General features: G+C 73.5%; 57 protein-coding genes and 1 riboswitch (1 of these 58 cut by a window edge). Of the genes, 29 read left to right on the top strand and 28 right to left on the bottom strand.

All coding sequences use genetic code 11. The features are described 5' to 3' along the window. Positions 1–517: the 3' end of a DUF58 domain-containing protein gene (locus tag ACFZAU_RS16120; RefSeq protein WP_500459518.1), read on the top strand. Its footprint begins 827 nt before the window's first position; the window shows 517 of its 1344 coding nt (coding positions 828–1344); its start codon lies off the left edge, out of view; its stop codon occupies positions 515–517. Next, complete coding sequence (locus ACFZAU_RS16115; RefSeq protein WP_500552825.1) at positions 517–3057, top strand: transglutaminase TgpA family protein; 2541 nt, start codon at positions 517–519, stop codon at positions 3055–3057. The genes ACFZAU_RS16120 and ACFZAU_RS16115 overlap by 1 nt, the downstream gene beginning before the upstream one ends. A gap of 115 nt (positions 3058–3172) precedes the next feature. Here ACFZAU_RS16115 and ACFZAU_RS16110 read toward each other — a convergent pair whose 3' ends face one another. From ACFZAU_RS16110 to ACFZAU_RS16100, 3 genes are all read right to left on the bottom strand, one after another. Beyond that, positions 3173–3583: an SCO2097 family morphological protein gene (locus ACFZAU_RS16110; protein ID WP_499607762.1), complete on the bottom strand. Its 411-nt coding sequence runs from the start codon at positions 3581–3583 to the stop codon at positions 3173–3175. A gap of 233 nt (positions 3584–3816) precedes the next feature. Further along, entirely contained in the window at positions 3817–4587 is a 771-nt protein-coding gene (locus ACFZAU_RS16105) for a methyltransferase (RefSeq protein WP_499607759.1), read from the bottom strand. Between the two features lie 87 nt (positions 4588–4674). Continuing rightward, a complete protein-coding gene (locus tag ACFZAU_RS16100) occupies positions 4675–5166 on the bottom strand; it encodes an SAV_6107 family HEPN domain-containing protein (protein WP_500552681.1) in 492 nt (163 codons plus the stop codon). A gap of 138 nt (positions 5167–5304) precedes the next feature. Here ACFZAU_RS16100 and ACFZAU_RS16095 point away from each other — a divergent pair, with 138 nt between their 5' ends. The 5 genes from ACFZAU_RS16095 (at position 5305) to ACFZAU_RS16075 (ending at position 11334) form a co-directional block, all read left to right on the top strand. Further along, a complete protein-coding gene (locus ACFZAU_RS16095) occupies positions 5305–6144 on the top strand; it encodes an ATP-binding cassette domain-containing protein (RefSeq protein ID WP_500552680.1) in 840 nt (279 codons plus the stop codon). Continuing rightward, positions 6116–8230: a YhgE/Pip family protein gene (locus ACFZAU_RS16090; RefSeq protein ID WP_500552679.1), complete on the top strand. Its 2115-nt coding sequence runs from the start codon at positions 6116–6118 to the stop codon at positions 8228–8230. Before ACFZAU_RS16095 ends, ACFZAU_RS16090 begins: the two co-directional genes overlap by 29 nt. Before the next feature lie 43 nt (positions 8231–8273). Continuing rightward, the gene (locus tag ACFZAU_RS16085) at positions 8274–8885 is read left to right on the top strand and encodes a TetR/AcrR family transcriptional regulator (RefSeq protein ID WP_499607749.1); all 612 of its coding nucleotides are present in this window, start codon (positions 8274–8276) and stop codon (positions 8883–8885) included. Between the two features lie 294 nt (positions 8886–9179). Beyond that, positions 9180–9752, top strand: coding sequence for a DUF4126 domain-containing protein (locus ACFZAU_RS16080; protein WP_500552678.1), 573 nt, complete (start codon positions 9180–9182; stop codon positions 9750–9752). Positions 9753–9804: 52 nt separating this feature from the next. Further along, positions 9805–11334: a phytoene desaturase family protein gene (locus tag ACFZAU_RS16075; protein ID WP_500552677.1), complete on the top strand. Its 1530-nt coding sequence runs from the start codon at positions 9805–9807 to the stop codon at positions 11332–11334. Between the two features lie 308 nt (positions 11335–11642). Here ACFZAU_RS16075 and ACFZAU_RS16070 read toward each other — a convergent pair whose 3' ends face one another. The 5 genes from ACFZAU_RS16070 to ACFZAU_RS16050 all read right to left on the bottom strand — a co-directional run bounded on the left by ACFZAU_RS16070 (position 11643) and on the right by ACFZAU_RS16050 (position 16142). Further along, the gene (locus ACFZAU_RS16070; protein ID WP_500552676.1) at positions 11643–12623 is read right to left on the bottom strand and encodes a hypothetical protein; all 981 of its coding nucleotides are present in this window, start codon (positions 12621–12623) and stop codon (positions 11643–11645) included. Positions 12624–12679: 56 nt separating this feature from the next. Further along, the gene (metF, locus tag ACFZAU_RS16065) at positions 12680–13597 is read right to left on the bottom strand and encodes a methylenetetrahydrofolate reductase [NAD(P)H] (protein WP_499607739.1); all 918 of its coding nucleotides are present in this window, start codon (positions 13595–13597) and stop codon (positions 12680–12682) included. A gap of 135 nt (positions 13598–13732) precedes the next feature. After that, entirely contained in the window at positions 13733–14431 is a 699-nt protein-coding gene (gene thiE / locus ACFZAU_RS16060) for a thiamine phosphate synthase (RefSeq protein WP_500552675.1), read from the bottom strand. A gap of 64 nt (positions 14432–14495) precedes the next feature. After that, positions 14496–14861 carry an Rv2175c family DNA-binding protein gene (locus ACFZAU_RS16055; RefSeq protein WP_500459528.1) on the bottom strand — a complete coding sequence of 122 codons (366 nt, stop codon included), beginning with the start codon at positions 14859–14861 and terminating at the stop codon, positions 14496–14498. 120 nt (positions 14862–14981) lie between these two features. Beyond that, on the bottom strand, positions 14982–16142 hold the full coding sequence (locus ACFZAU_RS16050) for an NAD(P)/FAD-dependent oxidoreductase (protein WP_500552824.1): 1161 nt from the start codon (positions 16140–16142) through the stop codon (positions 14982–14984). 127 nt (positions 16143–16269) lie between these two features. Further along, positions 16270–16383, top strand: a riboswitch (TPP riboswitch). Here ACFZAU_RS16050 and thiO point away from each other — a divergent pair. From thiO to ACFZAU_RS16020, 6 genes are all read left to right on the top strand, one after another. Further along, positions 16379–17527 (top strand): glycine oxidase ThiO, encoded by a 1149-nt coding sequence (gene thiO, locus ACFZAU_RS16045; protein ID WP_500552674.1) that lies wholly within the window; start codon positions 16379–16381, stop codon positions 17525–17527. (Overlaps the previous riboswitch by 5 nt.) Further along, entirely contained in the window at positions 17524–17742 is a 219-nt protein-coding gene (gene thiS / locus ACFZAU_RS16040; protein WP_018557085.1) for a sulfur carrier protein ThiS, read from the top strand. The genes thiO and thiS overlap by 4 nt, the downstream gene beginning before the upstream one ends. Positions 17743–17746: 4 nt before the next feature. Beyond that, complete coding sequence (locus ACFZAU_RS16035; RefSeq protein ID WP_500459532.1) at positions 17747–18550, top strand: thiazole synthase; 804 nt, start codon at positions 17747–17749, stop codon at positions 18548–18550. A 187-nt stretch (positions 18551–18737) separates the two neighbouring features. Continuing rightward, complete coding sequence (gene pknB, locus ACFZAU_RS16030) at positions 18738–20627, top strand: Stk1 family PASTA domain-containing Ser/Thr kinase (RefSeq protein WP_500552673.1); 1890 nt, start codon at positions 18738–18740, stop codon at positions 20625–20627. Continuing rightward, a complete protein-coding gene (locus tag ACFZAU_RS16025) occupies positions 20615–21514 on the top strand; it encodes a deoxyribonuclease IV (protein WP_500552672.1) in 900 nt (299 codons plus the stop codon). Before pknB ends, ACFZAU_RS16025 begins: the two co-directional genes overlap by 13 nt. Before the next feature lie 91 nt (positions 21515–21605). After that, positions 21606–22139, top strand: coding sequence for a DUF4396 domain-containing protein (locus ACFZAU_RS16020; protein ID WP_500552671.1), 534 nt, complete (start codon positions 21606–21608; stop codon positions 22137–22139). 22 nt (positions 22140–22161) lie between these two features. On the opposite strand, the gene ACFZAU_RS16015 is transcribed toward ACFZAU_RS16020, so the two are convergent. Further along, the gene (locus tag ACFZAU_RS16015; RefSeq protein ID WP_500552670.1) at positions 22162–22776 is read right to left on the bottom strand and encodes a sulfite oxidase-like oxidoreductase; all 615 of its coding nucleotides are present in this window, start codon (positions 22774–22776) and stop codon (positions 22162–22164) included. 161 nt (positions 22777–22937) lie between these two features. On the opposite strand from ACFZAU_RS16015, the gene bfr reads away from it, so the two are divergent. Further along, on the top strand, positions 22938–23417 hold the full coding sequence (gene bfr / locus ACFZAU_RS16010) for a bacterioferritin (RefSeq protein WP_500459536.1): 480 nt from the start codon (positions 22938–22940) through the stop codon (positions 23415–23417). A 47-nt stretch (positions 23418–23464) separates the two neighbouring features. Here the strand turns inward: bfr and ACFZAU_RS16005 are convergent, their stop codons facing one another. Further along, positions 23465–23776, bottom strand: coding sequence for a (2Fe-2S)-binding protein (locus ACFZAU_RS16005; RefSeq protein WP_500552668.1), 312 nt, complete (start codon positions 23774–23776; stop codon positions 23465–23467). A 149-nt stretch (positions 23777–23925) separates the two neighbouring features. Continuing rightward, positions 23926–25275: a class II 3-deoxy-7-phosphoheptulonate synthase gene (locus ACFZAU_RS16000; protein ID WP_500459538.1), complete on the bottom strand. Its 1350-nt coding sequence runs from the start codon at positions 25273–25275 to the stop codon at positions 23926–23928. 296 nt (positions 25276–25571) lie between these two features. Between ACFZAU_RS16000 and ACFZAU_RS15995 the strand changes: the two genes are divergently transcribed. Further along, positions 25572–26090, top strand: coding sequence for a hypothetical protein (locus tag ACFZAU_RS15995; RefSeq protein ID WP_500552667.1), 519 nt, complete (start codon positions 25572–25574; stop codon positions 26088–26090). Here ACFZAU_RS15995 and ACFZAU_RS15990 read toward each other — a convergent pair. Then, positions 26068–26565 (bottom strand): anthrone oxygenase family protein, encoded by a 498-nt coding sequence (locus ACFZAU_RS15990; protein ID WP_500552666.1) that lies wholly within the window; start codon positions 26563–26565, stop codon positions 26068–26070. The two genes, ACFZAU_RS15995 and ACFZAU_RS15990, sit on opposite strands and share 23 nt — an antisense overlap. Before the next feature lie 254 nt (positions 26566–26819). Between ACFZAU_RS15990 and erm the strand changes: the two genes are divergently transcribed. Both erm and ACFZAU_RS15980 read left to right on the top strand, forming a co-directional pair. Beyond that, complete coding sequence (gene erm, locus ACFZAU_RS15985) at positions 26820–27572, top strand: 23S ribosomal RNA methyltransferase Erm (RefSeq protein ID WP_500552665.1); 753 nt, start codon at positions 26820–26822, stop codon at positions 27570–27572. A gap of 34 nt (positions 27573–27606) precedes the next feature. Further along, positions 27607–27999 (top strand): hypothetical protein, encoded by a 393-nt coding sequence (locus tag ACFZAU_RS15980; protein WP_500552664.1) that lies wholly within the window; start codon positions 27607–27609, stop codon positions 27997–27999. Here the strand turns inward: ACFZAU_RS15980 and ACFZAU_RS15975 are convergent. Continuing rightward, positions 27977–28561, bottom strand: coding sequence for a Uma2 family endonuclease (locus tag ACFZAU_RS15975; protein ID WP_500552663.1), 585 nt, complete (start codon positions 28559–28561; stop codon positions 27977–27979). The genes ACFZAU_RS15980 and ACFZAU_RS15975 overlap by 23 nt on opposite strands. A 125-nt stretch (positions 28562–28686) precedes the next feature. Here ACFZAU_RS15975 and ACFZAU_RS15970 point away from each other — a divergent pair, with 125 nt between their 5' ends. The 3 genes from ACFZAU_RS15970 to ACFZAU_RS15960 all read left to right on the top strand — a co-directional run bounded on the left by ACFZAU_RS15970 (position 28687) and on the right by ACFZAU_RS15960 (position 31388). Beyond that, positions 28687–28746, top strand: a complete 60-nt coding sequence (locus tag ACFZAU_RS15970) for a trp operon leader peptide (protein ID WP_494400582.1) — start codon at positions 28687–28689, stop codon at positions 28744–28746. 99 nt (positions 28747–28845) lie between these two features. After that, positions 28846–30789, top strand: a complete 1944-nt coding sequence (locus tag ACFZAU_RS15965; RefSeq protein WP_500552662.1) for an anthranilate synthase family protein — start codon at positions 28846–28848, stop codon at positions 30787–30789. A 137-nt stretch (positions 30790–30926) separates the two neighbouring features. After that, on the top strand, positions 30927–31388 hold the full coding sequence (locus ACFZAU_RS15960) for a hypothetical protein (RefSeq protein WP_500552661.1): 462 nt from the start codon (positions 30927–30929) through the stop codon (positions 31386–31388). Between the two features lie 45 nt (positions 31389–31433). Here the strand turns inward: ACFZAU_RS15960 and ACFZAU_RS15955 are convergent, their stop codons facing one another. From ACFZAU_RS15955 to ACFZAU_RS15935, 5 genes are all read right to left on the bottom strand, one after another. After that, complete coding sequence (locus tag ACFZAU_RS15955; RefSeq protein ID WP_500552660.1) at positions 31434–32096, bottom strand: uridine kinase family protein; 663 nt, start codon at positions 32094–32096, stop codon at positions 31434–31436. Positions 32097–32227: 131 nt separating this feature from the next. Continuing rightward, positions 32228–33256 (bottom strand): 6-phosphofructokinase, encoded by a 1029-nt coding sequence (locus ACFZAU_RS15950; RefSeq protein WP_499607692.1) that lies wholly within the window; start codon positions 33254–33256, stop codon positions 32228–32230. Positions 33257–33440: 184 nt separating this feature from the next. Next, the gene (locus ACFZAU_RS15945; protein ID WP_500552659.1) at positions 33441–34100 is read right to left on the bottom strand and encodes a response regulator; all 660 of its coding nucleotides are present in this window, start codon (positions 34098–34100) and stop codon (positions 33441–33443) included. Positions 34101–34117: 17 nt separating this feature from the next. Beyond that, on the bottom strand, positions 34118–35272 hold the full coding sequence (macS, locus tag ACFZAU_RS15940) for a MacS family sensor histidine kinase (protein WP_500552658.1): 1155 nt from the start codon (positions 35270–35272) through the stop codon (positions 34118–34120). A 111-nt stretch (positions 35273–35383) separates the two neighbouring features. Continuing rightward, a complete protein-coding gene (locus tag ACFZAU_RS15935; RefSeq protein WP_499607979.1) occupies positions 35384–36097 on the bottom strand; it encodes a lysophospholipid acyltransferase family protein in 714 nt (237 codons plus the stop codon). A gap of 130 nt (positions 36098–36227) precedes the next feature. Between ACFZAU_RS15935 and ACFZAU_RS15930 the strand changes: the two genes are divergently transcribed. The 5 genes from ACFZAU_RS15930 (at position 36228) to ACFZAU_RS15910 (ending at position 39326) form a co-directional block, all read left to right on the top strand. Continuing rightward, on the top strand, positions 36228–37013 hold the full coding sequence (locus tag ACFZAU_RS15930) for an alpha/beta hydrolase (RefSeq protein ID WP_500552657.1): 786 nt from the start codon (positions 36228–36230) through the stop codon (positions 37011–37013). Next, positions 37006–37593 (top strand): hypothetical protein, encoded by a 588-nt coding sequence (locus tag ACFZAU_RS15925; RefSeq protein ID WP_500552656.1) that lies wholly within the window; start codon positions 37006–37008, stop codon positions 37591–37593. Before ACFZAU_RS15930 ends, ACFZAU_RS15925 begins: the two co-directional genes overlap by 8 nt. A 99-nt stretch (positions 37594–37692) precedes the next feature. Further along, a complete protein-coding gene (locus tag ACFZAU_RS15920) occupies positions 37693–38307 on the top strand; it encodes an RNA polymerase sigma factor (protein ID WP_500552655.1) in 615 nt (204 codons plus the stop codon). After that, positions 38304–39074: a CU044_5270 family protein gene (locus ACFZAU_RS15915; RefSeq protein WP_500552654.1), complete on the top strand. Its 771-nt coding sequence runs from the start codon at positions 38304–38306 to the stop codon at positions 39072–39074. Before ACFZAU_RS15920 ends, ACFZAU_RS15915 begins: the two co-directional genes overlap by 4 nt. Positions 39075–39140: 66 nt before the next feature. Continuing rightward, on the top strand, positions 39141–39326 hold the full coding sequence (locus tag ACFZAU_RS15910; RefSeq protein ID WP_500552653.1) for a hypothetical protein: 186 nt from the start codon (positions 39141–39143) through the stop codon (positions 39324–39326). A 10-nt stretch (positions 39327–39336) separates the two neighbouring features. On the opposite strand, the gene ACFZAU_RS15905 is transcribed toward ACFZAU_RS15910, so the two are convergent. The 6 genes from ACFZAU_RS15905 to ACFZAU_RS15880 form a co-directional block, all read right to left on the bottom strand. After that, positions 39337–40101: an endonuclease/exonuclease/phosphatase family protein gene (locus tag ACFZAU_RS15905; protein WP_500552652.1), complete on the bottom strand. Its 765-nt coding sequence runs from the start codon at positions 40099–40101 to the stop codon at positions 39337–39339. A gap of 357 nt (positions 40102–40458) precedes the next feature. After that, positions 40459–41400: an ROK family glucokinase gene (locus tag ACFZAU_RS15900; protein WP_499607674.1), complete on the bottom strand. Its 942-nt coding sequence runs from the start codon at positions 41398–41400 to the stop codon at positions 40459–40461. A gap of 105 nt (positions 41401–41505) precedes the next feature. Then, a complete protein-coding gene (locus ACFZAU_RS15895) occupies positions 41506–41907 on the bottom strand; it encodes a DUF5304 family protein (protein ID WP_499607671.1) in 402 nt (133 codons plus the stop codon). Positions 41908–41974: 67 nt separating this feature from the next. After that, positions 41975–43204: an ArsA family ATPase gene (locus ACFZAU_RS15890; protein WP_500552651.1), complete on the bottom strand. Its 1230-nt coding sequence runs from the start codon at positions 43202–43204 to the stop codon at positions 41975–41977. Between the two features lie 10 nt (positions 43205–43214). Then, on the bottom strand, positions 43215–43658 hold the full coding sequence (locus ACFZAU_RS15885) for an SRPBCC family protein (RefSeq protein ID WP_499607665.1): 444 nt from the start codon (positions 43656–43658) through the stop codon (positions 43215–43217). A gap of 96 nt (positions 43659–43754) precedes the next feature. Then, positions 43755–44522: a metallophosphoesterase family protein gene (locus tag ACFZAU_RS15880; protein WP_500552650.1), complete on the bottom strand. Its 768-nt coding sequence runs from the start codon at positions 44520–44522 to the stop codon at positions 43755–43757. 284 nt (positions 44523–44806) lie between these two features. On the opposite strand from ACFZAU_RS15880, the gene ACFZAU_RS15875 reads away from it, so the two are divergent. Beyond that, positions 44807–46603, top strand: a complete 1797-nt coding sequence (locus ACFZAU_RS15875; protein WP_499607661.1) for an AMP-dependent synthetase/ligase — start codon at positions 44807–44809, stop codon at positions 46601–46603. Between the two features lie 81 nt (positions 46604–46684). Here the strand turns inward: ACFZAU_RS15875 and ACFZAU_RS15870 are convergent, their stop codons facing one another. Continuing rightward, complete coding sequence (locus tag ACFZAU_RS15870) at positions 46685–48307, bottom strand: GMC oxidoreductase (RefSeq protein WP_500552649.1); 1623 nt, start codon at positions 48305–48307, stop codon at positions 46685–46687. 121 nt (positions 48308–48428) lie between these two features. Between ACFZAU_RS15870 and ACFZAU_RS15865 the strand changes: the two genes are divergently transcribed. Beyond that, complete coding sequence (locus ACFZAU_RS15865; protein WP_500552823.1) at positions 48429–49667, top strand: IS4 family transposase; 1239 nt, start codon at positions 48429–48431, stop codon at positions 49665–49667. Positions 49668–49864: 197 nt separating this feature from the next. Here ACFZAU_RS15865 and ACFZAU_RS15860 read toward each other — a convergent pair whose 3' ends face one another. Beyond that, positions 49865–50995, bottom strand: coding sequence for a glycosyltransferase family 4 protein (locus ACFZAU_RS15860; RefSeq protein ID WP_500552648.1), 1131 nt, complete (start codon positions 50993–50995; stop codon positions 49865–49867). Between the two features lie 134 nt (positions 50996–51129). On the opposite strand from ACFZAU_RS15860, the gene ACFZAU_RS15855 reads away from it, so the two are divergent. Beyond that, positions 51130–52380: a glycosyltransferase 87 family protein gene (locus ACFZAU_RS15855; protein WP_500552647.1), complete on the top strand. Its 1251-nt coding sequence runs from the start codon at positions 51130–51132 to the stop codon at positions 52378–52380. Here ACFZAU_RS15855 and ACFZAU_RS15850 read toward each other — a convergent pair. After that, complete coding sequence (locus ACFZAU_RS15850) at positions 52262–53662, bottom strand: MATE family efflux transporter (protein ID WP_500552646.1); 1401 nt, start codon at positions 53660–53662, stop codon at positions 52262–52264. The genes ACFZAU_RS15855 and ACFZAU_RS15850 overlap by 119 nt on opposite strands. 107 nt (positions 53663–53769) lie before the next feature. Between ACFZAU_RS15850 and ACFZAU_RS15845 the strand changes: the two genes are divergently transcribed. Continuing rightward, complete coding sequence (locus ACFZAU_RS15845; protein WP_500552645.1) at positions 53770–54294, top strand: PadR family transcriptional regulator; 525 nt, start codon at positions 53770–53772, stop codon at positions 54292–54294. A gap of 424 nt (positions 54295–54718) precedes the next feature. Here the strand turns inward: ACFZAU_RS15845 and ACFZAU_RS15840 are convergent. Then, a partial coding sequence (locus ACFZAU_RS15840; RefSeq protein ID WP_500552644.1) for a transposase occupies positions 54719–55030 on the bottom strand: 312 nt, incomplete at its 5' end.

Raw genomic sequence — 55030 nt, 5'->3', positions numbered from 1 at the left:
GCACATGCTGGAGCGCGGCTACTCCGTACGGCTGCTCACCGACACCGGCAGCACCGTGCCCGGGTCCGAGGGCTTCGGCAGCACCGAGTCCTCGGACGCGGCGGGCGCCATGCTGGACACCCTGGCGGTGGTCGACCACTCGGACGGCGCCGGGCTCTCCCGTGCGCTCGACGTGCTGCGTACGGGCAGTGAGGGCCTGCTGGTGGCCTTCTTCGGGGACCTCGACGAGGAGCAGGCCGCGATGGCGGGGCGGATGCGGCAGCGGGCGGGGGCGGCCGTCGCCTTCGTCCTGGACAGCGCGGCCTGGGGGGCCCTGGACGAGGACGGGACGCCCCGGCCCCAGGCCGAGCGGCCGAGCGCCGGCGCGGACGCGTCCGAGGGGGCCTCGGCACGGGCCGTGCGGATGCTGCGCGAGACGGGCTGGACGGTGCTCCCGGCCGCCGCCGGCGACGGGCTGCCCGACCTGTGGCAGCGCGCCGACCGGCACCGGTCGCGCGAGGAGGCGGGGACGCGATGATGAGCGGACGGGGACGGCTCGCGGTCTGCGCGGCGGCGGCGACACTGATGACCGCCTGCTCGCTGCTGCCGCTGGCGACGCCGAGCTCGTGGATCCTGCAGGCCGCCTTCCTGGTCGCGCTGCAGACCGGGGTGGGCGCGGCGACCCGGCGGGTGCCGCTGGCACGGCCGCTGACCGTGCTGGCGCAGGCGGTGGTCTCGCTGCTGGTGCTGACCCTGATGTTCGCGAGCGACCAGGCCCTGCTCGGGGTCCTGCCCGGGCCCGCGGCGTACACCCAGTTCGGGAACCTGCTGACGGCCGCGATGCAGGACGTGACCCAGTTCGCCATCCCGGCGCCGGTCACCCCGGGCATCCGGCTGCTGCTGCTCGGCGGGGTGCTGCTGATCGGGCTGGCCGTGGACGCGCTCGCGGTGACGTACGGCAGCGCGGCCCCCGCCGGGCTGCCCCTTCTGGCCCTGTACTCGATCGCGGCGGGGCTGGCCGGGGGCGACGGCACCCGCTGGCCGTACTTCCTGCTGGCCGCCGTCGGCTACCTGCTGCTCCTGCTGGCCGAGGGCCGGGACCGGATCTCCCGCTGGGGCCGGGTCTTCGGCGGCGTCGGATCCGGCGCGCGGGCCGGGTACGGGGGGCCGACCGGGGCGGTGGCCCCGGTGCGCACCGGGCGCCGCATCGGGGCGATGTCGCTCGGCGTCGCCCTGGTGGCGTCGTGGGCGCTGCCCTCGACGGGCGTGGGGCTGCTGCCGACCGGTGGCTCGGGCTCGGGCAACGGGCGCGGCGGCGGCACGATCTCCGCGGTCAATCCCGTGGTCGCACTCCAGGACAACCTGAACCAGTCCGACGACCGGGTGGTGCTCCGCTACCGGACGAACGCCGTCTCCAACGCGGACATGTACCTGCGCATCGTGGCGCTCGACCGCTTCACCGGCGACAAGTGGGAGCCCGCCCAGCGCTCCCTCACCGGCGTGCCCAAGGTGCTGCCCGGCCCCCAGGGGCTGGGATCCGGCGTGAAGGCCACGGAGGTCGCCACGTCGATCGCGGCGGACAAGAGCTACGTCCAGATGTGGCTGCCGCTGCCGTACCCGGCGACCCAGGTGCAGGTCGGCGGACGCTGGCGCTTCGAGCAGACCGGCCGCACCATCATCGGCGACCGGGGCCAGACCACCTCCGGCACCCAGTACCAGGTCAGCAGCCTGGAGCTGGAGCCGACCGCCGAGCAGTTGGCGAGCGCGCCGCCGGCGGACGCCCGGCTGCGGGCCGAGTACACGAAGGTGCCGGGCTCGCTGCCCGAGGTGGTGGCGCAGACGGCCCGGGACGTCACCAAGGACGCCGGGAACGACTACGAACGGGCCCTGGCCCTGCAGCGCTGGTTCACCTCGGGCGCCTTCTCGTACGACACCTCGGTGCGCTCCGGCACCGGCGTCCAGGCGATCACCCGCTTCCTGAGCAACAAGGAAGGGTTCTGCATCCACTTCGCCTTCACCATGGCGGCGATGGCGCGGACCCTGGGCATCCCGGCCCGGGTGGCGGTCGGCTTCACGCCCGGCACCGCGGAGTCGGACGGCGCGTACGCGGTGGGGCTGAAGGACGCGCACGCCTGGCCCGAGCTGTACTTCGAGGGTGTCGGCTGGACGCGCTTCGAGCCCACGCCCACCCGGGGCACCCTGCCGGGCTACACCCAGGAGACGGCCACCTCCGACACCGGGCCGTCGGCACCGGACACCCCGGAGGAGTCCGCGGGCGCCGGGGCGAGCACCGGCCCGACCGTCGCGCCGGCCTGCGTGGGCAAGGAAGCCCAGCTCGGCAACTGCGACCCCCTGGGGCAGGCTTCCGGCTCCGGCGCCGAGGACGAGCGGCTGTGGCCGAAGATCCTTGCCTGGGCCGTGCTCGTCCTCCTCTGGGCCGCGGTGCCGCTGCTGGTGCTCGTCCTACTGCTGCCGTTGCTCTGGCGGCGCAGGCAGCGTTCCCTGCGCCTGGGCGGCGGCCAGGACCCCGCCGCCCTGGCGGCCTGGCTGGAGCTGACCGGGCGCGCCCGGGGCGCATCGGCCGAGGACGGCGACGGCCACGGCGCCGCGGCGAATCTGACGCCCGGCGAGCTGAACGCCATGGGCGCCCGGGACGGGGCCCGCACCCTGGCGGCGTGGCTGGAGCTGATCGACACCGCCTGGGACTTCGGGCTGCGGCCCGACGAGTCCGAGACCCCGCGCCGGGTGGCGGGCCGCCTGATCAGTGACGGCGGACTCGAGGGGCATGCGGCGGAGGCCGCACGGCGTCTGGCGACCGCCGTCGAGCAGGCCCTGTTCTCGCCGCGGCCGCCGATCGCCTCGGGCTCGGCGAAGGACGTCCGGCTGGTACGGGAGGGGCTGCGCGAGAACGCGGACACCGTGACGCGGATCCGCGCCCTGCTGCTGCCGCGTTCGACGGTCCGGGTCGTGTGGCGGTCCGCGGAGCGCTGGTCGACGGGGTCGGCCCGCTGGTCGGCCCGGCTGCGCGGTGCGGGCGACGCCGTGATGCGGCCGCTGCGGCAGCGCCGGACCTCCTGAGGGCCGCGGGAGGGAGGGCGGCCGGGTGGCCGCCCTCCCTCCCCCGGCGCGACGACGACATGGCGAAGGGGCGGGGTTCCCACCGGAACCCCGCCCCTTCGTTCTCAAGCCTGTGTCATTGGCCCTGTTCGTCGCGGCGCCGCTGCCAGCGCTCCTCGATGCGGTCCATCATCTTGCGCCGCGGCTGGTTGCGACGGCCACGGCCCGCGGCACCCTGCTGGGGCTGCCCCGCGGGAGCGGCGGCCGCACCCGGTTTGGCGGCACGACGCCAGCCGGTGACGGCGAGAACGGCACAACCGAGCATCACGAGGAAGCCGACGACGCTGATCCAGGGCTGCTGGGCGATCATGCCGCCCATCAGCAGCCCGATGCCCACCAGGAAGCCCGCCACAGCCAGGTAGACGCGCCGCCTGGTGTAGGTGCGCAGCCCGCTTCCCTCAAGCGCCGACGCGAACTTGGGATCTTCGGCGTACAGCGCTCGCTCCATTTGCTCGAGCATGCGCTGCTCGTGCTCCGAGAGCGGCACGGAGTCCTCCTCCTCGTCGGTCGCGGGGGAGCGACCAGTACGACCCTTCCAGGATAGGCAGGGAATCGCCCCCGTGAAACCCGCCCCACTACGCCAATCCGACGGGGGGTGTTTTCCCCGTCGAACGCCACGTCATGCCAGCATACGGCCCTGAACCGGGAATCGGGGGTCGTGTGACGGACTCCTCCCGCTGGGTGACCGGAAGAGGCAACGGGAACGACCCCCGCGCGGGCTCAGCCGCGCTCGGCCAGCACGTGCAACTGGGTCGCCACCGCGTGGAAGGCCGGCTGCTCGGCGGCGGCCAGTTCCAGCCTCAGCAGGGCGTCCATCGCGCCGGGTTCGGTGTCCACCAGGACACCGGGGACCAGGTCGGCGAAGATGCGGACGCCGTGCACCGAACCGATCCGCAGCCCGGCGTCGGTGACCAGGGCGGTCAGCTCGTCGGCGGTGAAGCGGCGGGGCGTCGGATCGCCCTCGCCCCAGCGGCCGTCGGGGTCGTCCAGGGTGTGCCGGGCCTCGCCGAAGTGGCCGGCGAGCGCCCGGGCGAGCACCGCTCCGTGGCGGCTGGCGGCGAGCAGGCTGAGGGCGCCGGAGGCACGCAGGGTGCCCGCGGCGTTGCGCACGCCCTCGGCCGGGTCGTCCACGTACTCCAGGACGCCGTGGCAGAGGACCACGTCGTGGCTGCCGGGCGGCACGACGTCGAGCAGCCCGTGGGCGTCGCCCTGCACACCGCGGACACGGTCGGTGACTCCCGCTTCCGCCGCGCGGCGTTCGAGGGCGAAGAGCGCGTCGGGGCTGGGGTCTACCACGGTCACCCGGTGGCCCAGACTGGCCACGGGCACCGCGAAGTTGCCGGTGCCGCCACCGGTGTCGAGCACGTCGAGGACGTCCCGGCCGGCGGCCTTGGCCTGCCGGTCCAGCGCGTCGCGCAGGACCTCCCAGACCACGGCGGTACGCAGGGCTGCGCGGGGCCGCAGCGGTTCGGCCCCTCCAGGACGGGACATGCGGACGGCTCCTCGCGGACGGACGGGGCTGGGGACCGGTCGGCCCAGCCTGGAACCCACTCTAGTGGGCCGCCGCCCTGCGGCCGATCAAGCGGGACGGCCGGTCTGCGGGCGTCCCAGCACGGGTTGCAGCGCCAGCATGCGTTCGACGAGCCGCAGGAACATCTCCGTGGCGCGGATCAGGTCGTCGGCCTCGCGGGCGGCGACCGCGTTCTGGATGCCGGCCTCGGCGCGAGCCCGCTGAGCGGCGCCCGCCTCGAACAGGGCGCTCCACTCGGCCAGTTCGGGCGCGACCTCGGGCAGCACCTCCCAGGCGCTGCGTATCCGCTGCCGGCGCCGCCTGGTGGGTTCGGGACGGCCGCGCACGGCGAGGACGGCGGCCGCGGTGCGCAGGGCGGCCAAGTGGGCTGTGGCGAAGCGGTCGTTGGGGATCTCCAGGACGGCGGCCTCGTCGAGCCCCCGCCGGGCCTGGACGAGCAGGTCGAGGGCGGCCGCGGGGGCGTTGGCCCGGCGCAGCACGGGGTGGACGTCGGCGGCGCCGCCGCCACCGACGGCACCGCTGCGGACTGACGCGGTCATCACATACCTCCTGTCTTCGCATGACGTGTCCGACACTTCCCTGCCTTCACCACTCATCGTGAAGCACACCTCTGACAATCACGTTGACCTGCACAGATGGCCGCCGCGGCCGGACAACGCCGCCGGGTTCGCGGGCCGATGACACCATGGGGTAGAGTTTTTGTACTGACTGGTCAGTGCAAAGAAAGGGGCGGCCGCGTGATCACCGCGGAGGGGTTCGGGCTCAAGGGCCCCCGGGGCTGGGTGTTCCGGGACGTCGCCTTCACCGCGCCGGCGGGCGGTCTGATCGCCGTCGAGGGGGCCTCGGGTTCGGGCCGCACCTGCCTGCTGCTGTCGCTGACCGGGCGCATGCGCGCCACCGAGGGACGGGCCGAGGTGGCCGGGTTCCGGCTGCCCCAGCAGCTCGCCGCGGTCCGCCGCGTGACCGCGCTCGGCCCCGTCGCCGGGGTGTCGGAACTCGACCCCGCCCTCACCGTGGGCGAGCACCTGCGGGAACGCGTGCTGCTGCGGCGGCGGTTCGGCGGCTCGCTGCGCGAACTGCTGCGGCGGCCCGGCACAAGCGACAGGGCACGGATCGACGAGGCGCTGGCGGCGGCCGGGCTGGACCTGTCGACGTTGCCCAAGGGCGAACGCACCACCGCCCGGGACCTGGAGCGGCTCGAGGCGCTGCGCCTGGGCACCGCCCTCGCGCTCCTGGCCCGTCCGAAGGTGCTGGCGGTGGACGACGCCGACCACAAACTGGCCCCGGCCGAACGCGAACAGGCCTGGCGGATGCTGCGCGGCATCGCCGCGAACGGCACGACCGTCCTGGCGGTCTGCACCGAGGCGCCGCCGGACGCCGTGGTGGTCCGCACCCGGGCCTGCGCCGCGGACGGCGACGCGACCGAGGACGCCGTCGCGGAGACCGCCGCCGGACACGAGGACACCATCGACGAGGAGGGGGCGGCCGATGCGCACGCCGCGACTGGCAGCGCTTGAGCTGAGGAAGTTCGGCAGGGGGCGGCTGCCCCGCGCGGCCATGGTGTCGCTGCTGCTCCTGCCGCTGCTCTACGGCGCCCTGTACCTGTGGTCGTTCTGGGACCCCTACGGGCGGCTGGACAAGATCCCCGTCGCCCTGGTGAACGCCGACGAGGGCACCACCGTGGACGGGCGGCGGCTCGCGGCGGGCGACTCCATCGTGGACGGACTGCGCGAGAGCGACACCTTCGACTGGCACGAGACGGGCGCCGCCGAGGCCGCCGAGGGCGTCGAGGACGGCACCTACTACCTGTCGCTCACGATCCCGCGCGACTTCAGCGCACGCGTGGCGTCGAGCTCCGGCGACCACCCGCGCACCGGAGCGCTCCAGGTGCGCACCAACGACGCCAACAACTACATCGTGGGGCAGATCTCCCGCACGGTCTTCTCCGAGGTGCGCTCCGCCGCCTCCACCAAAGCGTCGCGGGACTTCTACGACCGGATCTTCGTCGCCTTCTCCGGCCTTCACGACAAGACCGTCGAGGCCGCGGACGGCGCCGACGACGTCACCAAGGGCGCGGGCACGGCCCGTAGCGGCTCCCGGGAACTCGGCGACGGCATCTCCACCGCCGAGGACGGCGCACGGGAACTGGCCGGCGGCCTTCGCACGGCGAAGAAGGGCAGCGGTTCGCTGGCCGGGGGGCTGGGTGCCCTCGACACCGGCGCGGTGCAGGTCGCCGCGGGGACCCAGACCCTGGCCGACGAGGTCAACGGTGCGTCGGACGAACTGACCTTCGTCAAGGGGCACGTCAAGGAGATCAACGCGGTCGCGCGGGTCGTCGCCCGCTCCACGCGGACGGCCCGCGACGGCATCGGGGACCTGCCACGGAAGTCGGCACAGGCGGCCGCGGACGCCGCGACCGCCGCCGCGCAGATCCACGGCTCCTATGACGAGCAGTGCCCCCTGGGCGCGGTCACCCCGCAGTGCGGGACGCTGAAGAAGGGCGTCGACGCCGCCGACGACGTCGCGGACGTCGCCCGCCGTCTCGACACCTATGTGCACGGGCACTCCGCGGCCCTCGAGGGGCTCCGGGACGACCTGGACACCCTGCACACGGTGGCCGTCGAACTGTCGGACCCGGGGCTCGCCACGAAGCTGCAGGACGCAGTCGACGGAGTCAACCGTCTCAACGACGGCGCGCACAAGGTGTCCAAGGGCCTGCGGACCGCCTCGGCCGGCGCGGGCGCCCTGGACGCCGGGCTCCGGGAGCTGTCCTCGGGGGCCGACACCCTGGCGGGCGGGATGTACCGGCTGTCGGACGGCAGCAGCCGCCTGACGACGGGCCTGACCCGGCTCACCGACGGCAGCGGGCAACTCGCCGACGGCCTGCACGACGGAGCGTCCCGGATCCCCGACTACGACGGCCCGGAGCGCGCCGGCCGCACCGGGGTGATGGCCGACCCGGTGCGGCTCGCCGCGCGGTCGCTGCACAAGGCGCCCAACTACGGGACGGGCTTCGCCCCCTACTTCATCCCGCTGTCCCTGTGGGTCGGCGCGATGGTGGCCTACATGCTGCTGCAGCCGCTCAGCAGGCGCGCCATGGCCGCCGGCGCCGCGGCCTGGCGGATCGCGGTGGCCGGCTGGCTGCCGGTGCTGGCCATAGGCGTGCTGCAGACCCTGGCCCTGATGGCGGTGCTGCACTGGGCGATCGGCCTGCAGATGGTGCGGGCCGCCGGGACGATCGGCTTCCTCGTACTGGTGACCGCCTGCTTCGCCGCGATCGTGCAGTGGCTCAACGCCCGCTTCGGGCCGGCCGGACGCGTCCTGGTGCTGGCGCTGCTCATGCTGCAGCTGACCTCGGCGGGCGGCACCTACCCGGTGCAGACCAGCCCGGACTTCTTCAACGCGATCCACCCCTTCCTGCCGATGACCTACGTCGTCGAGGGGCTGCGCCACCTCATCACGGGCGGCGGGCTCGGGCCGGTCTGGCGGGCGGTCCTGGTGCTGCTCGCCTTCACCGCGGGCGCGCTGGCGCTCACCGCGGTGTCGGCCCGCCGCAAGCAGGTGTGGACGGTGGACCGGCTGCATCCGGAGCTGTCCCTGTGAGGCCGCGCCGAAAGCGCCTGCCGGACCGTAGAGAATCGTCGTCATGAACAGTGCACGACGGCAGGCCACGCGGCAGAGGCTCTTCCAGGCCGCGGTCACGCTCATCGCCGAGCAGGGTTTCTCCGCCACCACGGTCGACGAGATCGCCGAGCGCGCCGGCGTGGCCAAGGGCACCGTCTACTACAACTTCGCCAGCAAGAACGAGCTCTTCGAGGAGCTGCTGCGGCACGGGGTCGGCCTGCTGACGGCCTCCCTGCGGGACGCGGGCGCCGGCGTCACCGCGCGCGGCGGCAGCCACGTGGACGCCATCGACGCGATGATCCGGGCGGGGCTCGCCTTCATCGCCGAGTACCCGTCCTTCACGCAGCTGTACGTGGCCGAGCTGTGGCGGACCAACCGCGCCTGGCAGGACACGCTCATGGTGCTGCGCAAGGAGGCGGTCGCGGTCGTGGAGCAGACGCTGCGCGACGCGGTGGCGGCGGGCGAGCTCTCCGAGGAGATCGACGTGCCGCTCACGGCGGCCGCGCTCTTCGGGATGGTGCTCGTCGCGGCGCTGGACTGGCTGTCCTTCCAGCCCGAGCGGTCGATCGACGACGTGCACGCGGCCCTGTCACGGCTGCTGCAGGGACGGGTCGCGGGGCACGCCCGCGCCTGACCCCTTACGACGGCGCCGCCCCGGCGCGGCCCGATCCCCCGTCGGGCCGTTCCGGGACGGCGCTCCCCGTGCACCCCCGTGCACCCCCGTACGGCCGGGCATGGCGCCGTTCCGCCGCCCCGTGTCGGCGGTTCCGGTGCCGTGCCCTTCCGTCACCTCCACCTTGGCGTCCGGGCCGGGCCGCGCTCATCCGTGCGGATACTCAAGTGCGGATCTGAGTACGGGTACTCACCACCGGGTCGTACCGCTCAGAGGCGGCGGGCGCCGGCCGGGGGTTCGGTAGCATCACGGCCCATGTCGGTACTTCCGCTCGTGTTCACCAGCGGCTGGGCGAGCGGGATCAACGCCTACGCCGTGGTCTTCCTGCTGGGCCTGATGGGCGTCACCGGCATCAGCGACGAGGTGCCGCCGGCGCTGGAGCGCACCGACGTGCTGGTCGCCGCGGGGATCCTGTTCCTCTGTGAGGCGGTCGCGGACAAGATCCCGTACGTGGACACCACGTGGGACGCCGTGCACACGGCGATCCGGCCGGTCGCCGGAGCCGTGGTGGCGGCCCTGCTGGCCGGTCAGGACGGCTCGCTGCCGCAACTGGCGGCGGGCGCGGTCGGCGGGACGACGGCGCTGGTGAGCCATCTGGTGAAGGCCGGGCTGCGGTTGGGCGTCAACACCTCGCCGGAACCCGCGAGCAACATCGTGATCAGCCTGGCGGAGGACGTCGGCGTCGCCTCGATCATCGTCCTCGCGCTCTTCCATCCGGTGGCCGCGGCCTGCGTCGCGGCGGTGCTGCTGGTGCTGGGCATCGTCCTGGTGTTCTTCATACTGTCCCGGATCCGCCGTGCCTGGCAGCGCTGGAAGGCCCGCAGGTAGCGCCGCAAGGCCGGTCGCGGCGTTGTCGGTGGCTGGGGTTAGAGTCCCCTCCATGGCACGGATTGCGGTGATCGGCGCGGGGATGGGCGCCATGGCTGCCGCCGCCCGGCTCGCGACCGGCGGGCACCGGGTGGCGGTGTACGAGCGCGCCGCCACGCACGGAGGCGCGGTGCGGCGGCTGGAGCACGCGGGCTTCGGTTTCGACACCGGCCCCGGCCTGCTGCACCTGCCGGCGGTCTACCGCGACCTGTTCCTCAAGACCGGCAGGGAGAGCCTGGAGGAGAGCGTCACCCTCGCCCAGGTCGACCCGGCGAGCCGCCACGTCTTCGCCGACGGCACGGCGCTGTCGCTGCCCAACGCGTCCCGCGGCGGGGTCCTCGCCGCCCTGGACGCGGCGCTCGGCAACGGCGCGGGCGAGCGCTGGAGCGAACTGCTGGTGCGGGCCCGGGAGGTCTGGGACGCCACGCGCCGCCCCCTGCTGGAGGACGCGCTCGCCGCCGACCCGTCCGCGCTCGGCCGCGATCCGTATCCGGCGCCCGCCGTGCGCCGGGGGCTGTTCCGGCGCGGCGCGCCGACCCTGGCCGACGTCGCCCGGCGCGAACTGGACGATCCGCGGCTCGCCGCACTGCTCGGCTCCTACGCCCTGGCGTACGGCTTCGACCCGCGCACCGCGCCCGCCAGCGCCGCCGTCCTGCCGTACATGGAGCAGACCTTCGGCAGTTGGTACGTACGCGGTGGCATGCGGGCACTGGCCGACGCCGTGCACGCGCGGTGCGTTGCACGGAGGGTGGAGTTCCACTTCGGCACGGGGGTGTCGGGGATCGTGGAGAAGGACGGCCGCGCGGCCGGCCTCGAACTCGCCGACGGCACAAGGGTGGAGGCCGACACCGTGGTCGCCGGTGTCGCCCCGTGGCTGCTGCCCCCGCTGCTCTCGCACGGCGCCGGGGACGTCCGGCCCGCGGACCGGGTGTGGGAGGGCGCCGGACCCGGTCCCCGCTGCGTGGGCCCCGGGCGCCTGACGGTCTGCCTGGCGCTGCGCGGCGCCCGGCCCTCGGACACGGCGCACCGCACGGTCGTCCACACCCCGGACCCGGAGGCCGAGGCGGCCGCCCTGGCGCGCGGCGAGCTGTACGACCGCCCGACGGTCACGGTGCTGCGCCCCGACGACGACACCCTGCGGCCCGACGACACCTCGGAGTCGGTCACGCTCGGCGTCACGGTGCCGCCCCACGGACCGTCGGGGGTGGACTGGCGGGCGCCGGGCCTGGCCGAGCGCGTCGCGGACGCCGTGCAGAGGGCCGCCGCGGCGGCCCTGCCCGACCTGGCCGAACGCCTGCTGTGGCGCGCCGTGCACACCCCCGCCGACACCGAGGAGGAGACCGGCACCCCGGGCGGCCGACTCCCCCGCCCCGCCCTCGCCGGCGCGGAAGGGGCGCACCTGCACCCCGGCAACCGGCTGCCCGTCCCCGGTCTGTACCTGGTGGGCGGCTGGTCCCACCCCGGTGGCGGCCTCGCCCACACCGGGATGTCCGGTGCCATCGCCGCCGACCTCATAGCGGGCGGTCCGGGCGGCAGCCGCTGAGCGGTGCGTCCGGATCCGCGGACGGCTGACGCGGACCGAGCGCACCCGGGCCAAGGTGCGCGGCCGGGCCCGTGCCCGATGGGGAGTTCCGCGGCCTTCGCCGCCTTGCCGCTCGCCGAGGGTGCCGTCCGCCTGGCGGACGCCCTGCGCGACGCCGGTCCCGGACGCCACGGCGGCGTTGGACGCGCGGCCGGTTCGCGCACGAGACGGTGCTCCAGCGCCGTGACGCCTTCCTGGCACCCTCCACGGCGCTGCGCGGCCCGCCGCCGCGGACGCGGAGGTCTTCGGCAACGGGCCCGCGCCGGGCGCTAGTTGTAGCGGTAGGGGTCGTACTGGTCGTACTGGCCCTGCTGCTGCCCCTGCTGCTGGCCCTGCTGGTCGTAGCCGTTCTGCTGCTGCGGGACGTACGGCTGCTGCTCCCCGCCCTGCTGCGGCACCCAGACGCCGCCGGCCGGGGTGTCGTAGCCGTACTGCTGCTGCGGGGCGCCCTGGCCCTGCGCCTGACCCTGGTACGGGTCCTGGTAGCCGCCCGCGTACGTGCCGTAGCCCGCCTGCTGCTGCTCCCAGCCACCGGTCTGCTGCTGCTGTCCGTACGCGTCGTACGAGGCGGCGGCGGGCTGCTGCTGTTGCTGCTGGCCGCCGTTCCAGTCGCCGTAGCCGGTGGTGGCCTCGTAGTTCTGGTAACCGGTGCCCGCACCGGCGCCGGCACCGGCGTAGGGGTCCTGGGCGTAGTTCGGCTGCCCGTCGTACATCGGGTACTCGCCGCTGTCCTCGTGCAGGGGCATCGGCTGGTAGACCTGCGTGGAGTCCATCCCGGGGGGCGCCGCGGCGGCCGGGCCGGCGGCGGCGTAGCTGTCGTAGGACTGCCCCACGCCCGCGGCCGCGGGGGCCTCTTCGGGAACGGGCTCCTCGTACGGCGACGACAGGCCTTCGGCCGGTGCCTCGTCGCGCTGCGCGCCCCGGCCGCGGCGGCCGCCGGCACGGCGCGGCAGCGGCGGTGCCTCCTCGTCGTCCTCGCCGTCGGCGCCCTCCTTGGGCGACCGCAGCGCCCATCCCTCCACGAAGCCGCGGCGGTAGGAGAGCGTGACGAAGGTCTGGCCGGCCCCGAAGGCGAGCGCGCCCACCACGATGACGAGGACCGAGGGCAGGTAGACGCCCAGGACGACCCCGAGGAACCCCGTGAAGGCCAGCAGCCGCCACCTCAGCCGCGCCTTGTACTGCAGGAGTACTTCACCGAGCAGCCACAGCGCGACCACCCCGAAGGCGATGTAGAGCACTGTGTAGGCCATGAGCGCACTTCCTCACCGTTCACCGTCGTCGGCCCACAGGGGCGGCTGGTCCGCCCTCACGACCTCTGGTGCAGTCCCAGATTCTCGTAGATTTCCAACGACGCCGTGGAGTGATTAAGGGTAATGAAGTGCAGCCCCGGGATGTCCTCGGCCATCAGCCGCCGGCACATCTCCGTCGCGTACTCGACCCCGATCGCCCGCACCGCGGCCGGATCGTCCTTGACCGCGAGGATACGGTCCGCGAGCTCCTGCGGGAAAGGCGCGTTGCCGAGCTGGGCGAAGCGCTCGATCTGCCGCACGTTCGTGACCGGCATGATCTCGGGGATGATCGGGGTCTCGCAGCCCGCCTTCCCGACCCGGTCACGCAGGCGCAGGTAGTCCTCGGCGTTGAAGAACATCTGGGTGATGGCGTAGTCGGCGCCCGCCCGGCACTTCTCGACGAAGTGACGCGTATCACTTTCCCAGTCGGTCGAGCGCGGGTGCATCTCCGTGAAGGCGGCGACGCCCACGCAGAAGTCGCCCGACTCCTTGATGAGCCGCACCAGTTCGTAGGCGTGGTCGACGCCCTCCGGGTGCCGGAGCCACTCCCCCATGGGGTCGCCGGGCGGGTCGCCGCGCAGCGCGAGCATGTTGCGGATGCCCGCGTCCGCGTACTGGCCGATGACGTTGCGCAGCTCGGCGATGGAGTGGTTGACCGCGGTCAGGTGGGCCACCGGCGTCAGGGTGGTGTCGGACGCGATGCGCTCGGTCGCCCGGACCGTGCCCTCGCGGGACTGACCGCCCGCCCCGTAGGTGACGGAGACGAACGTCGGCCCCACCGCCTCGATGCGGCGGATGGCGTTCCACAGGGTCCGCTCGCCCTTCTCGGTCCTCGGCGCCATGAACTCGAAGGAGTACGAGCGCTCGCCGGAGGCCAGCAGCTCACGAATGGTGACCGCGTGATCGGTCCTGGTGGAGGCGGTTCCGAGGGCCATGCGCCTCAGGCTAACGGCGCGGGCAGGACCGTCCCAACAGGCGACGCCCGAATGTTCACCCCTTGGACTGCCGGCGCTCGCGGCACGAGACGGCCCGGTGGCCCCCGGTCCCGGCCGAACGGCCTGAGCCGCAGGTCAGTCCTGGTACGAGCGCACCCGCTTGGCCAGCTCGGCCGCCGCGGCGCCCGGGTCGGCCGCCTCGGTCACGGCCCGTACCACCACGATCCGGCGGGCCCCGGCGTCGAGCACCTGCTCCACGTTGGACAGGTCGATCCCGCCGATCGCGAACCACGGCCGGTCCGTGCCCAGGCCCGCCGCGTAGCGGACCAGGCCGAGGCCGGGGGCGGGCCGGCCGGGCTTGGTCGGAGTGGGCCACACCGGCCCGGTGCAGAAGTAGTCCGCACCGGGCTCCACGGCGGCCGCGGCCGCCTCGGCCTCGGAGTGGCAGGACCGCCCCACGACCACCTCGTCTCCGAGGATCGCGCGGGCGGCCGGCACGGGCAGGTCGCCCTGGCCCAGGTGCAGGACGTCCGCCCCGGCGGCGTGCGCCACGTCGGCCCGGTCGTTCACCGCGAGCAGCCTGCCGTGCCGTCCGCACTCCTCCGAGAGGGCCGCGAGGTACTCCAGCTCCTCGCGGGCCTCCAGGCCCTTGTCGCGCAGCTGGATGACGTCCACGCCGGAGGCCAGCACGGCGTCCGCGAACTCCGCGAACTCCGCCAGGCCTCCGTGGCGCTTGCGCGCGTCGGTGCAGAGGTAGACCCGGGCGTCGGCGAGCTGCGCCCTGATGCCGGCGCCCGTGCCGGTGCTCGTGCTCCTGCTCGTACGCGTGCTCATGCGGACGGGTCCCCCTCGGATGGCTGCGCGGTGGCGGTGGGTGTGGCGGTGGCGGGTCGTGCGGTCAGACGGCGAGCGCCTGGGCGCGGCGCTTCACCTCGGTGCCGCGGTTCTCGCGCAGCGCCTGGACGGGGGTGCCGGGCAGGCTCTCGTCCGGGGTGAACAGCCACTCCAGGGCCTCCGCGTCGCTGAACCCGTCGTCCTTGAGGACGGTGAGGGTGCCCGCGAGGCCCTTGACGATCTTCTCGTCGCCGATGAAGTCGGCGGGGATCATCAGCACCCGGTTGTCCCCGCGGCGCACGGCGATGAGCTGGCCTTCCTTGATGAACTGGCGGACCCGGGTCACCTCGACGCCGAGGCGTTCGGCGACGTCGGGGACGTACAGCCAGGAGGGGACGAGGGAGTCAATCTTTGCGTCGATCTCGGTCACAGGACAAGCGTGCCATCCCGGACCGACACCATGGAACCGCTCACGCCACTCGTTGCTCCGTCCTGACGGGTCCGCTACGCCCCGCCGACGCCGGCGGCCGCAGCCGGCGGCCCCCCGGGGTCAGACCACCGCGGCCCGGAGCTGGACCGCCGGGTCGGCCGCCAGGGCCTCGTCGAGGTGCGCGCCGCGGGCGATGAGCTTGCGGGCCTGCGCCAGGTCGCGGGGCCGCCCGACGGCGAACAGCGCGACCAGCTGCCCCTCGCGCAGCCACAGCACCGACCAGGCGGGGCCGTCCGGGTCGCCGCGCAGCAGCACGGGGTCGGAGTCGACGTGGTGCCCGGAGTACTGCACGAAGCGCCCGAACTGCTCCGACCAGAAGTAGGGGACGGGGTCGTAGGGCTCGTCACCGCCCAGGATGTTCGCGGCGGCCGTGCGGGGCCCCTGCACCGCGTTGTCCCAGTGGTGGATCAGCAGCCGCTCCCCGTACCGCGCCGACGGGAAGGAGGCGCAGTCACCGACGGCGTACACGTCCGGCACCGAGGTGCGCAGCCGGTCGTCGGCGAGGACCGAGCGGTCCGGCCCCAGGTCGACGCCGGAGCCGGCCAGCCAGCCGGTCGCGGGCCGGGCGCCGATCCCGACGACGACGGCCTCGGCGGCGAGCACGCTGCCGTCGGCGAGCCGTACGCTTCCGGGCTCGACGGCAGAGACGACCGCGCCGGTGCGCAGCTCGACGCCCTCCTCCGCGTACCAGCCGCGCATCCGCTCGGCGATGTCGGCGGGCAGCACCCCGGCGAGCGGCCGGTCGGCGGCCTCGACGACGGTCACCTCGCACCCGGCGTGGCGTGCCGCGGTGGCGAACTCGGCGCCGATCCAGCCCGCGCCGACCACCACGACCCGGTGCCGGTTTTCCAGCACCGGGCGCAGCGCGGTGGCGTCGTCCAGGGTGCGCAGCATGTACACGCCCGGCGTGCTCTCGCTGCCGGGGAGCATGACGGGTTCGGCGCCGCTGGCGAGGACGAGCTTGTCGTACGCGACCGGGCCCGCGTCGGTGAGGACCTGCCGCTCGTCGGGGCGCAGGCCGCTCGCCTGCCGCCCGAGCAGCAGTTCGACGCCGATGCCGGCGAAGTCGACGTCCAGGGCCGGGCCCTCCTCGGCGCCGAAGAGCACGCCCTTGGACAGCGGCGGCCGGTCGTAGGGGGCGTGCGGCTCCGCGCCGATCAGCGTGATGGTCCCGCCCCACCCCTGTTCGCGCAGGGACACGGCGGTCTGTACTCCGGCCATCCCGGCCCCGACGACGACGGCGCGCTGCTCGCTGCTGCTGGTCACGCGATCACCGTAACGCCGCGAGGGCGCCGCCCGCCGGTACCGGTGCCCTACTCGCCGCCGACGGCGCGTACTAAGGTGGGCCGGGAGAACTCGCGGGAGCCCGGCGCACCGGGCTGAGAGGGCGGCTGGAGCGGCCGCCGACCGTAAGAACCTGATCCGGGTCATGCCGGCGAAGGGAGGAGCGGGACATCATGCACCGTCATGACGTCGTCGTGGTCGGCGGCGGGATCATCGGACTGGTCACCGCGTGGCGGGCCCGTCAGCGCGGCCTGCGCACGGCGGTCGCGGACCCCGAACCGGGCGGCGGGGCCGCCCAGGTGGCCGCGGGGATGCTGGCCCCGGTCACCGAGGTGCAGTACGGGGAGCAGGCGCTGCTGGAGCTCAACCTCGCCGCGGCGCGCCGCTATCCGTCCTTCGTGGCCGAGCTGGAGGAGACCACGGGGCTCGACCTCGGGTACCGCACGTGCGGCACCCTCGCCGTCGCCCTCGACGCCGACGACCGCGCGCAACTGCGCGAACTCCACGCCTTCCAGCAGTCCTTGGGCCTCACCTCGGAGTGGCTGGGCGGCCGTGAGTGCCGCCGCCTGGAGCCGATGCTCGCCCCCGCCGTGCACGGCGGTCTGCGGGTCGACGGCGACCACCAGGTCGACCCGCGGCGGCTGGCCGCGGCGCTGGTGCGCGCCTGCGAGCTGTCCGGGGTGGCGTTCCACCGGTCGCGGGTGGCGCGGGTGGAGGTCACCAGCGACCGCGCGCACGGGGTCGTCCTGGAGGACGGCACGCGGGTCGCCGCGGGGCAGGTGGTGCTGGCCGCCGGGAGCCTCAGCGGGCGCGTCGAGGGGCTGCCCGCGCGGGTGCTGCCGCCCGTACGGCCGGTGAAGGGGCAGGTCCTGCGGCTGCGCGTGCCGCCGGCGTACGCGCCGTTCCTGTCGCGGACGGTACGGGCCGTGGTGCGCGGCGGCCACGTCTACCTGGTGCCGCGCGAGAACGGCGAGCTGGTCGTCGGCGCCACCAGCGAGGAGATGGGCTGGGACACCACGGTCACCGCCGGCGGGGTGTACGAACTGCTCCGCGACGCGCACGAGTTGCTGCCCGGCATCACCGAACTCCCGCTGACCGGGACGCAGGCGGGGCTGCGCCCCGGCACACCCGACAACGCCCCGCTGCTCGGCCGCGGCGCGCTGGACGGGCTGGTGCTCGCCACCGGCCACCACCGCAACGGCGTGCTGCTGACCCCGCTGACCGGCGACGTGATGGCCGAGGTCCTCACCGGCTCGGAGGTCCCCGCGCAGGCCCGGCCCTTCTCCCCCGACCGTTTCGCCCTCCAGGAGCAGCACGCATGACCGCGCCCGTCCTTCTGTCCGTCTCCGTCAACGGCGAGGCGCGCGAGGTCGCCGAGGGCGTCACCCTCGGCGGCCTCGTCGCGACCCTGACCGCGGCCCCGTCCGGGGTGGCGGCCGCGCTCAACGAGACCGTCGTCCCCCGCGCGCAGTGGCCGGCGACCCCGCTCCGCGACGGTGACCGCGTCGAGGTCCTCACCGCAGTCCAGGGAGGCTGAACCCATGGCCGACGACCCGCTGACCATCGGCGGCACCACCTTCGACTCCCGGCTGATCATGGGCACGGGCGGTGCGCCCAGCCTGGAGGTCATGGAGCAGGCGCTGCTCGCCTCCGGCACCGAGCTGACCACCGTCGCCATGCGGCGGCTCGACCCCACGGTCAAGGGCTCGGTGCTGTCCGTGCTCGCCCGGCACGGCATCCGCGTGCTGCCGAACACCGCCGGGTGCTACACGGCGGGCGAGGCGGTGCTCACCGCCCGCCTGGCACGGGAGGCGCTGGGCACGGACTGGGTGAAGCTGGAGGTGATCGCCGACGAGCGCACCCTGCTGCCGGACCCGGTGGAGCTGCTGGACGCTGCGGAGACCCTCGTGGACGACGGCTTCACCGTGCTGCCCTACACCAACGACGACCCGGTGCTCGCCCGGAAGCTGGAGGACGTGGGCTGCGCGGCGATCATGCCGCTGGGCTCGCCCATCGGGTCGGGTCTCGGCATCCGCAACCCGCACAACTTCGAGCTGATCGTCGAACGGGCGACCGTGCCGGTCGTCCTGGACGCGGGGGCCGGGACGGCCTCGGACGCGGCCCTGGCGATGGAGCTGGGGTGCGCGGCCGTCATGCTGGCCTCCGCCGTCACCCGGGCGAGGGAACCGGTGCTCATGGCGGAGGCCATGCGGCACGCCGTCGAGGCCGGACGCCTGGCGTACCGGGCGGGGCGCATCCCCCGCCGTCACCACGCGACCGCGTCCTCCCCGGGTGTGGGACTCGCCACGTTCGACCCGGAACGTCCCGCCTTCGGCGCCTCCTGACCGGCGGCCCCGCACACGGCCGCGACCTGCGCGGAACCCGCGCCGGGCCCCGCGGAACCGGGGCCGAGGCCGGCTTCGGTCCCGGCGCCGACCCGGGTCACGGGGCGGTTGCGGTACCGCACGGGTGGGGTACAACCTGGGCGCGTTAGCCCAGAAGGGTCATGTCGGCACCGTAAACTCCACCTTCGTGGACAGGACGCTTCATGACCCGCTGATCGGGCAGACGCTCGACGGCCGCTACCGGGTGGAGTCCCGGATCGCGGTCGGCGGCATGGCGACGGTGTACCGGGCGCTGGACACGCGCCTGGACCGGCTGCTGGCCCTGAAGGTCATGCACCCCGCTCTCTCCGCCGAGCCCGGCTTCGTGGAGCGCTTCATCCGCGAGGCCAAGACCGTCGCCCGCCTCGACCACCCCAACGTGGTGCAGGTCTACGACCAGGGTGCCGACGACACCTACGTCTACCTGGCGATGGAGTACATCGCCGGCTGCACCCTGCGCGACGTGCTGCGCGACCGCGGCGCGCTGCCGCCGCGGGCCGCCCTCGACATCCTGGAGCCCGTGCTGGCCGCGCTCGGCGCGGCGCACCGGGCGGGGCTGGTGCACCGGGACATGAAGCCGGAGAACGTCCTCATCGGGGACGACGGACGCGTCAAGGTGGCGGACTTCGGCCTGGTCAGGATCGCGGGCACGCACACCAACACCTCCACCAGCGGTGTCCTGGGCACGGTCTCGTACATGGCGCCGGAGCAGGTCGAGAGCTTCACGACCGACGAGCGCACCGATGTGTACGCCTGCGGGGTGCTGCTCTACGAGATGCTCACCGGCGGCAAGCCGCACCGCGGCGAGACACCGGTGCAGGTCATCTACCAGCTCGTCAACGAGGACGTGCCCGCCCCGTCGGCCCTGTCCCCGGGGCTGCCCCCGCAGCTGGACGCGCTGGTGGCCGAGGCGACCGCGCGGGTCGCCGCCCGCCGCCCGGCCGACGCCGCGGAGCTGCTGCGGCGGCTGCACGCGGTACGCCACGCCATGACACCCGAGCAGCTGGACCTGGTGCCGCCCGCCGCACGCACCCCCGCGCCGGTGCCCGGCGCCGTGCCCGCGGGTTCCGAGGAGCCGACGGCGATGGTGCACCGCACCGCGCGCCTGGAGCTGTCCCCCGAGCCGACCCGGCAGCAGCCCCGGACGGCCGTACGGTCCCGTAGGCGTCCCGGGGTGGTCGCGGTCGTGGCGACCCTGCTGCTGATCCTGGGGGTCGGGGCGGGCGTCTGGTACATCAACGACGGCCAGTTCACGAGGACCCCGGCCGTCCTCGGGCTGCCGCAGGCCCAGGCGGAGCGCCAGCTGCGCGACGCCGGGCTGCGGGTCGAGGTCGTCGAGGCGTTCGACCCGACGATGACCAAGGGCAAGGTGGCGGCCACCGACCCGGGCACCGGCGAGCGCATCCGTGACAACGGCACGGTGACGATCACCGTGTCCAAGGGTCCGGAGCGGGTGAAGGTCCCCGGCGTCGTCGGCGAGGAACTGGCCGAGGCCAAGCGGCGGCTGAAGGCGGCGGGCCTGAGCCCGGGGACCGTGTCCCGGGAGTTCAGCGACGAGGTGCCGCAGGGCCGGGTGATCTCGACCGACCCCGGCTCGGGCGCCAGCCGGCGGCCGGACTCGGCCGTGTCGCTGGTGGTGAGCAAGGGCGCGCCGGTCGACGCCCCCGACCTGGTCGGACAGCCGCTGGAGGACGCCCGCCGGCAGCTGGAGGACGCCGGGCTGCGGGTGAAGGTGGACCCGCGGCAGGTCTTCTCCGACCAGGCGGACGAGGGCGCCGTCGCCGGGCAGTCGCCCGGCGCGAACACCCGCCTGGCGGCCGGGGACACGGTCACCCTCACGGTCTCCAAGGGCCAGGAGATGGTCGAGGTGCCGGACGTGGAAGGCTTGGCCGTCGACGAGGCGAAGGAGAAACTGGAGGCCGCGGGCTTCGACGTCCGCGTGATCCAGTTCTTCTTCACCGGTCAGGTCAACAACCAGTCGCCGGCCGGCGGCACCGACGCTCCGAAGGGCAGCACGATCACACTGTGGGTGCGATAGCCACGTCCGAGGGCGCCGCCGCGCGCCGCAACCCCGTCGGCGGTCATGTGGCGGTGGCCGGCGGCCTGGCCCGCACCGGGCTGGCGGAGGCCGCACGGATGGGCGCCGAGACCGTGCAGGTCTTCGTCGCCAACCCCCGCGGGTGGGCGACCCCGCCCGGCAGCCCGCGGCAGGACGAGGAGTTCCGCGAGCGCTGCGCGGCGCAGGGCGTCCCCGCCTACGTCCACGCGCCGTACCTGATCAACTTCGGCTCCCACACCGGGGCGACGGTCGACCACTCGGTCGACTCCCTGCGCCACTCGCTGCGCCGCGGGCGGGAGATCGGCGCGCTGGGCACGGTCGTCCACACCGGGTCGGCGACCGGTGGACGCTCCCGCGCCGTGGCGCTGGCGCAGGTACGGGAACGGATGCTGCCCCTGCTGGAGGAGCTGACGCACGAGGACGACCCGTGGCTGCTGCTGGAGCCGACCGCGGGGCAGGGCTCCTCGCTCTGCTCGCTGGTGGAGGACCTCGGGCCGTACTTCGACGCGCTGGACCACCACCCGAAGCTGGGCGTCTGCCTGGACACCTGCCACGTGTTCGCGGCCGGGCACGACCTCGCGGCCGCCGGCGGGGTCAAGGCCACGCTGGACGAACTGGTGGCGACGGTCGGCGAGGGGCGGCTGCGGCTGATCCACGCCAACGACTCCAAGGACGTCACCGGCGCCCACAAGGACCGCCACGAGAACATCGGCGCGGGTCACATCGGTGCGGCGGCCTTCGGGGAACTGTTCCGGCACCCCGCCACGGAGGGCGTGCCACTGATCGTGGAGACGCCGAACGGCGGCCCCAGGGGCACCGGGATGGCCACGGACGTGGCCGTGCTGAAGTCGCTGCGCCCGGCCTGAGCACGCACGCCCGGGAATACCCCGGGGGGGTATATCGTTGGAAGGCGAGGCACCGCACGACGACACCGCACTCACCCCTGGGGGACGCAGGATGCAGCACGTCGAGCACTCGCACCACGAACACCACGAACACCACGAACACCACGAACAAACCGGCGCCGCCCACCACACCGGCGGACACCCCGCCGGCCCGGCCTCCTGGGGCACCGCCGTCCAGGCCACACTGCACTGCCTCACCGGCTGTGCGATCGGCGAGGTCCTCGGCATGGCGATCGGCACGGCCCTCGGCTGGCACAACGTCCCGACGATGGTCCTGGCGATCGTGCTGGCCTTCGCCTTCGGCTACGCGCTCACCATGCGCGGCGTGCTGCGCGCCGGCCTGGACCTGCGCGGCGCGGTACGGGTGGCGCTCGCCGCCGACACCGTCTCGATCGTCTTCATGGAGATCGCGGACAACGGCACGATCCTGCTGTTCCCGGGCGCGATGGACGCCACGCTGTCGGACGCGCTGTTCTGGCTCAGCCTCGCGCTGGCCTTCGTGGTCGCCTTCCTGGTGACCACCCCCGTCAACAAGTGGATGATCGGCCGCGGCAAGGGCCACGCGGTCGTCCACGGGTACCACTGATCCGGCGGCAGGGGCCCGGCGGCTACAACTCCGGCCCGTCGCCGGGCTCCTCCTGGTACGAGTAGCGCTGCTCGCTCCAGGGGTCGCCGAGATTGTGGTAGCCGCGCTCCTCCCAGAACCCGCGGCGGTCCGACGTCATGTACTCCACGCCGCGGACCCACTTGGGTCCCTTCCAGGCGTAGAGGTGGGGCACGACCAGCCGGACCGGAAAGCCGTGCTCCGCGGTCAGCGGCTCACCGCCGCGGTGGGTCGCGAACATCGTCTTGGGGTCGGCGAAGTCCGCCAGCCGCAGGTTGGAGCTGAAGCCGTACTCGGCCCACACCATGACGTGCGTGACGTCCGGTGCGGGCGGCGCGAGCCGTAGGATCTCGACGGCGGAGACGCCGCCCCACTCGACCCCGAGCATGCTGAACTTGGTCACGCAGTGGAAGTCGCCGACAACCGTCGAGTACGGCAGCGCGGCGAACTCCTCGTGGCCCCAGGCGCGCTTGCCGCCGTCCGCGGTGGCGCCGAAGACCTGGAACTCCCACCGGTCGGGCTTGAACCTGGGCACCGGACCGTAGTGGGTGACCGGCCAGCCCCGCTGGAGCCGCTGCCCGGGAGGGAGCTCCCCTTCGCGGCGTTCGGACTGACCCATGCGTCCATGGTGACAGACCGGATGTAGTGCTACCGACCAGCACCCGGGCAAAGTATGACAAGCCGGGTCAGTGGAGTAAGTGTGAACTTACTGGATCGCTTCCACCCTCGGTGCGAAAATGCGCCCATCGTGTGGATTCCTCCGGAAAGGACGGGCTTGCCATGCAGGGCGACCCCGAGGTCATCGAGTTCCTGAACGAGCAGCTGACGGGCGAGCTGACGGCGATCAACCAGTACTTCCTGCACGCCAAGATGCAGGAGAACCTCGGCTGGACGAAGCTCGCCAAGTACACGCGGCACGAGTCCTTCGACGAGATGAAGCACGCCGAGGTGCTGACCGACCGCATCCTCTTCCTCGAGGGACTGCCGAACTACCAGCGGCTCTTCCACGTCCGGGTGGGGCAGACCCTCACCGAGATGTTCCAGGCCGACCGCCAGGTCGAGGTCGAGGCGATCGACCGCCTCCGGCGCGGCATCGAGGTCATGCGGGCGAAGGGCGACATCACCTCGGCCAACATCTTCGAGGACATCCTCGCCGACGAGGAGCACCACATCGACTACCTCGACACCCAGCTCGAGCTCATCGAGAAGCTCGGGGAGCCGCTGTACATCGCGCAGCTCATCGAGCAGCCCGACAGCTGAGGGGCGCGGGAGCGACGAGCGAGGGCCCGCGTCCGGGCAGGGGTCCGTCAGGCGGCGCTGGCGGCCGCGGGCAGCGGAGCCGTGACCGGCACCGGCAGCGCGGGCGGGACCGGCAGCGAGGCCGGGGGCGCGGGGTCGGCGGGGGGCGCGGCGGGCGTCCCGGACGTCGCCGTGTCGAGCTTCGTACGGGTGGTACAGCCCTCGCCGCGGCCGAGAAGCGCCTGTATCCGGCGCACGCAGGAACCGCAGTCGGTGCCCGCCTTGCAGGCGGAGGCGATCTGGCGAGGGGTGCAGCGACCTGCGTCCGCATGCTGCTTGACCTGCTCTTCGGTGATGCCGAAGCATGAGCAGACGTACACGCGGTTCACCCCTCTCTCGAATCCCGGCCTGAGGTTAACCTAACCTTACCCGCCGGGCGAGTGGCTGGAAACCGACGAGGGGCGCGGATCGATGTGATCCGCGCCCCTCTCAGGTTCCGTGCCGGGGCGGCCGCCCCGCCGTCGCCGGGCTACTGGCCGCGGTACATCTCGGCCACCAGGAAGGCCAGGTCCAGGGACTGGCTGCGGTTGAGCCGGGGGTCGCAGGCCGTCTCGTAGCGCTGGTGCAGGTCGTCGACGAAGATCTCGTCGCCGCCGCCCACGCACTCGGTGACGTCGTCACCGGTGAGCTCCACGTGGATGCCGCCGGGGTGGGTGCCGAGGCCGTGGTGCACCTCGAAGAAGCCCTTGACCTCGTCGAGCACGTCGTCGAAGCGGCGGGTCTTGTGGCCCGAGGCCGCCTCGAAGGTGTTGCCGTGCATCGGGTCGCAGACCCAGGCGACCTGCGCGCCCGAGGCGGTGACCTTCTCCACCAGGTTCGGCAGCAGCTCGCGCACCTTGCCCGCACCCATGCGCGTGATGAAGGTCAGCCGGCCGGGCTCGCGGTCCGGGTCCAGCCGGTCGATCAGCGCCAGCGCCTCCTCGGGCGTGGTCGTCGGGCCGAGCTTGACGCCGAGCGGGTTGCGGATCTTCGAGGCGAACTCGATGTGCGCGTGGTCGAGCTGACGGGTGCGCTCACCGATCCAGACCATGTGGCCGGACACGTCGTAGAGCCGGCCGGTGCGCGAGTCCACGCGGGTCAGCGCCGACTCGTAGTCGAGCAGCAGCGCCTCGTGGGAGGCGTAGAACTCGACGGTCTTGAACTCCTCCGGGTCCGCGCCGCACGCGTGCATGAAGTTCAGCGCGCCGTCGATCTCCCGGGCGAGGGCCTCGTAGCGCTGCCCGGACGGCGAGGAGCGCACGAAGTCCTGGTTCCAGGCATGCACCTGCCGCAGGTCGGCGTAGCCGCCGGTGGTGAAGGCCCGTACGAGGTTCAGCGTCGCGGCGGACGCGTGGTACATCCGCTTCAGCCGCTCCGGGTTCGGCACGCGGGCCGTCTCGGTGAAGTCGAAGCCGTTCACCGAGTCGCCGCGGTAGGTGGGGAGGGTGACCCCGCCCCGGGTCTCGGTCGGCTTCGAACGCGGCTTGCTGTACTGGCCGGCGATCCGGCCCACCTTCACGACCGGCACGGACGCGGCGTAGGTGAGGACGGCGCCCATCTGCAGCAGCGTCTTCAGCTTGCTGCGGATCTGGTCGGCACCGATCTGGTCGAAGGCCTCGGCGCAGTCCCCGCCCTGCAGCAGGAACGCCTCACCACGGGCCACGGCCCCCAGGCGGTCGCGCAGCTGGTCGCACTCGCCTGCGAAGACGAGCGGCGGATACGACTCGAGGTCCGCGATCACTTCGCGCAGAGCCTCGGGGTCGGGGTACTCAGGCTGCTGCGCCGCGGGCAGTGAGCGCCAGGTCTGGCGCCCGGCGTGGGTTTCAGCGTTCACGGTCACGCAGCCCACATTACGTGGTCGTGTCCCTTCCTTTGCGCACCGGACCAGAGGATGAGACGACCGGGTGACCCCCTGGAAGCCCCCTCCGGGCCCGCCGCGAGCGGGCTTCCGGAGGGCGGACGGCGCACCCTTCCGGTGCCCCGCCAGGACCCGCGCCCCCGGCGCCTCCCGGCGCGCGGCGGCGGCGCGTCCGGCTCGTCCGCCCGCCGTGGGGTCCACTCAGTGAGACGGCGCCCGGTCGGGGACGCGTACGCTCGGCCCCGACTCCGCACCCGGTGCCGAAGGAGGCCGCCGCCATGCCGACGCCGCCCGAGGCGTTCGCCTACGTGGGACCGGACGACATCCGCGCCGCCGTGGTCCGGCCGGACGCGACGGGCCGGGCGGTGCGGTCGCCGCAGGACGTCCGGGAGTGGCTGGAGGGCGCCGGCCCGGCCGAACGCGAGGAGCCCTTCACCTACGTCGTCGATCCCGGCGGCACGCTCCTGCTGGCACCGCGCCGCAGCGAGCACGTGGCGTGTGCCGGGGGCGGGCCCGTGCTGGCCGCCGGGGAGATCGCGTTCGCCGCACGGCGGGAGGGCGGCTGGGAGGTGACCGAGGTCAGCAACCAGTCGACCGGCTACTGCCCGGACCCCGACGCCTCCTGGCCGGCCCTGGCGGCCGCTCTCGACCGCGCCGGCCTCGCCCGTCCGGCGTGGTTCACGCAGGCCGTCGTCTTCCGGCACTGCCCCCGGTGCGGCGAGCGCAACCTCGTCAAGGACGGCGACTTCACCTGTGCCCTGTGCGAGGCGCCGCTCACACGGCGGCCCGGCCGCTGAGGACGAGCGCCGGGCCCAGGCAGCCCAGCGCGCCCGTGCACAGCAGGGTGCGCACCAGGTTCCAGCGGACCCAGGCCGCCTCGAACCGCTCGCGCACGGCGGCGACGTCGGCGAGGTGCGCGGGGTCGCCCGCCGCGTCCAGCCGGTCGTTCAGCGGGATGCTGACGCCGAAGGTGACGACGAGAACCGCCAGGTAGAGCACGGTCGCGGCGATCACCCACGGGAGCGGGCCGCGCTCGCCGTCGCGCAGGCAGAGCGCCACCGCGGCGGCGCACAGCAGCAGCGAACCGCCGAACACCAGCAGGAACCAGCCGTTCTGGATGGCGACGTTGATGCGCTGCATCGCGTCGACCAGCGTACGGTCGGCCGACCTGGCCAGACCCGGCATGACGGCGACGGAGAAGGCGAAGAACAGCCCGGCCATGAGGCCGACGGCGACGGTGGCCGCGACGAGGACGGCGTCTCGGGAAGTCATGCGCCCAGTGAAGCCGCGCCCGGCTGAGACGGAACATGGCCCGGACGCTCCGCCCCATGCGCGAGCGTCCACGCGGTCCCCCAGGAAAACCAGGTGCGGCGCCGCAGGGGGGCGGGATAGCGTGCCGCACATGGGTTGCACCTACTGCATCAGGCTGCGCCGGGCATAGCCGCGGCGCTCTTCGCCGCGGCATCGGGTCCATCGTCGGAACCTCTTATGTCGCGGAGTGCACACCCATGCCTCACCACCGGTCCATGGTGGGTGGCCGACACGAGCTCGGCCAGAACTTCCTCACCGACCGCACCGTCATCGCCTCCATCGAGGCCCTCGTCGCCGCCACCAGCGGGCCCATCGTCGAGATCGGCCCCGGCGACGGGGCGCTGACCCTCCCCCTCAGCCGCACCGGCCGTCCCCTCACGGCCGTCGAGATCGACCCCCGGCGCGCACAGCGCCTGCAGCGACGGCTCCCGCGCGGCGCGCACGTCGTCAACACCGACGTCCTGCGCTACCGCTTCCCGCCCGAGCCGCACGTCATCGTCGGCAACCTGCCCTTCCACCTGACGACCACCATCATGCGGCGCGTCCTGGCCGCCGACCGGTGGGAGTCCGCGGTGCTGCTCGTGCAGTGGGAGGTCGCCCGCCGCCGGGCGGGCGTCGGCGGCGCCACCATGCTCACCGCCTCCTGGTGGCCCTGGTACGACTTCGCCCTCCACTCCCGCGTCCCGGCGCGCGCCTTCCGCCCGGCGCCCTCGGTCGACGGCGGCCTGCTCACCATGGGCCGGCGGCCGGAACCCCTCGTCCCGGGCGACCGGCGGGCCTACCAGGCCTTCGTCCAGCGGGTGTTCACCGGCCCGGGCCGCGGCCTGCGCGAAGTCCTCACCCGTACCGGGCACTTCGACCGCACGGCACTGCGCGACTGGCTCCGCGCCGAGGGCGTGCCCCCGTACGCCCTCCCCAAGGACCTCACGGCCGAGCAGTGGGCCTCCTTGTGGCGGCTGGTCCGGTGAGGTGAGCCGGCCGGGGAGCGGCCATGCTGTGCCCATGCTGCTTCCCGTCGCCGCCGCGCCGATCGAGTTCGTCGAGGCCGTACGCATCACCGCCGATCTGTTCCCCCGGCCGCGCACCGTGCCGGGGGACACGATCGACGTCTGGGTCGAGGACGAGGCGCGGCACGTCCTCGGCCTGCTCGGCGAAGTGCCGGAGGGCGAGCGTGCCCGGTGCTTCGTGCCGGGCTACGCGGTCCGCGCCCACAGCGCCCACGAGGTCCTCTTCGAGGTCGCCCTCTGCTTCAGCTGCGACGGCGCGCTGCTGCTCGGCCCGCTCGTGCCCGCGCAGTTGCGCGGCATCCAGGGCTTCGACGCCGGCAGCGCACCCGGCCGCGAACTCCTGCGGCGCTTCCAGGAAGCGGCGGCTACAGCCGATCGATCCCGCTGAGGTCGATGTCCACGGCGAACGGCACGGACACCTTGAGGCGTTCGTGGTGGATGCCGGTGGCGACGTAGGTGCCGGTGGCCGGCTCCAGTTCGAAGACGTAGACGACGGGGAGCCGGCCCTCGCCCTTCTCGACGCGCCAGAAGTGCGGGATGCCCGCCTCGGCGTACAACTGCGGCTTGCGCTTGCGGTCCCGCTCCTCGGAGTCGGGCGAGACGACATCGACGACGAGCACGGCGTCCGCCGCCTGGTACCCGGTCTCGTCGGCCGCGTCGCTCGCGGCCTCCGCGCGCACCAGGACGAGGTCCGGCTCGGGCCGGTTGCGCGTGTTCAGCACGACGCTCATCTCCCGGCGCACCCGCAGGGTCTCCGGGGCCGTCGCCCGCAGGCCTTGCTCCAGCAGGTACATGGCCAGCGAGTGGAAGCTGTTCTGCGGGCTCACGAACACCAGGCTCCCGTCGATCAACTCCGTGTGCGGCGGGAGGTCGGGAATGCGGTCCAGGTCGTCCGAGGTGAAGCCGCCACGCGGCGGAATCGCCCAGGCCGGCAGCGGCTCTGCGGTCATGGTTCCTCCCATGGACGGGATTCTGGACGCATCCCCGAGCGTACCGGGGACGTAGGCCCCTGTGATGCCCCGAAAGCGTGAGCCGCGACCGCCGCGTCGTGAGCGCATGCGTTAGGGTGCGGAACATGTACGCGCAGCAGACGCACCTGCAGTGGTGGTGGACCGCGGATCCGGCGGCCCACTAGCAGCGCGTACGCACAGGCAGACGCTCAGGCCGCCCGAAGGGCGGCCTTCGGTGTTCCTGCGGCCGTCCCTTCCCTCGCCGAAGACCGGAAGGAACCGCCGTGGAGAACCACGACCCCAGCACCACGCCCTCCGCCGCCGCGCTCGTCGAACGGCTGCTGGACCCCGCGTGCCCACCGTTCGCGCTGCTGCGGCGCAGAGCGCCGGGATGCGCCGCGGACAGCGTCGATGTGCTGCTCGGCCCGGTCGGGACGGCCGAGCGGCTGACCGACATCGCGCTGCCCACCGGCGCCCCCGAGGGGGCCCGGCCCGCGGTGGACGCGCTGGCGCTGGTGCCGTACCGGCAGATCAGGGAGCGCGGCTTCGACGTGCGCGACGACGGGACGCCGCTGGTCGTGCTCCGCCCCCTGGAGACGTACGAGCTGCCGCTGTCCGAGCTCACGGCGGCCCTGCCCGCGCACGCGGTGCGCGTCGAGGGCGGGGCCTTCGACGTCGACGACGACACCTACGCCGGGATCGTGGAGCGCGTCATCGAGGACGAGATCGGCCGCGGCGAGGGCGCGAACTTCGTCATCCGGCGCACCTTCCGCGGCGAGATCCCGGGGTTCGCGGCGGCGGACGCGCTCGCGCTGTTCCGCAGGCTGCTCGACGGCGAGCGCGGCGCCTACTGGACGTTCGTGGTGCGCACGCCCGAGCGCACCCTGGTCGGCGCGAGCCCCGAGGTGCACGTCCGGATGACCGGCGGCACGGTCGTCATGAACCCCATCAGCGGCACCTACCGCTACCCCGCGCAGGGGCCGGACGCGGAGGGGCTGCTCGCCTTCCTCGGCGACGCCAAGGAGGTGGAGGAGCTAACGATGGTGGTCGACGAGGAGCTGAAGATGATGTGCACCGTCGGCGACCTCGGCGGGGTGGTCGTCGGCCCGCGCCTGAAGGAGATGGCGCACCTGGCGCACACCGAGTACGAGTTGCGCGGCCGCAGTTCGATGGACGTGCGGGACGTCCTGCGCGAGACGATGTTCGCCGCGACGGTCACCGGCTCGCCGGTGCAGAACGCGTGCCGGGTGATCGAGCGCCACGAGCCGGGCGGCCGCGGCTACTACGCGGGCGCCCTCGCGCTGATCGGGCGGGACGCGGGCGGCGCGCAGACCCTGGACTCCCCCATCCTGATCCGTACGGCGGACGTCGACGCCGCGGGCGGGCTGAAGGTGCCGGTGGGCGCGACGCTGGTGCGACGCTCCGACCCGTACGGGGAGGTCGCCGAGACCCACGCCAAGGCGGCGGCCGTGCTGGCCGCGCTGGGGGTGCGGCCCGGACAGTCCCGGGGCCCGGCGGCGGACCGGCCGCGGCTCGGCGACGACATCCGGGTCCGGGCGGCGCTGGACGGACGCCGCAGGAACCTGGCGCCGTTCTGGCTGCGGATGCAGACCGCCGAGCAGCCCCGCACGCCGTCCGGGCACGCCCTCGTGGTGGACGGCGAGGACACCTTCACCGCGATGCTCGCGCACGTACTGCGGTCGTCCGGGCTGGAGGTCACCGTGCGCCGCTTCGACGAGCCGGGACTGCGTGGGGCCGCCCTCGCCCACCGCGGCCCGGTCGTCCTCGGTCCGGGCCCGGGCGACCCGTCCGACACCGGCGATCCCAAGATGGCGCTGCTGCGCGGCCTCACCGCCGAACTCGTCCGCGGCCACCGGCACGGCCTGCTCGGGGTCTGCCTCGGCCACGAGCTGATCGCCGCCGAGCTCGGCCTCGACATCGTCCGCAAGGACGTTCCCTTCCAGGGCGCGCAGACACCGATCGACCTGTTCGGGCGGGCCGAGACCGTGGGGTTCTACAACTCCTTCACCGCCCGCTGCGACGACGCGACGGCGGAGGAGCTGGCCATGCACCGCGTCGACCTGAGCCGCGACCGGGCCACCGGCGACGTCCACGCCCTGCGCGGCCCGGGCTTCGCGGGCGTCCAGTTCCACCCGGAGTCGGTGCTCAGCCTGAACGGCACGGCGATCGTCGCGGAACTCCTGGCGGGGGTGACGGTGGCGGGGTAGCGGCCGCCCCTGGCAGCCGGGGGCGCCTGGCCCGCGCCCCCGCGCCGCCAGGCGCCTGTTGAACACGTTCAAGAATGTTGGCACACTACCCACCGACCGATCTTGGCAAGCACCGAACCATAGGGTGGGTACGGCAGTTGACGAGTACTTGGAGCCCCCGCAAGCCCGTCGGGTCCCGCACCGACTGGGTGTCGGTCGCGGCGGCGACACCCCTGCTCCTGCTCTTCTCGGCCGCCGTCACCTACCTCCAGTTCATCGGCTTGATCTGGTACGCCGCGGGGCCGCTTCGCGAGGACTGCGCGCGGGTCGAGCGGTACTCCGGCGGGACCATCCCCGCCGGGGCCACCGACGTCGCCTGCACCGCCACCGGCAGCTTCAGCGACCAGGACCACGAGATCGACTTCCGCATTCCCCGCGGAGGCGCCGAGGAACGTCTGCTCGACGCCTTCCCCCGGCTGCAACGGGAGAGCTGGTGCGCCGCCGACGCCTGCTTCCGCGTCCGTCCGGACACGCCAGCGAGCACGCGGCTGTGGGGCCACCTGGAGGCAACGGTGGAGTACGAGGGCGACCGTGCGCACGTCCACGTCCTCGCCACCTGAGGGCGCACCGAGCGGTGGACCGCACCATCGTGGCACCCGGGGCCGTCAGACCGCCGCCGCGGGGAAGGGGTGCGTCCGGGGGGTGACCGCGCGGGCGCGGCGGGGGCGGGCGGCGGGGAGCGGATCGGGCAGGGGCTCGGGGACGGCCGACAGGAGCGGGCCGACGAGTCCCAGCACCGCGGCCAGCATCTCGGGGCCCTCGTGCGTGCCGTCCACCACCAGGTCGGCCGCCGCCCGGGAGGGCGCGACGTGGGCGACGTGCCGGTCCCGGCCGCTCTGCAGGTAGTTCAGCAGGGACAGCCGCGGGTCCTGCCGCTGCACCTCGATCTTGCGCAGGATCTTGCGGGCCAGCCGGACGTCGTCGGGGGCGTCCACGTACACCCGCCAGTCGGCGCGTTCCCGCACCGACGGCAGGGTCAGGGCGAAGAGTCCCTCGACCACCACCAGGCGGACGCCGGGCCGGGCCAGCGCCATGTCGATCGCGGCGCTGACGGCGGCCTCGTCGATGGAGCCGGGATGGTTCCAGTCGAGGATGGCGTGCCCGCCGGCGCTGACCGTCCACACGCCCCGCAGGGGGTCGTGCGCGGGCACGTAGTAGTCGTCCAGATGGACCAGTGCGATGCTCTCGGGACACTGCAGCGACAGGGCCCCGGCAAGGGTGGACTTGCCGGATGCGGTGCCGCCTGCGACCGCCAGTACACCCGTCATGCCGGGCGCTCCTCATGTGCTCAAGGGGGATAGACGAAGCGGCCGGACAAGCCGGGTGGAGGGAATGTACGGCCGCGTGATCGCCCATGGCAAGCGGGAGAAGCGCAGAGGTCGCCGAGGTGGCACAGGGGCTACCCGAAGAAGACGCCGGCCTCGGTGTAGAGCCGCGGATCGACCGTCTTGAGCTGGGTCGTCGCGTCGCGGAGCGGGACGCGGACGATGTCCGTGCCGCGCAGGGCGACCATCTTGCCCCAGTCCTGGTCGCGGACCGCGTCGATGGCGTGCAGGCCGAAGCGGGTGGCGAGCCAGCGGTCGAAGGCGCTGGGGGTGCCGCCGCGCTGGACGTGGCCGAGCACGGTGGTGCGGGCCTCCTTGCCCGTGCGCCGCTCGATCTCCTTGGCGAGCCATTCGCCGACGCCGGAGAGCCGTACGTGGCCGAAGGAGTCGAGCGTCTGGTCCTTGAGCACCACGTCGCCGTCCTTCGGCATGGCGCCCTCGGCGACCACGACGATGGGGGCGTAGCGGATCTTGAAGCGGCTCTCCACCCAGGCGCAGACCTGGTCGAGGTCGAAGCGCTGTTCCGGGATGAGGATGACGTTGGCGCCGCCGGCGAGGCCGGAGTGGAGGGCGATCCAGCCGGCGTGGCGGCCCATCACCTCGACGACGAGGACGCGCATGTGCGACTCGGCGGTGGTGTGGAGGCGGTCGATCGCCTCGGTGGCGATGTTGACGGCGGTGTCGAAGCCGAAGGTGTAGTCGGTGGCCGCCAGGTCGTTGTCGATGGTCTTGGGGACGCCGACGCAGGGGACGCCGTACTCGTCCGACAGGGCGGTGGCGACGCCGAGCGTGTCCTCGCCGCCGATCGCGACGAGCGCGTCGACCTCGTACTTGGCGAGGTTGTCCTTGACGCGGCGCACGCCGTTCTCCGCCTTGAGCGGGTTCGTGCGCGACGAGCCGAGGATCGTGCCGCCGCGCGGGAGGATGCCGCGCACGGCGGTGATGTCGAGGGGCACGGTGTCGCCCTCGAGGGGGCCGTGCCAGCCGTCCCTGAAACCGGTGAACTCGTATCCGTACTCCTGGACACCCTTGCGCACGATGGCACGGATGACCGCGTTGAGCCCGGGGCAGTCTCCGCCGCCGGTCAGCACGCCAACTCGCATGATCCATCCCTTCCCGTTCGCACCTTTTGCCTGCGCCCACGACGCTAGCGTGACCGGCGTCACAGGTGGGATGGGCCGTTCGGTGAAATCCCTTGATCCGCGGGGATGTTGGCCCGCCGATTTCACCCTTCCGGACGGCGCGCGGCACGACCGCGGGCGCGCCCCCCGGCGGTACGGGCGGGGGCTACCCCTCGTCCAGTCCGCGTTCGATGGCGTAGCGGACGAGTTCGACGCGGTTGTGGAGCTGGAGCTTGCCGAGGGTGTTCTGGACGTGGTTCTGGACGGTGCGGTGCGAGATGACCAGCCGCTCGGCGATCTGCTTGTAGCTGAGCCCCTTGGCGACGAGCCGCAGGACCTCGGTCTCGCGGTCGGTGAGGCGGGGTGCCTCGGGGGTGTCGGCCGCGGCGGGGGCGGGGTCGGAGGCGAGGCGGCGGTACTCCCCGAGGACGAGGCCGGCGAGGCCGGGGGTGAAGACGGGGTCGCCGACGGCCGTGCGGCGGACGGCGTCGAGGAGTTCCTCGCGGCCGGCGGACTTCAGCAGGTAGCCGGTGGCGCCGGACTTCACGGCCTCCAGGACGTCCGCGTGCTCGCCGCTCGCGGAGAGCACCAGCACCCGCAGGGCGGGGTTGTCGGCGATCACGTCCTTGCAGACCTGGACGCCGGACAGTCCGGGCAGGTTGAGGTCGAGGACGAGCACCTCGGGCATGGCCGCCTTGGCGCGCCGCACCGCCTCCGGACCGTCGCCGGCGGTGGCGACCACCACGTACCCGGCCTCGGTGAGGTCGCGGGCGACCGCGTCCCGCCACATGGGGTGGTCGTCGACCACCATCACCTTCACGGCCATGACCCCAATCTCCTCCCTCACTTCGCGAGCCTCAACTCGACTTCTGTCCCCTGCCCGGGCACCGACACCAGTTCCGCCGTGCCGCCGAGGTCCCGGAGCCTGCCGCGGATGGACTGGGCGACCCCGAGCCTGCCCTCGGACTCGGCGGCGGCGAGCCGGCCCTCGGGGATGCCGGGGCCGTCGTCGCGGACGCTGACCAGCACGGCCCCGGGTTCGTCCTCGACCAGGATCCAGGCATGGGCGTCCTCCCCCGCGTGCCGGCGGACGTTCTCCAGGGCGGCCCCCACGGCGGCGGCGAGTTCGCGGGCGGCGCGCGCCGGGACGAGCACGGGGGTGCCGGGGGCGGAGACGGTGACCCGGGCGCTGCCGTACGGGGCGAGCAGCACGCGCAGGTCGCGGGGCGCGTCCGGGTCCTGTCCCGCGTCGCCCCCGGGGCCGGCGCCGGTGCCGTCGCGGGGGGACGGCAGCGCGGCGGCGCCGTCGGTGACCAGGGTGCGCAGGGCGGACTCCTGCTCTCCCGCCATCCGCCCCAGGGCCTCGGCCTCGCCGCCGATCTCGGCGCCGCGGCGCTGCACCATGGCGAGCACCTGCAGCACGTTGTCGTGGATGTCCCGGGCCAGCCGCTCCCGCTCGCGGGTGGCGGCCTCGATCTGCAGGGCGCGGGCGAGGGTGCGCTCGCTGGCGCGGGCGACCTCGACGACGTAGCCGATGGCGATGCTGGCGATGGCGACCAGCAGCACGTTGTGGAGGGTGTCGCGGGCCGGGGCCCCGCGCTCGACGATGTTGGCGCCCCCGACGAGGCAGGAGGCGGCGGCGGCCCAGCGCCAGCCGCCCTTGATGGCGAAGGCGAGCACGGAGCCCGCGGTCCAGATCGACGGCAGGGTGGGGCCGCCGTCGAGGATGCGCTGGTGCGACTCGACGAGCGGGGTGACGAGGATGCCGGTGAGCGCGACGCCGAGGTCGGCGACGAGGAAGGGCCGGGTGCAGCGCTGGGGCGAGCTCACCTTGCCGACGGTGGCCAGGGTCCACACGGCGAGCACCGCCATGTAGGCCGCGCCCGCCAGGGGATGCTCGTGCTCGTCGTACGCGGCGGCGTAGAGCCCGACGGCGTACGCGGCGGTCAGCAGCCGGTAGCCGGAGAGGGCGCGCCACAGCGGCTGCTCGACGGACATGCGGGTGACGCGTGCGGGGCGTGCGGCGGCCGGCCCGCCGGTTCTCCGCCCGCTCGCGCCGGTCCTGTCCCCGGCCATCGGCCGTCCCCCCGTTCCCCCGGGCGCGTCCGGCTAGGACCCGCCGTGCTGTTGCTGCTTCTTCGCCGCCTCGGCGATCTGCCGCTTGGCGGCGGTGGCGTAGATGTCCACGTACTCCTGGCCGGAGAGCTTCATGATCTCGTACATCACCTCGTCGGTGACCGAGCGCAGGATGAAGCGGTCGTGCTCCATGCCCGTGTATCGGCTGAAGTCCAGCGGCTTGCCGATCCGGATGCCGGGGCGCATCAGCTTGGGCATGACCTGACCGGGCGGCTGGATCTTCTCCGTGTCGATCATGGCGACCGGGATCACGGGCGCGCCGGTCGCGAGCGCGATGCGGGCCAGACCGCCGGGCTTGCCGCGGTAGAGGCGGCCGTCCGGCGAGCGGGTGCCCTCGGGGTAGATGCCGAAGAGCTCGCCCGCCTCGATGACCTTTATCCCGCTGTTGATCGCGGCCTCGCCGGCCCCGCGCCCGCCGGAGCGGTCCACGGGGAGCTGGCCGACGCCCTTGAAGAAGGCGGCCGTCAGCTTGCCCTTGATGCCGGGCGTGGTGAAGTACTCGGCCTTGGCGATGAAGGTGACCTTGCGGTCGAGCACGGCGGGCAGGAAGAAGGAGTCCGAGAAGGACAGGTGGTTGCTCGCCAGGATCGCCGGTCCCTGCTTGGGGATGTGCTCGAGGCCCTCCACCCACGGCCGGAACGCGGCTCGCAGGGGATGGCCGATGGCGATCTTCATCACGCCGTACAACAACCGATGACCTCCTGTGTCTGACGGGAAGACCTTAACGCCAGATCCGCCGGTGCTCTCCCCCGGTGTCGGCCGTCCGCGTACTGTGAGGTATCGCTTTTCGCGCATTCCACCGAACAGGAGACGTACGGTGCCGCTGATGCCCGGAGCCGAGCCCTACCGCCACGACGGCGGTGAGGTCGGTGTCCTGTTGTGCCACGGTTTCACCGGCACGCCGCAGTCCATGCGGCCGTGGGCCGAGTACCTCGCGGAGCGGGGCCTGACCGTGTCCGTACCGCTGCTGCCGGGACACGGCACGCGCTGGCAGGACATGCAGCTGACCGGCTGGGAGGACTGGTACGCGGAGGCGGACCGGGAATTCCGCGCGCTGTCCGAGCGCTGTGACCGCGTGTTTGTCTTCGGAATGTCGATGGGCGGGGCCCTGGCCCTGCGGCTGGCCGCGCAGCACGGCGCCGCGGTCAGCGGTGTCGCCCTGGTCAACCCCTCGGTCAAGGCCGATAGCCACCAGCTGAAGGTCGTCCCCCTGCTGCGCCACTTCGTCCCCTCCGTGCCGGGCATCGCGAGCGACATCGCCAAGGAGGGCTCGAAGGAGGTCGGCTACGACCGCACCCCGCTGCGGGCGGTGCACTCGCTGAGCCGCTTCTGGACGCTGGTGCGGCACGAACTGCCGCAGGTGACGCAGCCGCTCCTGCTGCTGCACAGCCGCGTCGACCACGTGGTCCACCCGTCGAACTCGGCGGTCGTGCTGGGCCGGGTGTCGTCGACGGACGTCACGGAGACGGTCCTGGAGCGCAGTTACCACGTCGCGACGCTGGACCATGACGCGGAGACGGTCTTCGAGCAGTCGTACGCCTTCGTGGAGCGGCTCTCGGGTGCGGGAGAGCAGGCGCAGAAGGAGGACGCGGCCAGTGGCTGAGCCCGAGGAGGAGCGTCGGCACGTGCCGGAGGGCGAGGAGCCGGAGCGCGCGCCGCTGGAAGGGGAGTCCGAGCGGGCGCCGCTGGACGAGGAGTCGGCGTGGGCCGAACTCGTCGCGGCGTACGGCAAGGACCCCGAGCCCGGGACGGGTTCCTGGCCCGCGGCCGAGGACGTCCCGGCGACCGAGCGGGACGGCGAGGGCGAGCGGGACGCGAGCGAGGCCGCGACGGACCCGTCCGCGCTGCCCCCGAAGCCGGAGGCGACGCGGATCGTCCTGCACCCCGTGCTGTCCGGCCCCCGTGACTACGAACTCGACGAGGAACCGGACGAGGGCCACTACGAGCCGCCGGAGCCCCCGCCGCTCCCCGAGGCGGACGTGACGACGAAGTTCGCGTGGCTGGCCGCCGTCGGCGGGCCGCTGCTGATCTTCGGCTTCGTCCTCTTCCAGGAGCCGATGCCGTGGTGGGCGCTCACCGTCGGCGTCGGCGGCTTCCTCGGCGGCTTCGCCACCCTGGTGACGCGCATGCGCCCGGGCGGCGACGAGGACGACGACCTGCCGGGAGGCGGCGCCGTCGTCTGACGGAGGGCTCCCCGGGTTGTGGAACCCGGATCCGCGATACGGCGAAGTACGGGTGAAAGCCCAAGTCTTCGGAGTGTCGTATGGACGAGAGGAGCCCCGGTGACCGTGGAGCCAGGCGTCAGGGTGGGGCAGGACAGTGACGCCTCGGTGATCGAACGGTCCTGGGACGAGCCCGAGACCTTCGCCGTACTGTTCGACCGCCATGCCGGGTCGGTGCACCGCTACGCGGCGCGCCGGCTCGGCACGGAGGTAGCGGACGACCTGATGGCGGACACCTTCGTCATCGCCTTCCAGCAGCGGTTCCGCTACGACACGAAGCGGTACGACGCGCGTCCGTGGCTGTCCGGCATCGCGACCAACCTCGTCGGCCGGCACCGCCGCGCCGAGGCGCGGCGCTTCCGGGCGCTGGCCAAGCTGCCGCCCGCGGACGACGGGGGCGGCCGGGACGAGGCGCTCGCGGAACGGGTGACCGCGCGGGTCAGCGCCCAGGGCGTACGCCATGAGCTGGCCGGCGCGCTGGCCGGGCTGCCCGCCCGCAACCGGGACGTCCTGCTGCTGGTGGCCTGGGCCGACCTCAGCTACGAGGAGACGGCGCAGGCCCTCGGGGTGCCCGTGGGGACGGTCAGGTCACGGCTCAGCCGGGCTCGCAGCAAGGTGCGCGAGGCGTTGGGCGGTTCCGATCCGACAGCCTTCCGAGAGGGATCCCGGTCATGAACGAGCTGCACGAGCCCGGCGAGGCGTACGAGATGGCCGCCCTGAGCGAGTGGGACGCCGGCGCCGCCCCGCTCGGCGACGAGGCTCGGCGCCGTGCCCGCGCCCGTCTCCTGGACGCCGTCCACCCGGCGCCGCGGCCGTACGCCGCCGCCCCCGTACTGGGCCGCCGCCCGCTGCTGCGGCTGGCGGTGACGGGCGCGGCCGCAGCGGCGGCGGGCGCGGTGACGCTGGTCGCGGTCCGGGAGGCGGGGCGCGAGGATGCGCCGTGGATGCGTGCCGTCAGCGCGGCGACCGTCCTCAACGGCGCGGCCGCGCGCGAGCGGCGGAAAGAGAAGGGGCGGGTCGTGGCGCCCCGCGACGACCAGTTCATCTACACCAGAGAAATCATCGAGGAGACCGAGCAGGGCACCGGCCGGGTCAGGACGTACGTCGACGAGAACTGGCGGTCCGTCGACGGCTCCCGGCCTTCGTGGATCATGGAACTCGGCAAGGGCTGGTGGAGCGACCCGGACGAGGACGCCGCCATCCTGGACGACCCGCACGTCGAATCGGTGTCCACCTGGCCGCCCCAGGACTGGACGGTGCTCAAGAAGCTGCCGACCGATGCCGAGAAGCTGATCATGGCGGTGCAGAGTCGGTTGGGGCACCGCAGGAGCCCGATGGACCGGCTGACCCCGGAGGAGTGGTCGCACATCGAGTTCGGCCTCGCGGGCCTGCTGAAGCTCGTGCCGGTCATGCCGGTCGGCCTGCGGCCGGCGGCGTTCTAGGCACTGTCGCTGATCCCGGGGGTCAAGGCCGTCCCGGGTCAGAAGGACGCCAAGGGCAGGCCGGGCGTGGCGATCGTCTTCGACGATCCGGCGGGGGCCCGAGGCGGCTTCGGCAGCAACTTCGTCTTCGACGCCGAGACGTACGAGTTCCTCGGTTTCAAGGACGACCGCACCTCCGGAAGCCGGACCTTCGCCCAGTTCTCCTCGCTCGACCGCTGGGCGATCACCGACCGGGCGAGGCAGCGCCCCTGAGCGTGCCGTGTCAGGCGGACGCGGGCAGCCTGAGGGCGGCCAGGACCGGGAGGTGGTCCGTGGCCGTCCTCAGGTCGTGCGGGGTGACGCCGGGCAGGCCGTGCGGGACGCCGCAGCCGAGGACCTCGATGCCCGGGGTCGTGAGGATCGCGTCGATCCGCTGGTGCGGGTCCTCGGGGGTGGAGGTGTACTCGCCGCCCCAGGGCTGGACCGCCCAGGCGTCCTGCAGGTCGTCGGCGAGCCGGCGGAAGGTCCGGCCGTGGGGGCGGTCGTTGAGGTCGCCGCCGACGACCGCGTGGGGCTCGCCCATCGCGGCGAGCCGGTCCAGCAGCATCCCGCCCTGGTCGTAGCGTTCGCGGGCCTGGAGCGAGAGGTGGCAGCTGACGACGGACAGCCGGGCGCCGCCGACGCGCACGACGGCGGTGGCGAAGCCGCGCCGGTGCAGGCCGGGGGTGCGGGGCAGCAGCACGTCCTCGGCGCGTTCCACGTGCACCCGCAGCGAGGACAGCACAAGGGGGCCGGTGGCGGTGGCCCCGCCGGTGACGGGGACCAGGCCCGAGGCGCGGGCGAGGCGGGCGACGGCCTTGCGCCAGCGGAAGAAGCGCGGGGCCTCCTGGATCAGCGCCAGGTCGGGGCCGCAGGCGCGGATCACCCGGGCGAGCGCGGCGGGGTCGTCCCGCATCGAGCGGATGTTGTAGCTCAGCACGCGGACGACGGCGGAGCCGTCCGGCTCCGTACGGGACGCCGGCAACTCCGGCAGTGGGCCCTCGCTCACGGGCTCACTGTAGCGGCGCCCCGGTCGCGCGCGACGGCGGGACGGCCGGACGGCAGGGCTGCGCGTGCGCCCGGTCCCGGCGACGGAACCGGCGTGCGTGTGGTGGGCGCTGACGTCGTGCACCGCTGTCACGACGGCCTCGACGGCGCCGTCGGAGGTCCGCGGGATCGCCACCCCGGCCTCGGCGCAGGAGGAGTTCGGCGGAGACCCCCGCAGAGCGAGGCCGCCGCGGAGCACGGCGCGGCCCGGGCGGGCCCGCGCGGCGGCGCACCCCGCGCCGCCCGGAAAGGCGGGTGCCCCCGTTGCTCCCGGGTGGGAGCGACGGGGGCACCGGATGCCGTGCGGTGACCGCCGGGGCTAGCCCTGACGGGCGAGGTCGGCCGCGCCGACGAGGCCGGCCTTGCCGCCGAGCTGCGCGGCGAGGACCTGGGCGTGCGGCCGGTACTGACCGCCCACCAGCCAGCGGCGGAAGGACTTCCGGATGGGCTCCAGGACGAGTTCGCCCTCGTCCGAGACCCCGCCGCCGACGATGAAGGCGGAGGGGTCGAAGAGCGAGGCCAGGTCGGCCAGACCGGCGCCGGCCCAGCGGGCCAGCTCGCGGAAGGAGTCGACGGCGACCTTGTCCCCGTCGCGCGCGGCCCGGCTGATGTGCTGGCCCTGGATGCCCTCAGGCGTCCCGTCGCCGAGCGACAGCAGCAGCGCGGCGTTCTCCGGCTGGGCGACGGCCCGCTGCTTGGCGTAGCGCACCAGCGCCCGGCCGGAGGCGTACTGCTCCCAGCAGCCCTGGCTGCCGCAGCCGCACAGCAGACCGTCCGGCACCATGCGGATGTGGCCGAACTCGCCGGCCACGCCGAAGCGGCCGCGGCGCAGCTTGTTGCCGATGATGATGCCGCCGCCGAGCCCGGTGCCCAGGGTGATGCAGATGACGTCGTCGTGGCCCTGGCCCGCGCCGAAGCGGTACTCGCCCCAGGCAGCGGCGTTGGCGTCGTTCTCGACGACGACGGGCAGGCCGACGCGTTGCTCGACCTTGTCCTTCAGCGGCTCGTGGCGCCACCGGATGTTGGGCGCGAAGAGCACGGTGGCGCGCTTGTCGTCGACGTAGCCGGCGGCACCGATGCCGACGGCCTCGACCGTGTGGTTGGCGCTGACGTCGTGCACCGCTGTCGCGATGGCGTCGACGACGCCCTCGGAGGTCTGCGGGGTCGGCACCTTGACGATCTCGAGAATCGCGCCTTCCTCGTCGACCACGCCGGCCGCGATCTTCGTGCCGCCGATGTCGACGCCGATGGTGAGTCCCATGTATCCCTCAGTATTCGGTCGAGCCCCGCTGCGTCCAACCGTACCGGAGGGCGACCTGCGCCCTGTTCGGGCCCGATGTTCCGTGCCGGGTCCGTGTCGCGCCGTTCAGTCGAGGTCGATGCGTTCGCTCGGCGGGGTGTCCCCGCCGGAGGTCCAGCGGCGTTCCTGCCCGCTCACCGCGGCACGGTAGGCGGCCAGGAGTTCGGCGCCCGCGGCGGCGAGGTGGTCGAAGACCTCCGGGTTGCGCTCGACGATGGGTTCGACGGCCTGCTTGACCTGGGAGATCAGTCCCTGGGCGGCCATCTCCGCGGCGGGGCCGCGGAGCATGGACAACCGGTCGGTGACGGCTTCCGCGAGGCGCCGCAGCTCCTCGCCGGCGCTGCCGGGGGTCTGGCCGCTCTGCTGCCGCCGGCGGGCGTTCTCGGCGGCGATGTCTTCCGCGCTCGCCTTGGCCCAGGCGTCGGAATCGGTCTCGGGGCGGCCCGCGCGGTCCGTGGATTCGCTCATGGTGGCTCCGTAAGGCTCCGGCTTCGTACCCACGACGTTACCCGAACGGAGGCGGCGCTTTCAGCGCTCAGCGGGGCCAAAGACCGGGATCCGGTGCGAACCGGACCTGCAGCGCGCCGTCGCGGAGCGCCGCACCGGCCACGCTGCAGCGGCGCAGCGCGGAGGGCAGCGGGAGGATGCGGCGGTATCCCTCGGCGTCGACGACGAGTTCGTCGCCGCGCCGTACGAGGTCGACGGTGTCGCGTGTCGCGCCGGGCAGCGGCAGCCGCCAGAGGAAGTGGCCCTCGGAGGCGAGGCGGTCCTCGGTGGTCCACGGCGGCGCGGCGGGCCCCTCGGGCGCGTCGGCGGGCGGCTCGGCGGCGAGCCGGGCGAGGTCCTCGGGGCCGCGGGGTTCGCGTCCGAAGTGGGGCAGTTCGTGCAGCGCGGTGGGGGTGCCGGCGAGTTCCGCGCGCAGGGCCAGCACTTCCTTGCGGCGGTGGCCCGCCAGTTCGGCCAGCCAGGGGTCGGGGGAACCGTCGGGCAGCAGCCGGTTGGCGACCACGGCCTCGAGGCGGTGACCGTACAGGGCCAGTCCGGCGCGGGCCCGGCGCACGGCGTCGGCGGCGTACGTGCCGGGGGCCACGACCAGCCGGACGGTCGTGGCGGTGTCCTCGATCACGGCCTGGGCGGTGGCCAGTTCCCGGTCGGCGCGGGCGGCGGCTTCGTAGGCCCAGGCACCGGGCACGGGCACGCCGGCGAGCTGGGCCAGGACGGGGCGCAGGGCGCGGGCGGCCTGCCGTTCCCGGGGGATCAGCCGGGCGATGTAGCGGCGCAGTTGCTCGGGCAGCGCGAACGCGGCGAGGGCGTCGTGGACCGGCGGGAGGTCGACGACCACGAGGTCCCAGCCGCCGGCGGTGTCCCGCAGGGCGCGCAGCAGCGCGAAGGCGTCGGCACCGGGGAGTTCGGTGAGTTCCTCGGGGTCCAGCGGGGCCGCGCCGAGCAGGTCGAGCAGGGAGCCCAGGCGTTGCTGTACGGCGCCGGCGTCGGCCCGGAAGGCGGCGGCCGCGTCGACGCGGGCGGCCCACAGGCCCGGTACGGACGGGACCGGGGCGATGGGCGGGGAGGCCGCACCGTCCGGCCGCGCACCGCCGTCCCGGGCCGGGGCGGGCGCCGGGCCCAGCACCCTGTCCAGGGAGGCGTCGCGGTCGGCGGAGAGCAGCAGCACGCGCCGCCCGGGCGAGCTCGCGGCCACGGCCGTGGCGGCGGCGACCGTCGTGCGCCCGGCGCCGCCCGTGCCGGTGACCAGCAGCGTCCGCACGTCAGCCCCGTCAGCCCTGGGACTCGACGCGCTTCTTCAGGCCGGCGAGGGCGCGGTCGATGATGACCTTCTCGGCCTTGCGCTTGATCATGCCGAGCATGGGGATCTTGACGTCGACGGTCAGCTGGTAGGTGACCTCGGTGCGCTTGCCGTCCTCCAGCGGGACCAGGACGTAGGCACCGTCGAGGGTGCGCAGCATCTGGGACTTGACCAGGGTCCAGCGGACCTCGCTGTCGCCGGCCCAGGTGTAGGCGAGGGTGTGGTCGTCCTTGATCGCGCCCGCGTCCAGGAGGAGCCTGACCTGCTCGGCACGGCCGTCGCCGCCGGCGGAGAGGATCTCGGCCTCCTTCACCTCGCCGGTCCACTCCGGGTACCGGGCGAAGTCCGCGATGACGCCCATGACATCGGCCGGGGCCGCGTCGATCGTGATGCTCGACCTGGTGTGTTCCGCCATCGCCGTGGCCCCTCCGGGACGTCGCGTCGTACTGCTGTCGTATGTCTGCTGGTGAAGGCTACCGCTTGGCCGCGCGCCCGGAGACCGCCGGGGCGCTCACCACCCCAGCGCCCACGGCGTTCGGGTGGAGTTGAAGTGGCCGACGTTGACGCATTCGGTCGTCCCCAGGCGCATCCGCCGCACGAGCGGCTGGTGGACGTGGCCGAAGAGCGCGTACTTCGGCCGCGTCCGGCGGATCGCGTCGAGCAGCGCCTCGCTGCCGCGTTCGAGGCGGCGGGCGACGGTGTCGTAGCAGAGCTCGGGGACGGCGGGCGGGATGTGCGAGCACAGCACGTCGACCTGGCCGAGGGCCTCCACCTTGGCGGCGTACGTCTCGTCGTCGATCTCGTACGGGGTGCGGTAGGGGGTGCGCAGCCCGCCGCCGACGAAGCCGAAGACCAGGCCGCCGATCTCGGTGGTGGTGCCGTCGAGCACCGTGGTGCCGGGCCCGGCGTACTCCGGCCAGAGCGCGGGGATGTCGACGTTGCCGTAGGTGGCGTACGTGGGGGTGGGGAAGGCGGCGAACAGTTCGGCGTACTGCCGGCGTACGGCGGACTCGATGGCGGTGCGCCGGTCGGTGCCGAGCCCGGCCCACAGTTCGCGGTCGAGGGCGCGGGCCTCGTCCCAGCGCAGCGCGGTGCGCAGCCCCACCATCCGGGAGGCGTTCTCGACTCCGAAGAGGTCGGGGAAGATGCCCCGGGAGTGGTCGGCGTAGTCGAGGAAGAGGATCAGGTCGCCCAGGCAGATCAGCGCGTCGGCGCCGTCGCCGGCCTTGGCGAGGGCCTCGGAGGCACCGTGGACGTCACTGACGACATGGACCCGCATGACGATCACTCTAGGACGCCCCGGGCGGGCGCGGGGAGGGCGCACCGGGGCCTCGGTTACCTGCGGGTCACAGGGGGGCTCGACTAGGCTTCCGACCAGTGGATCCGCACTGTGCCGCGGTGGGAATCCGGCGTGTGACGACGATGTGACACACAAAACATCTACACGGCACCCCCTACCGCAGAAGCTTTACCGGTGGGTAACGTCCAGGCCGTCCGTTCCACGCTCAACCATGCAGTGGACGCAGCCAGCACCGCCGCCGGCGCCGATGAGGAGCAGCAGTTTTGCGCGAGTTCAGCCTTCCGGCCCTCTACGAGGTCCCGGCCGACGGGAACCTGACGGATCTCATCCGCCGCAACGCCGCTCAGCACCCCGAGGTCGCCGTCATCGCCCGGAAGACCGCGGCGGGCGACTGGGCGGACGTCACCGCCACCGCCTTCCTCGCCGAGGTCCGTGCCGCCGCCAAGGGCCTGATCGCCTCGGGCGTCCAGCCCGGCGACCGGGTGGCCCTGATCTCCCGCACCCGGTACGAGTGGACGCTCTTCGACTTCGCCGTCTGGAGCGCGGGCGCGGTCACCGTCCCGGTCTACGAGACCTCCTCCGCCGAGCAGATCGAGTGGATCCTCGGTGACTCCGGCGCCGTCGCGGCCGTCGTGGAGACCGAGGGCCACGAGAAGGCCGTGGAGTCGGTGCGCGACCGGCTGCCGCAGCTGAAGCACGTGTGGCGGATCGAGGCGGGCGCGGTCGAGACCCTCGGCGCGGCGGGCACGGACGTCGCGGACGCGACGGCGGACGAGCGCGGCGCCTGGGCCAAGGCGGACTCCCCGGCCACCATCGTCTACACCTCGGGCACCACCGGGCGCCCCAAGGGCTGTGTGCTCACGCACCGCGCGTTCTTCGCCGAGTGCGGCAACGTCGTGGAGCGCCTGAAGCCGCTCTTCCGCACCGGTGACTCCTCGATCCTGCTCTTCCTGCCGCTCGCGCACGTCTTCGGCCGGCTGGTCGAGGTCGCCGCCGTGATGGCGCCGATCAAGCTCGGGCACGTGGGCGACGTCAAGAACCTCACCGGCGAACTGGCCGCCTTCCGGCCGACGCTGCTGCTGGGCGTGCCGCGGGTCTTCGAGAAGGTCTACAACGCCGCCCGCGCCCAGGCGCAGGCCGGCGGCAAGGGGAAGATCTTCGACAGGGCCACCGACGTGGCGATCGCGTACAGCCGCGCGGTGGACTCGGCGAGCGGTCCCTCGCTGGGCCTGAAGTTCCAGCACAAGGTCTTCGACCGGCTGGTCTACAGCAAGCTGCGCGCCGTGCTCGGCGGCCGCGCCGAGTACTCGATCTCCGGCGGGGCGCCGCTGGGCGAGCGGCTGGGCCACTTCTACCGCGGCATCGGCTTCACGGTGCTGGAGGGCTACGGCCTGACCGAGTCCTGCGCGGCCACCGCCTTCAACCCCTGGGACCGCACCAAGATCGGCACGGTCGGCCAGCCGCTGCCGGGCTCCACGGTCCGCATCGCCGACGACGGCGAGGTCCTGCTCCACGGCGAGCACCTGTTCTCCGGCTACTGGAACAACGAGGCGGCCACCGCCGAGGCCGTCACCGACGGCTGGTTCCACACCGGCGACATCGGGACGCTCGACGAGGACGGCTACATCTCCATCACCGGCCGCAAGAAGGAGATCATCGTCACCGCGGGCGGCAAGAACGTCGCCCCGGCGGTGATCGAGGACCGGATCCGCGCCCACGCGCTCGTCGCCGAGTGCATGGTGGTCGGCGACGGCAAGCCCTTCATCGGCGCGCTCGTCACCCTGGACGAGGAGTTCCTGCCCCGCTGGGCCGAGCAGCACGGCAAGTCCGGCCGCGGCGTCGAGGAGTTGCGCGAGGACCCGGAGCTGCTGGCCGAGGTGCAGTCGGCGATCGACGACGGCAACGCCGCGGTGTCCAAGGCGGAGGCGGTGAAGAAGTTCCGCGTCCTGGCCGCGCAGTTCACGGAGGAGTCCGGCCACGTGACGCCCTCGCTGAAGCTCAAGCGCAACGTGGTGCTGCGCGACTTCGCGGACGAGATCGCCGCGATCTACGGCGGGTGAGCCCCCGCCGGCGACCCCGCTCCTGCTGACGGTGGCCGTCGTACGCCTCGCGCGTACGGCGGCCACCGGCGTTCCCGGGCCCTAGGTGATGCCGTCCTGGGCCAGGACCCGGGCCATGGTGCGCTCGGCCAGGGCGGTGATGGTGACGAACGGGTTGACCCCGATGGAGCCGGGGACGAGCGAGCCGTCGACGACGTACAGGCGGTCGTAGCCGTTCGCGCGGCCGTAGGCGTCGGTGGCGCTGCCGAGGACGCACCCGCCGAGCGGGTGGTAGCAGAAGTCGTCGGCGAAGACGCGGTTGCCGCCGAACAGGTCGTACCGGTAGATGGTGGCGTTGGCCCGGTTGACGCGGTCGAAGAGGTTCTTCGCGGCGGCGACCGAGGGCTGGTTCTGGGAGCGCGTCCAGTCGAGCACGGCGGCGTCGGTGGCCGGGTCGTAGACGAAGCTGCCGCGCTCGGGGTTCCTGGTGATCGCGAGGTAGAGGCTGATCCACGTCTCCAGGCCGATGGGGAGCGGGGCGATCTCGGCGAACACCGGGTTGGGGGCGTTGTCCCGGTCGTCGATGCCCATCACGGGGATGGTCGACTGGTGGGCGCCGGTGGGGTTCCACACGTGGTTGGCGCGGCCGAGCATGATGTTGCCGTTGCCCGCCCAGCCCTTGCCGACGGCGGGGCTGAGGTCGGGCAGGGCGCCCGTGTCCCGGGCGCGCAGCAGCAGTTCGGTGGTGCCGAGGCTGCCGGCCGCGAGGAAGAGGGCTCCGCAGCCGACCTCACGCGTGGCGACGACGGCGCCGGTGAGGTCGGTCTGCGCGACCGTGAGCACGTAACCGCCGTCGGGGTCGCTGCGGATCGCCCTGACGCGGCTGAGCGTCTCGATGGTGACCCTGCCGGTGCCGAGGGCGGCGGCGAGGTACGTCCGGTCGAGGCTGCGCTTGCCGAAGTTGTTGCCGTAGATGACCTCCTGGGCCAGGGCGGACTTCGTGGCGGTGCCCGCGGCCTCGCGCCGCATGTACGCGAAGTCGTAGACGTTGGGCACGAAGGTGGTGGCGAGCCCGGCCCTGGCGGCCTGGGCGCGCGCGACGCGGGTGAACCGGTACCACTCGGTGCCCTCGAACCAGTCGGGCGCGACGGTGTTGACGCCGAGCATGCGGTTGGCCAGCGGGAACCACGTGCCGTACATGGCGTCGGCGTCGACCTGCGGGAACACCTCGCGGAAGTAGCCGCGGTCCGGCGTGACGGCCATGCCGCCGTTGACGAGGGAGCCGCCGCCGACCCCGCGGCCGACGTAGACGGACATGCCGGGGTGGTCGACGCGGTCCAGGACGCCGGGGTACGGGGTGATGTCCTTGTTGACCACGTCGAGCCAGAGGAAGGTGGCGAGGGGGGCCGCGGTGCGGGTGCGGAACCACATGGAGCGCCGGTCCGGCGAGGCGGTGTCGCAGAAGACCTTGCCGTCGGTGGGGGACGGCGTGTCCCACGCCCGCCCCATCTCCAGTACGAGGGTGTCCACGCCCGCCTCGGCCAGGCGTAACGCCGCGACCGCGCCTCCGTAGCCGGAGCCGACGACGACGGCCGGTACGTGTCCGGCAGGTGCCCGGTCCGTCGCGGCGGCCGGGGAGAGCCCGATGCGGGTGAGTCCCATCACGGATGCCGTCTGCAAGGCTGCCATGCCCAGAATCTGACGGCACGTCAGGTTTGCTGTCATGGGCGCATCATGGGCGGAACAGCCGGTTCCGCCCATACCGCGCGCTCATGGTCTTCTACGGCTCACGGTCCTCTAGAGGCAATACCGGTGACTTTGAGCGCTTCTGTGTCGTTGTGTGGGTGTGCCAAGGCCCGGACAGGTGAAGTCGTCAGATGGTGAGCGGTTGTCGGATCGGATCGCGCTCGGGGTTTTGACGCGTGCGTTTCCCCCTGGGTTGGTTGATGAGGTGGTTGCGGCGTGCGGGCGGGTCGAACAGCGCCGCAGGCTGCTGCCGGCGCGGGTGGTGGTCTACTTCGTGCTGGCGATGTGCTTGTTCTCGGGGCAGGGCTATGAGGAGGTCGCTAGGCTTCTGACCTGCGGACTTGAGCACGAGCGACGCTGGGATAGGACGTGGCGGGTGCCGTCGACGGCAGCCATCGGCCGGGCACGTCTGCGGCTGGGTCCCGAACCGCTCAAGGCGTTGTTCGCGAGGGTGTGCCGGCCGGTGGCAGCCGAGACGACGCCTGGGGCCTGGTATGGCCGTTGGAGGTTGGTCGCAGTGGACGGGACCACCTTCGACTTGCCCGACACCGAGGCCAATGACGCCTTCTACGGCCGTCCGGCGTCGCCGCGCGGTCAACGGCGGGGCGCCTTTCCCCAGGCCAGGGTGGCCGCGCTCGTCGAATGCGGCACCCATGCGGTCTTCGCCGCCGAGGTGGGGCCACTGGCCGAGCACGAGACCGTCCTGGCCCGGCGGCTGTTTCCTTGCTTGACCGCGGGGATGCTGATGCTGGCCGACCGCGGCTTCGCCGGGGCCGACCTGTGGCGGGCGGCCACTGCCGGAGGCGCCGATCTGTTGTGGCGGGTGAAGAGCAGCGCGGTCCTGCCCGTGGTCAAGGCCCTTCCCGACGGCTCCTACCTGTCGGAGATCGTTGCGGCGCGGGACAAGAACCGCCGTGCCGACCCGGTTGCGGTCCGCGTCATCGAGTACACCCTCGGCTCCGGAACCGACGGCACGGTCTACCGGCTGATCACCACCATCCTCGACCCCAAGGACGCACCCGCAGCCGAGATGGCCGCGCTGTATGCCCAGCGGTGGGAGATCGAGACCACGCTGGACGAGATCAAGACCCACCAGGGCGGTCCCCGCCTGGTCCTGCGCTCCCAGCATCCGGCCGGCGTGGAACAGGAGATCTTCGCGTTCCTGCTGGTCCATCACGCCCTACGGGACCTGATGCACGACGCCGCACGGGGCGAGGGATGCGATCCGGACCGGATCTCCTTCACCCGCACCCTGCGCGTCGTCCGCCGCCACCTCACCGCTCAGGCGGCGCTTTCCCCCCTCGCGACTCATCCGATCCCTGGCTCAAGCCCTGCGTGAGATCCGCGAACGGCTCCTGCCACCCCGGCGGCTACGGTCCAACCCCCGTGTGATCAAACGCAAGATGGCCAACTGGAAACTCAAGCGGACCGAACACCGAAAGCTACCCAGCCCCGAGACACCAACCGTCACCATCTCCAAGCCGACCAGAACGCACCCGACTCGCAGGAAAGATTCCTAAATCACCGGTATTGCCTCTAGAGGAGGGCCTTGAGCCGGTCGGCGAGCAGATCCCACCGCCAGGCGTCCTCGACCCACTTGCGCCCGCGCTCGCCCATCCGGCGCCGCAGCTCCGCGTCGCCCAGCAGCGCCAGGATCCGCTCGGCGGCCTCCGCCGGCTCCCCGCCGCGCACCACCCAGCCGGTCTCGCCGTCCAGCACCGCGTCCGGCGCCCCGCCGGAGTCGCCCGCGACGACCGGCAGCCCGGTGGCCGAGGCCTCCAGGTAGACGATGCCGAGCCCCTCGACGTCCAGCCCGCCGCAGCGCGTGCGGCACGGCATGGCGAAGACGTCGCCGGCGCCGAAGTGCGCGGGCAGCTCCGCCCAGGGCACGGCCCCGGTGAAGCGCACCGAATCCGCCACCCCGGTCCGCCCGGCGAGCCGCTTCAGGTCGTCCGCGTACGGGCCGCCGCCCACGACCAGCAGGACGGCGTCCGGCTGCGCGGCCAGGATCAGCGGCATCGCCTCGATCAGGGTGTCCTGGCCCTTGCGCGGCACCAGGCGGGAGACGCAGACGACGACCGGCCGGTCGGTGAGCCCCAGCCGGGCCCGTACGGCCGCGCCGCCGGACGCCGGGTGGAAGGTCTTCTCGTCCACGCCCGGCGGCAGCTGCACCATGCGCCCGGCGGCCTCGGGTGTCAGCGCGCGGGCGATCCGCGACCGGGTGTACTCGCCCAGGTAGGTGATGGTGTCGGTGCCCTCGCCGATCCGCCGCAGCAGCGCGCGGCTGGCCGGCAGCTGCGCCCACCCCGCCTCGTGGCCGTGGGTGGTCGCCACCAGCCGGCGCGCCCCCGCCTTGCGCAGCGCGGGCGCCATCAGCCCGAGCGGGGCCGCCGCCCCGAACCACACCGACGTGCACCCGTGCTCGCGAAGGAGCCCGGCGGCCCGCCGGGTCACCCTCGGGGTCGGCAGCAACATCGTCGTACGATCACGTACGACCGGGAAGGGCTGCTCGGCGTCGAACGCGGCGACCTCGGAGCCGTCCCGCCAGGTCGACGCGTACACCACCACCCGGCCGGGATCGAGGCGCAGCGCCATGCTGTGCACGAACGCCTGGATGCCACCGGGGCGTGGCGGGAAGTCGTTGGTGACGATCAGGGTCTTGTCCATACGTCGCCGAGGGTATCCGGTGGGGTCCGCGGCAACCGACCGCGGTCCCCCGCGCGTCTGAGCTCCACACGCCTGTCCACGGGTGCGACCGGCATCGTGCATCATCACAGCAGAACCGATTCGACGAGGTGGACATGGCAGGCGACAGCGGCAAGCGGCTCCCGGTCGGGCCGGTCCTCGCCTGGGTGGCCACCAGGGTCCTCCTGCTGCTCTACGTCTTCAAGGTGCTGAGCCTGTCCCCGCTGGACGTGACGACCGACGTCTCGGTGATCTACCACGGCTGGTACGAGGTCCTGCGGACCGGGTCCTTCCCCCAGCACGACGTCACCTGGCAGTACCCGCCGGCCGCCGCGCTCGCGGTGCTCTCCCCCGCGGTGCTGCCCTTCCTCGACTACGCGACCGCCTTCTTCTGGCTCGCCTGCGTCGCCGACCTGGTCGCCTTCGCGCTGCTGCTGCGCGGTTCGCGCGGCGAGGGGCGGCGGGTGGCCGGGGCGTACGTGTGGGTGCTGGGCGTGCCGCTGCTAGGGCCCACCGCGTACGCGCGCTACGACGTCATGGTCACCGCGGTCGCCGTGGCCGCGCTGCTGGCGACGGTGCGCCGGCCCCGGGTCGCGGGCGCGCTGATCGCGTTCGGCGCGATGCTCAAGGTCTGGCCGGTGCTGCTGCTGGCCGGGGTCCGCGACCGCCGGATCTGGGCGGCCGCGGTGGCCGGGGCGGGCGTCCTCGCCCTGGGCTTCTGGCTGTGGACGCCGGGGGCCTTCGCCTTCCTGCGCTTCCAGGGCGAGCGGGGCACCGAGGTGGAGTCCCTGGGCTCGCTGGTCTTCCACATCGCCCGGCACCACGGCTGGCAGGGGCAGGTGCTGCTCAACTACGGCTCCATGGAGTTCCTCGGGCCCCACGTGGGCCTGGTGAGCGACATCGCGCTGGGGCTGACCGTGACCGCCTTCGCCTGGCTGCTGCTGTGGCGGCTGCGGGCGCGTACGTTCGACGCGCACACGCCCTTCGACGCGGCGTTCACCGCGGTGCTGCTCTTCACCACGACCAGCCGGGTGATCAGCCCCCAGTACATGATCTGGCTGATCGGGCTGGCGGCCGTCTGCCTCACGCTGCGGGCCAGCGTGATGGCGGTGCCCGCGGCCCTGGTGCTGGTGGCGACGGTGTTCACCCTGTACGAGTTCCCGGTGCGCTTCGGCGACGTCGTCGGCAGCACCGACCTCGGCATCACGCTGCTGCTGCTCCGCAACGGGCTGCTGGTCGCCGCCTCGGTCATCGCCTGCCGCCGGCTGTGGGTGGACTCGGCCCGTCTGCCGGAGAGGCCGCGCACGGCACCCGGGACACGTCTGCCGGAGCCCGGCCAGGACGCCGAGAAGCTGCTGACCTGGTGAAGGCCGCCGTCACGGCCAGGCACTGCAGCCCGGCGGCGACGGCCAGCGCCACGCCGACGCCCGTCAGCCCCAGCCCGGCCGGGCCGGCCAGCAGGTAGGCCAGCGGCAGCTGCACCGCGGTGCCGGCCAGGGTCACCGGGACGAGCAGCGCCGCCCCGCCGCCGCCCTGGAAGACGCCGCCCAGGGCGATGAAGCAGGCCAGCAGCACCAGGTACGGGCCCAGGGTACGCAGGAACACCGTCCCGGCCGCGGCCACCGCGGGTTCGGCGCCGAAGGCGGCCATGACCCAGGGCGCGGCGGGCAGCAGGAAGGCCGCGGCGGCGAGTCCGAGACCGGCCCCGAGCAGCAGTGCCTGGCGGCCGATCGCGCGCCGTTCGTCGCGTCCCGCGCCGAGGTGGTACGCCGTGTGGATGGAGGCGGCCTGGCGCAGAGCGTAGAAGCCCATCGTCGCGACGTACACCGCCTTCGTCGCGATCCCGTACGCCGCCACCTGGGCGACGCCCAGCCGGGCCACGATCGCCACCAGGGTCAGCGTGCCGGCCATCCGCACGAGGAAGTCCGCCGCCATCGGTGCCCCTGTCGCGGCGGTGCGGCGCAGCGCGGCCGCCACGGGTTCGGCGGGCGGTACGGTCGCGGCCCGCCGCAGCAGGGGGTCGCGGCGCAGCAGCGCCAGCCCGGCGGCCAGGGCCACGCTCCGGCCCGCGACGGTCGCCACGGCCGCGCCCCGCACCCCGAGGGCGTGGATCAGGAACGGGTCGAGGACGAGGATCAGCCCGCTCGCCAACAGGGCGAGCCGCATCGGGGTGCGGGTGTCGCCGGCGCCCTTGAAGACGCCGTCCAGGGTGTTCTGGGCGTAGAACACCGCCGTGCCCGGGAGCGAGACCGCGAAGTACGCCGCCGCCAGGCGGACCGACGCCGGGTCGCCGTGCCCGCCCAGCAGCAGGGCCGCCAGCGGCTCCCGGCACAGGAACCCGCCGACGGCCACGGGCGGGATCAGCAGCGCGCACAGCGCCCAGCCGCCGCGCACCGCCGCCCGGACGGCCGCCGGGTCCCGCGCCCCGGCGGCACGGGAGACCAGCACCGTCGTCCCCTGCGCGGCCGTCAGCACGATCCCGAGCAGCACGTTCTCGGTGTTCGTGGCCACCGCCACGGCCGCGACGGCCGCTCCCCCGCCGCCCAGCCGGGCCACCCACAGCACGTCGATGATCCCGGCGATGACGCCGGCGAGCAGTTCCAGGTAGACCGGGCCGGCCAGCGCGGCCAGCCGGGTGCGGTGCGTCATGGGTCCCCTCCCCAGGTCGTACCTCGTTTCGAGGTACCGCGCTTAGAGGTATCATCATGGGCCCGGACGGACAAGTCAGACCGCATGACCGGGAAAGGTGGCGAACGGTGCTGGAGCTCACGATCCTGGGCTTCCTGTACGAGGAATCCCTGCACGGCTACGAGCTCAAGGAGCGCATCGCCGCACTCAACGGCCACGTCCGGCCGGTCAGCGACGGCGCCCTCTACCCGGCCATCAGCCGCCTCACCGCGGCCGGTCTGGTCAGCCAGCACACCGAGCCCGGCGTCGGCGCCGCACCCCGCCGCGTGCTCTCGCTGACCGACGCGGGGCGCACACGGCTGCTCGCCCGGCTCCGCGACCCCAAGCCGATCGAGATCACCGACGCCACCCGCTTCTTCGCCGTACTAGCCTTCCTGAGGCACCTCCCCGACGCCGCGGCCCAGGCCGCGGTGCTGCGGCGCCGCCTGGAGTTCCTGGAGACCCCGGCCAGCTTCTTCTACGACCGCGGCAGACCCGTGCGCGCCGAGGAGACCGCCGACCCCTTCCGCCAGGGCATGCTCCGCATCGCCCGCGCGACGGGTCGCGCGGAGCGCGAATGGCTCGCGGAGGCCCTGGCGGACCTCGCCGCCTGAGCGCGGGGCCGCGCGTGTCCCGGTGCGCCCGGGCGGGCCGCACGGCCTGGGCTCTGGCCCACAGCAGCCGGACACGCGAGCGCGACGGGTCGGGTCGCGGGGCCTCCGGCTCCGGCCCGCGCGCCGAACCGCGGCGTGCACGGCTCACGACGGCCCGCACCGGCCTCATGCGCGCAGGAGGAAGCCCCGCAGCCCCGCGGCAGCCGACCGCGCGGGCGCGAACGCCGGGCGCGGACGGGCCGTGAGGGCCCGCGTGGTCGTCATGGCCCCCTACGCGGACCGCCGTAACCCCGGGGACGGACGGGAAGTGGTGCCCCCAGGGTCCGGCCCGCGCTCCGTGCCGCGGCACGGAGGCGGCACGCACCGCCGTCCGCACCCCCGCCCGAGGCCGAACGGCCGCAAGGGCGCGCGGGCTAGTGGCTTGTCACGCAGCCTTGGCCGGGTAATTGGTCCAGGTGCGGATCGGTGAGTCGGGGGCGAAGTTGGTTTTCGGGTCGGCGCGGGCGTTGCGCCAGCGGATGTAGGCGCCGATGGCGGCGTTCTGCTCGCCGTGGCTGCGGTGGTCGGTGCCGTTGAGGGCGAAGTAGCGCAGGGCCGCGAACTCGGATTCGATCCAGTTGAGCCACGATCCGTAGGTGGGCAGGAAGACCAGCTCGACCTGGTGGGCGGCCGCCCATGCGCGGACGTTGGGGTGCTTGTGTGGGGAGAAGTTGTCGAGCACGACGTGCAGCTTCTC

This window comes from Streptomyces sp. NPDC008238, assembly GCF_042956445.1.
Lineage (GTDB): Bacteria > Actinomycetota > Actinomycetes > Streptomycetales > Streptomycetaceae > Actinacidiphila.
This window is presented reverse-complemented; position numbering and strand designations above follow the sequence as displayed.

Excerpts from the sequence above, each read along its gene's own strand:
- ACFZAU_RS16115 (WP_500552825.1), top strand. The coding sequence starts at position 517 with ATGAGCGGACGGGGACGGCTCGCGGTCTGCGCGGCGGCGGCGACACTG.
- ACFZAU_RS16105 (WP_499607759.1), bottom strand. The coding sequence starts at position 4,587 with ATGTCCCGTCCTGGAGGGGCCGAACCGCTGCGGCCCCGCGCAGCCCTG.
- ACFZAU_RS16100 (WP_500552681.1), bottom strand. The coding sequence starts at position 5,166 with ATGACCGCGTCAGTCCGCAGCGGTGCCGTCGGTGGCGGCGGCGCCGCC.
- ACFZAU_RS16095 (WP_500552680.1), top strand. The coding sequence starts at position 5,305 with ATGACACCATGGGGTAGAGTTTTTGTACTGACTGGTCAGTGCAAAGAA.
- ACFZAU_RS16090 (WP_500552679.1), top strand. The coding sequence starts at position 6,116 with ATGCGCACGCCGCGACTGGCAGCGCTTGAGCTGAGGAAGTTCGGCAGG.
- ACFZAU_RS16085 (WP_499607749.1), top strand. The coding sequence starts at position 8,274 with ATGAACAGTGCACGACGGCAGGCCACGCGGCAGAGGCTCTTCCAGGCC.
- ACFZAU_RS16080 (WP_500552678.1), top strand. The coding sequence starts at position 9,180 with ATGTCGGTACTTCCGCTCGTGTTCACCAGCGGCTGGGCGAGCGGGATC.
- ACFZAU_RS16075 (WP_500552677.1), top strand. The coding sequence starts at position 9,805 with ATGGCACGGATTGCGGTGATCGGCGCGGGGATGGGCGCCATGGCTGCC.
- ACFZAU_RS16070 (WP_500552676.1), bottom strand. The coding sequence starts at position 12,623 with ATGGCCTACACAGTGCTCTACATCGCCTTCGGGGTGGTCGCGCTGTGG.
- metF (WP_499607739.1), bottom strand. The coding sequence starts at position 13,597 with ATGGCCCTCGGAACCGCCTCCACCAGGACCGATCACGCGGTCACCATT.
- thiE (WP_500552675.1), bottom strand. The coding sequence starts at position 14,431 with ATGAGCACGCGTACGAGCAGGAGCACGAGCACCGGCACGGGCGCCGGC.
- ACFZAU_RS16050 (WP_500552824.1), bottom strand. The coding sequence starts at position 16,142 with ATGGCCGGAGTACAGACCGCCGTGTCCCTGCGCGAACAGGGGTGGGGC.
- thiO (WP_500552674.1), top strand. The coding sequence starts at position 16,379 with ATGCACCGTCATGACGTCGTCGTGGTCGGCGGCGGGATCATCGGACTG.
- thiS (WP_018557085.1), top strand. The coding sequence starts at position 17,524 with ATGACCGCGCCCGTCCTTCTGTCCGTCTCCGTCAACGGCGAGGCGCGC.
- ACFZAU_RS16035 (WP_500459532.1), top strand. The coding sequence starts at position 17,747 with ATGGCCGACGACCCGCTGACCATCGGCGGCACCACCTTCGACTCCCGG.
- ACFZAU_RS16020 (WP_500552671.1), top strand. The coding sequence starts at position 21,606 with ATGCAGCACGTCGAGCACTCGCACCACGAACACCACGAACACCACGAA.
- ACFZAU_RS16015 (WP_500552670.1), bottom strand. The coding sequence starts at position 22,776 with ATGGGTCAGTCCGAACGCCGCGAAGGGGAGCTCCCTCCCGGGCAGCGG.
- bfr (WP_500459536.1), top strand. The coding sequence starts at position 22,938 with ATGCAGGGCGACCCCGAGGTCATCGAGTTCCTGAACGAGCAGCTGACG.
- ACFZAU_RS15995 (WP_500552667.1), top strand. The coding sequence starts at position 25,572 with ATGCCGACGCCGCCCGAGGCGTTCGCCTACGTGGGACCGGACGACATC.
- ACFZAU_RS15990 (WP_500552666.1), bottom strand. The coding sequence starts at position 26,565 with ATGACTTCCCGAGACGCCGTCCTCGTCGCGGCCACCGTCGCCGTCGGC.
- erm (WP_500552665.1), top strand. The coding sequence starts at position 26,820 with ATGGTGGGTGGCCGACACGAGCTCGGCCAGAACTTCCTCACCGACCGC.
- ACFZAU_RS15980 (WP_500552664.1), top strand. The coding sequence starts at position 27,607 with ATGCTGCTTCCCGTCGCCGCCGCGCCGATCGAGTTCGTCGAGGCCGTA.
- ACFZAU_RS15975 (WP_500552663.1), bottom strand. The coding sequence starts at position 28,561 with ATGACCGCAGAGCCGCTGCCGGCCTGGGCGATTCCGCCGCGTGGCGGC.
- ACFZAU_RS15955 (WP_500552660.1), bottom strand. The coding sequence starts at position 32,096 with ATGACGGGTGTACTGGCGGTCGCAGGCGGCACCGCATCCGGCAAGTCC.
- ACFZAU_RS15950 (WP_499607692.1), bottom strand. The coding sequence starts at position 33,256 with ATGCGAGTTGGCGTGCTGACCGGCGGCGGAGACTGCCCCGGGCTCAAC.
- ACFZAU_RS15945 (WP_500552659.1), bottom strand. The coding sequence starts at position 34,100 with ATGGCCGTGAAGGTGATGGTGGTCGACGACCACCCCATGTGGCGGGAC.
- macS (WP_500552658.1), bottom strand. The coding sequence starts at position 35,272 with ATGTCCGTCGAGCAGCCGCTGTGGCGCGCCCTCTCCGGCTACCGGCTG.
- ACFZAU_RS15915 (WP_500552654.1), top strand. The coding sequence starts at position 38,304 with ATGAACGAGCTGCACGAGCCCGGCGAGGCGTACGAGATGGCCGCCCTG.
- ACFZAU_RS15900 (WP_499607674.1), bottom strand. The coding sequence starts at position 41,400 with ATGGGACTCACCATCGGCGTCGACATCGGCGGCACGAAGATCGCGGCC.
- ACFZAU_RS15895 (WP_499607671.1), bottom strand. The coding sequence starts at position 41,907 with ATGAGCGAATCCACGGACCGCGCGGGCCGCCCCGAGACCGATTCCGAC.
- ACFZAU_RS15885 (WP_499607665.1), bottom strand. The coding sequence starts at position 43,658 with ATGGCGGAACACACCAGGTCGAGCATCACGATCGACGCGGCCCCGGCC.
- ACFZAU_RS15880 (WP_500552650.1), bottom strand. The coding sequence starts at position 44,522 with ATGCGGGTCCATGTCGTCAGTGACGTCCACGGTGCCTCCGAGGCCCTC.
- ACFZAU_RS15870 (WP_500552649.1), bottom strand. The coding sequence starts at position 48,307 with ATGACAGCAAACCTGACGTGCCGTCAGATTCTGGGCATGGCAGCCTTG.
- ACFZAU_RS15860 (WP_500552648.1), bottom strand. The coding sequence starts at position 50,995 with ATGGACAAGACCCTGATCGTCACCAACGACTTCCCGCCACGCCCCGGT.
- ACFZAU_RS15855 (WP_500552647.1), top strand. The coding sequence starts at position 51,130 with ATGGCAGGCGACAGCGGCAAGCGGCTCCCGGTCGGGCCGGTCCTCGCC.
- ACFZAU_RS15850 (WP_500552646.1), bottom strand. The coding sequence starts at position 53,662 with ATGACGCACCGCACCCGGCTGGCCGCGCTGGCCGGCCCGGTCTACCTG.